We start from the raw sequence: 57,671 nt of genomic DNA on the forward strand, positions 1-57,671 counted from the left end.
GTTAGACTCTGAGCGTGAATTTACAACCGAAGGTCGATGTCGCCCTGATCGGTGGGGGCATCATGAGCGCCACTCTCGCCACCCTGCTCAGCGAATTGCAGCCAGACTGGAACATCCAGGTCTACGAGCGCCTGGGCGAGCTCGCCCAGGAGAGTTCGAACCCGTGGAACAACGCCGGAACCGGCCATGCCGCGCTTTGCGAGCTCAACTACATGCCGCAGGCGCCCGACGGCTCCGTCACGCCGGAGAAGGCCGTGGCCATCAACGAGCAGTTCCAGATCAGCCGCCAGCTCTGGGCGCACCTGGTGGAGACCGGCGTGTTGCCCGAGCCGGAGAAGTTCATCAACTCCACCCCGCACATGACCTTCGTGCACGGCGCCTCCAACGTGGACTACCTGCGCAAGCGCCGTGACGCTCTCGCCGACCAGCCGCTGTTCGCCGGCCTCGAATACAGCGAGGACCCGGCCGTGATCGGTCAGTGGACGCCGCTGCTCACCAAGAAGCGCGCCGCCAAGCAGAAGATCGCCGCCACCCGCATCGCCTCCGGCACCGACGTGGACTTCGGCGCCGTCACCCGCTACCTCTTCGACTCGCTCAAGAAGCGTGGCGTGGATGTGCACGTCAACCAGCAGGTCACCTCCCTCAAGCAGCTCGAGGACGGCTCCTGGCGGCTCAAGCTGCTCAGCCTGGTGGGCCGGTACACCAACACGGTCGAGGCCAAGTTCGTCTTCGTCGGCGCCGGCGGCGGAGCCCTCGCGCTGCTGCAGAAGAGCGGCATCCCCGAGATCAAGGGCTTCGGCGGTTTCCCGATCAGCGGCCAGTTCCTGCGCACCTCCAACCCGGCGATCGTGGCCCAGCACCAGGCCAAGGTCTACGGCAAGGCCGCCGTGGGGGCCCCGCCGATGTCGGTGCCGCACCTCGACACCCGGGTAGTGGATGGCGAGACTTCACTTTTGTTCGGCCCGTTCGCCGGCTTCAGCCCCAAGTTCCTCAAGCGCAGCACCTGGTTCGACCTGCCGTTCTCGGTGCGCCCGCACAACCTGGTGCCGATGCTCGCCGTGGCGAAGAACAACTTCGGCCTGATGAAGTACCTGATCGGCGAGGTCTTCGCCTCGCGAAAGGCCAAGCTCGACGCGCTGCGCGAGTTCATGCCCACCGCCCAGGCCAAGGACTGGGAGCTGATCACCGCCGGGCAGCGCGTGCAGGTGATGAAGAAGGACGCCAAGGCCGGCGGCGTGCTGCAGTTCGGCACCGAGGTCATCACCTCCGCCGACGGCAGCATCGCGGGCTTGCTCGGGGCGTCACCCGGAGCATCCACCGCGGCGCCGATCATGGTCGACCTGTTGCAGCGCTGTTTCCCGGGGGAGTACTCCCGTTGGGAGCCGCGCCTGCGCGAGATGATCCCCAGCCTGGGCACCAAGCTCAGCGACGACCCCGCCGCTGCGGCCGCCTCCCTGGCCGCCACCGCAGCGACTCTGCACCTCACGGCCTAGGTCGCATCCGCTGGTCGGGCCTGTCGAGACCTCGCGACAGGATCTCGACAAGCTCGATCAGCGAGTGGTCGGAATACTCAGCCGCGCTCGGAGCTTTCGTTCAGGGTGACCTCTAGAAACGACACCCGGGCCCTGGCCATCCGATGAGTGTCGACAGGAGGGATGTCGGCTTCCGCTCCGAGCGCGGGCCCATCCTGATCGCCCTCATGTTGACGACCGGGCTGGTCGCCATCGAGTCGACGATCCTCGCCACCGCGGTGCCCTCCATCGTGAAGGACCTCGGCGGTTTCTCGCAGTTCCCGTGGCTGTTCTCCATCTACCTGCTCGCCCAGGCCGTGTCCGTGCCGGTGTACGCGAAGCTGTCCGATGTCATCGGACGCAAGCCGATCCTCCTGTTCGGCATCGGCATCTTCCTGCTCGGCTCGATCCTGTGCGGGTTCGCCTGGAGCATGCCTGCCCTCATCGCGTTCCGCGCCGTGCAGGGCCTGGGCGCCGGCGCCATCATGCCGATGTCGGTCACCATCGCCGGCGACATCTACACGGTGGCCGAACGCGCCAAGACCCAGGGTTACCTCGCCAGCGTGTGGGCGGTGTCCTCCGTCGTCGGGCCCACCCTCGGCGGGCTCTTCGCCGAATTCTCGACGTGGCGCTGGATCTTCTTCATCAACATCCCGCTGTGCCTCATTGCGGCATGGATGCTGCTGCGCACGTTCCACGAAACCGTCCAGCACCGCCAGCACAAGGTCGACTACCTCGGCGCCACCCTGCTGATGCTCGCGCTGAGCGCCCTCCTCCTGGCCGTGCTCGAAGGCGGACAGTCCTGGGCGTGGGACTCGCTGCAGAGCATCGGCGCCTTCACCCTCGGCGGGCTGCTGCTGGTCGCCTTCGTGTTCGCCGAGCGCCGGGCGGCCGAACCCGTGCTCCCCATGTGGATCTTCTCGCGGCGAGTGGTGCTCACGAGTTCGCTGATCGGGCTGGGTGTCGGCGCGATCATGCTGGGTTTGACCTCGTTCGTGCCGACCTACCTCGAGGGTGCGCTCGGGGCCACCCCCATCCTCGGCGGCCTCGCCGTCGCGGCCCTCACCATCGGCTGGCCGATCTCGGCCTCACAATCGGGACGGCTCTACCTGCGCATCGGCTTCCGCACCACAGTGCTCATCGGCATGGCGATCACCGTGCTCGGCACGGCTGTGCTGGCCATTACCGCGTCAACGCCATCCGTCGTCACCGTTGCGCTGTCCTGCTTCGTGATCGGCCTCGGCCTCGGTCTGGTGGCCACGCCGTCGATGATCGCCGCGCAGTCGAGCGTCGGCTGGGACGAACGCGGGGTCGTCACCGGAACCAGCATGTTCGCGAGGTCGATCGGCAGCGCCGTCGGCGTGGCGATCTTCGGCGCCGTCGCCAACGCCATCTACGCGCTGCCCGGCAACCAGAGCCACGACCCCGCGGCGATCACGGCCGCCTCCTCCGCCGTGTTCCTCGCCCTGGTGATCACCGCGGTGGCCACCGTCGCGGCGGCCTTCTACATGCCCCGCACCAAGCCGCTCGGGCTGGAGTCCGTGCCTATCACCCCGTAGCTCAAGCCCCGCGGCTACCGCCCGTAGCTCCCGCCCTAGCTCCCGGCCGTAGCTCCCGCCCCGCCGAGACTGGCCCATTTTCGCTAGTTCTCACCCCTCCCGCACTAGCGATTCTGGGCCAGTCATCGTTGCGCCCCGCGCGCTACCCCGGGACTGGCCCATTTTCGCTAGTTGAGTGGGCCCGGGCACTAGCAAATCCGGGCCACTCCAGCCGTTCCTGCCCACCGTGCTCGTCCCTACTCGCAGTAGCGCGGGTGCCGCGCCGTTGCGCGGGTGGCGCGCCATCGGCACCGGCGGCCCAAACGAGCTGCGCGGGTCAGGCGCCGCAACGCGGGTGGCGCGCCACCCGCGAAGCGGCGCCTTGCCCGCGCACCGCGCCCAGTGACCCCAGCCCCGGTGCACCAGCTCACCCACCCGCCACAAATCACGGATGCCCACCCCGCCCACTTGCATCCCACTAGAACGTGTGTTCGAATTGGTGCATGCGCTGGAGTGAACAGGAACTGACAACCGAGCAGGCCGGGGCACTCCCCGGACTGGCCCGGCTGAACAACCTCGTGCGCAGCGTGCGCACCCCCGAGTTCGACGGCATCACCTTCCACGAGGTGCTCGCCAAGTCCGCGCTCAACCGGGTGCCCGGCCAAAGCGCCATGCCCTTCGGCTGGACCATCAACCCCTACCGCGGCTGCTCCCATGCCTGCACCTATTGCTTTGCCCGCCCCACCCACAACTACCTCGACCTCGACGCCGGCAAGGACTTCGACAACGAGATCATCGTCAAGGTCAACGTGGCCGAGATCCTCCGCAAGGAGCTCGGCAAACCCACCTGGGGCAAGCATCCGGTGGCGCTGGGCACCAACACCGACCCGTACCAGCGGGCCGAGGGTCGCTACCGGCTGATGCCCGGCATCATCGCCGCGCTAGCCGACTCCGGCACCCCGTTCTCGATCCTCACCAAGGGCACGCTGCTGCGCCGCGACCTCGATCTGCTCGTGGAGGCCAGCCAACAGGTCCCCGTCGACCTCGCGATGTCGATCGCCATTTACGACGACGAGCTGCAGCAGGCGGTCGAGCCCGGCACCCCGAGCACCAAGGCCCGCCTGGCCACGGTCACCGCCATCCGAAACAAGGGCCTGGACTGCTCGGTGTTCCTGATGCCGATCCTGCCCTTCCTCACCGACACCCGCGCCCACCTCGACGAGGCCATGCGCCAGGCCAAAGCCGCCGGCGCCACCGGGGTGCTCTACAGCGCGCTGTACCTCAAGCCCGGGGTCAAGGAGTGGTACTTCCAGTGGCTCGAACACGACCACCCCGAGCTGCTGCCCCGCTACCGGGAGATGTTCAAACGCGGCAGTTACGCCCCCAAGGAGTACCGCCAGTGGCTGGCCGGCCGCATCCAGCCGCTCATGCGCGCGCACGGCCTCAGCCACCGCCGCGAAGACCCCGCCACCGGCGGCATCCTCTCCACGGCGCTCACCGATCCACCCGGCACCGCCACCCCTACCGGCACTGATGCGCCGCCCGCCGGTTCCCTCATCGCGGCCGAGCTGCCTCCCGAACTCACCCCCACCCTGTTTTGAGTCGCACCCCTACCCGCGTCCCCGCCGCGGGCCGTGCCGCCCGGTCTGGTCTCGCGGCCCGTGATAAGACCCGCGGCACGTGTTCCAACGCGTGCCGCCGCACCAAACACGTGCAGCGACGGATGCCCCGCCGTGGTTAGCACTCCAACGAGCGCCCGCGCACCTCGCCGCTCCATCCGTCTCATGCCCACCGCGACCCTGGGTTCTGCCCCCACGCGCGCTGGGAGGCGCCACACCCCCAGCCGGGTGGCCGCCGAATCCCGCACACCTGAGATAATCAGAGGCGGAGAGGGCGCAATGTCACTTGGGTTACCCGGCCACCTGGTGCAGGCCACGCTCAGCCGCGCCCTGGCCCGCGCCAGCCACTGGTTCGGCCTTGTCTGCCTGGCCGGCGCGCTGGCGTCGGTGCTGGCGCTGAGCATGTTCCCCGTCACCGACCGGCTGCAGCTCACCGTCGCGGCGATCCTCGGCATGGGCGCCCTGCTCGCGCTCCTCGCCCGCTGGCGCACGGTGCCGCTCACCATCGCCTACCTCGTGCTCGGCGCCGCCTGCACCTACCTGTTCACCGGCGCGGTGCTGGGCATGCCCGGCGTGTTCTCGTCCTCGGACATGTTCCTCATCTCGCTGCCCAAGATGGCCCTGATCATGGTCGGCGGCGCCGGTTCCGGCGCGCTCGTGGGCGTGCTGTGGAGCACCCTCGGGTTCCTCCTCGCCGAGATCGCCGCCACCCTGGCCGTGGCGCAGACCGCCGTGCCCGACCGGCCCGACGTGTTCACCATCGTCACCTACCTCGTGCTCGTGGGCGTGATGCTGCTCGACGGCCTCACCCGCCGCACCGGCCGCGCCGCCCAGCCGGCCATCCACAAGGCGGTGCAAGACGACGAGTCCCGCACCCTGCGCCACGACTTCGACGTGCGGGCGATCGCGCTGATGCACGACACCACCCTCAACCAGCTTGTTTCCGTGGCCCGCGCCAAGCCCGGCCCGCTCAGCCGCGGCCTCGAGGCCGGCATCCGCGAAACCCTGCACACCCTCGCCGACCGCGACTGGCTCACCCACGTCGACGAACGCACCGGCGCCGCGCCCGCCGGCAGCGACGGTTGGTTGGGCAGCGCCGTGTTCCGCGCCATCGACCGCAGCCGAGACCGCGGCTTGGTCATCGACATCACCGGCGACAAGGATGCGCTCGCCCGCCTTGCCCCCGAAAGCGACCGGGAACTCGGCCTCGCCGTTCAACAGTGCCTGGTGAACGTCCTCCAGCACTCCGGCATCGCTTCCGCCGAGGTGGTCATCGACGCCGACGACGAGAACGTGTCGGTGATGGTGCTCGACGCCGGCACCGGCTTCATGGAATCCGAGACCGGCAGCGACCGGCTCGGCCTGCGCCAGTCGGTGCGCAAGCGCATCGAGCGCCTCGGCGGCTCCGTGCAGATCTGGTCGCGCCCCGGCGCCGGCACCTCGGTGCTGCTCACCCTGCCCGCCCCGGCGCCCGCCCCCGCGGTCTCCGCCGAGTTGCCCATTTCCGGACCAGTTGCCCCGGTACAGCAGGGCAACTCGTCCGCGGCGGGGCAACTCGCGGATGCCCTCTCCACCGCCGATGCCCCCACGCTCCGGACCCCAGCGGGCCCCGACACACCTACGACCCCCGGGACCTCGGCCCCGGACGCAGAGCCCGCGACCCCCACTGGCCCGGTGACCCCGTGACCGCCCGCCGCGCCACCCAGCAGCGCCTCGACCCGCTGGGCACCCTCGCCGCCTGGCCGCTGGCGCCGGGCCTCGCCGCCGTGGTGCTCTGCTACTCCGTGATCGCCACCGTGCTGCAGTCCGACCAGGTGCAGAACCCCCTGCTGGCCACCCTCGCCGTGCTCGCCATGGCCGCCGCCGCCGGCACCCTGGTGATCGCCACCCAGCCGGCGCACTCCCCGTTCGGCCGCCAGGCGCACATCGTGATGGTGACCCTGGCCGTGCTCGGTTACCTCTTCGAGGCGCTCAGCCGCTGGGGCAGCAACGAACTCGTGCAAGACGACTTCGGCCCCATCAGCATCGGCCTGCTCCTGCTGGCCCTGGCCCCCTACCGGCCCTGGCGCGAGATCGCCCTCTCCGGCGCGATCGCCAGCGTCATCGCGATCGCCATCACCCTGCCGCAAGCCGGCACCTTCCGCATCGACGTGCCCGTGGCGGTCTACGCCATCGTGTCGGTCGTGCAGATCCTCGCGCCCGCCGCCGCCGGCGCCGCCTACTCCCGCCGGGTCGTCACGTCCATCCTCGCCTGGCAGACGGATGCGCGCCGCGCCATCGTCGCCCGCACCGAGGAGGCCCGCGGCCAGCTGGCCCGGGCCGTGGTGGAGCAGCAGGTCACCGCGCTCAAGTCCGGGGTGATCCCGTTCCTCACCGACGTGCTCGAGCGCGGCACCGTCACCGCCCTCGACATCGCCCAGGCCGGCCAGCTGGCCGCCGAGGTGCGCCGCACCCTCGTGGCCGAGATCGACCGCACCTGGCTGGACTCCGTCGTCACCCGCGAACGAGCCGCCCTCGCCGAACGCGGCACTCCCGGCCTGCTCGTCGTGGCTGACCCCGAGCACCGCGCCACCGTGTTCGGGGCCGAACAACGCGCCGCCACCGCGGCCCTGATCGGCGCCCTCTGCGCCGCCCCCGGTTTCGACCCGCACAGCCTGGTGGTGCAGATCACCGGCTCGCCCCAGCCGCGCACGCCCGGCGCCCGCTCGCGGCCGGCCCCTTCCGCCGACGTGCCCACCTCCGCACGAGTTGCCCCGGCGCAGCGGAGCAACTCGTCCGCACCGGGGCACCTCGCGGCACCGGCCCCCAGCCCCGGCGGCCGCCCGGCACCGGCCCCGTCCGCCCACCTGCCCACGTCCGCACGAGTTGCCCCGCCGCAGCGGAGCAACTCGTCCGCACCGGGGCACCTCGCGGATGCGCACGCCCCCGCACTCGGCCAGACGCCGCTGGCCATCCTCACCGGCCCGCCCGCCCCGGCCCAGTTCGACACCATCACCCTGCAGGCCGCGCTCGACGTGCCGCCGCGCAAGGTGCGGGCGCTGCTGCGCCCCTACCTGGGCGTCATCCGGGTGGTCTTCGGCAACGTGCGCGTCACCGTGCGGCGGCCCTCGCTCACCATCGAGTTCGACGCCGTGCGCGAGAACACCTCCAGCGCCGCCGCGCCCACGGCCCTCGCCACCCCGGCCACCCCCATCGGTGTGCGCGCGAACAAAGCTCCGCGCCAAGTACGCTGAAGCAGACCGACAGCGCCCCTCGCGGCCGCTGGACGATTTCAACAGGGCAAGGGCGGTACCGGCGGTAATGGCGAAACTGTATTTTCGATACGGCGCGATGAACAGCGGCAAGAGCACCTCTATGCTCCAGGCCGCCTACAACTATGAGGAGCGCGGCCACCGCGTGCTGCTGGCCAAACCGTCCGTCGACACCAAGGGCGACCGCGGCATCCTCTCCCGCCTCGGCGTCACCCGCGGCGTCGACTTCCTGCTCACGCCCGAGACGGATGCGTACGCCCTGTTCCAGCAGCACCGCGCCGCTACCCTCGAAGCCACCGGCCTCGACGTGAGCGCCCTGCTCGTCGACGAGGCGCAGTTCCTCACCGAAACCCAGGTCGACGACCTGCTGCGCATCGCGATCATCGAGAACGTGCCGGTGCTCGCGTACGGCATCCGCACCGACTTCCAGACCGTCGCGTTCCCCGGCAGCCGCCGGCTGCTCGAGGTGGCGCACAGCCTCGAAGAACTCAAGACCATCTGCCGATGTGGGCGCAAGGCCGTGTTCAACGGCCGCCAGGTGAACGGCGCCTTCGTCTTCGACGGCGACCAGGTGGCCATCGACGGCGTCGAGGTCACCTACGAGTCGCTCTGCGGCTCCTGCTACCTCGAGGAGAGCCACGGCGTGCTGAACAACCGCCGCCGGGAACCGGTCGAACCAGCCGCGCTTGCAGACCGGGGCCGGGAGCGGGGGCGCTCAACCGAACAACGGTCGCAGAACGCGAACCCGGTTGTCGAGAGCACCCCAGCCAGCCCCCCGGCGTGTTCCCCCTCCTCACCTTAGGCATCCGCCAAAACCCCCAAAAGCCCTCACTTCTCAGGGCACCCATTTCGGGGGGTACGGGAGAACACGGGATAATCGACAGCACATCCCAGCTAAAGCCCAGGACAACCGCAGAAAAGGTATCGAATGAACCGCTTCCGGGTCGCCCTGATCGATGACCACGAGATCGTGGCGCGCGGCTTCGCCGGGCTCTTCGCCACCTTCCCCGACATCGAGGTGGTGGCCACGGTCGCCACGGTCGGCGAGCTGCGCGCCCTGGTGCCGGACGGCCAGGTGGACCTCGTCATCCTCGACCTTCGGCTCTCCGACGGCTCCACGGTCTCTGACAACGTCGACCGGCTGCGCGAAACCGGCGCCCAGGTGCTCGCGTTCACGGGCGGCGACGACGCCGTGCTCATGCGGGCCGCCGCCCGCGGCGGAGTGCTCGGCGTGGTGCGCAAATCCGAACCGGCCGAGGTGCTGCTCGACGCCGTCACCCGCGCGGCGGCCGGCGAGACCATCGCCTCCACCGAGTGGGCCGCGGCCCTGGATGGCGACCCCGACCTCGCCGACGCCGGCCTCAGCCCCCGGGAACGCGAGGTGCTCTCCCTCTACGCCGCCGGCGCGAAGGCGCCGCTCGTGGCGTCGCACACCGGGCTGTCCGAGCTCACCGTCGTCGACTACATCCGCCGGGTGCGCTCCAAGTACGAGCGGGTGGGCCGGCCGGCGAACACCAAGATCGACCTCTACAAGCGGGCGCTGGAAGACGGCATCCTGCCCATCCCCGGGCGGTCATGACCAAGCCGGACGCCGCAGCCAGCCCGGCCGCCCCGGCCACCGCCAACCTCACCCGGGTACTCTGCATCGCGGTCGCGGCCGCCGCCGTGATCTTCGGTGCCCTCTCCGTCGGCTCGTTCCTCGCCCAGGACTGGTACCCCGATCCGCTGCTCGCCTCGGCCGCCTGGCTGGCCTCCTTCGGTCTGCCCGTCCTCCTCGGGCTCTGCTGCGGGTGGGCGTCGCGGCGGGTGCTGCAGGGCATCGTCGCCCTCGAGGCCGCCTGCTTCATCGTGATCGCGGGTTTCTGGCTGCTCGCCGGCCCCGGTCCGCTGCCGCCCGGCGCCGAGATCCCCTGGGTGATCACCTTCAACGGAGTGCCGGCCGTGGCGCTGGCCGTGTTCGCCCGCAGCCGGGTGGCGTGGGGTTTCACCGTCGTCAGCAGCGTGCTCAGTGGCGCACTGCGGTTCCGCACCTCCACCGAGGCCATGCCCGCCCTCGTCGGCCTGGCCGACGGCCTCTACTCGCTGCTGCTCGTGAGCGTGTTCGTGGCCCTCACCCTCGCCGCCCGCCGCGCGGCCGCTCGGGTGGATGACGCCCTGCTGCTCACCCGGCAGGCGGAGGCCCGCCGCGCCGCCCGGGTGTCGCGCCGGCAGGAGCGGCTGCGCATCGACGCCCTCGTGCACGACAGCGTCATCTCCACCCTGCTCATGGCGGGCCTGGGCCGCAGCCCGCTGCCGGTGGTCTCCGCGCACGCGACGAAGACGCTCCGCCAGCTCGACGCCCTCCGCGTGCCGCCCGTGCAACCGGTGGTGCTCGTCTCCGACGTCGTACGCCGGATCGTGCGCCTCACCGCACAGATCGCGCCGGATGCCACGGTGCGGGTTGACGACCCGGCTCGCCCCGGCGGCGGCGCGGCCATCGAGCGCACCGTCCCCTCCGTTGCGGTGGTGGCCATGCTCGGCGCCGCCGGCGAGGCGCTGCGCAACTCCGTGGCCTCGGCTGCCGGCCGCCCCATCCCGCACGCGCCGCCCCGGCGGGTGCACCGCACCGTCACGGTGCTCTCCACCATCGACGGCTGCCAGATCACAGTCAGCGACGACGGCGTCGGCTTCGACCCCGGCGCGGTGCCGCCGGAACGCCTGGGCATCGCCCAGAGCATTGTCGGCCGGATGGGACGGGTGCCCGGCGGCGCCGCCAACGTGCGCTCAGCGCCCGGCCGCGGCACCGATGTCGTGCTCGCCTGGGCGCCGGAGCGCGTGATGGTCGCCCCCGGCCCCGGAGCGCCCCGCCCCCTCGAGAACCGCCCGCCCGAGCCGGCGCCCGAGCGCCGCGCGATCCCGCGCCAACCGGAGGACGTGACCGCCGAGCCGGCCACTCTGGCGCAGTCGCTTGGCCTGTCCACCCCCGCGGCGCGCAGCATCCTGGTTCTGTTCGTGCTCGTGCACGCTCTGCTCGCGGGGATCGCCCTGATGCCCGGCCGGCCGGTGTTTCTCGTGCTGGCCGCCTACCTGGCGATCGTGGCCGCGGCGGTGGCGCTGATGAGCCACATCGACGGCCCCTTCCCGCGCCGCCGGGTGGCCCTCATCCTCGGTCTCTGCGGGGCGGGCGCGGTGCTGATGTTCGCCTACCTGCCCCTGAACAGCGGCGCCCCGTTCGCGCACTGGCACCTGGGTGCGATCACGCTGATCCTGGTGGTGCTGGCCATCCGCGGCCAGATGGGTCCGGCCTGGCTCGGTTATGCCGCCCTCGCCGCACTCGCGGTGGGCTGGGCCATCGCCACCGGCCAGCCGGCCCTCACCGGGGTGGCCCTGGTCATCCGGCACGCGGCCACCCTGCTCGTGGGCACCCTTTTCGTGGTGGGCCTGCGCCGCACCGAGCGCACCCTGCGCGTGCTCACCGACAACGACACCGCCCAGGCCTCGTACGACGCCACCACCGTGGCCGCGATCGCCGAACGCGAGGCCGAACTGCTGCGCGTGAACGCCCTGGCCCGCCCCACCCTCGAACGACTCGCCGGCCCGCAGCCGCTCACCGACACGGAGCGCGCCCAGTGCCTGCTCGTGGAGGCCAGCCTGCGTGACGCCATCCGCGGCCGGGTCTTGTTCGTCGACCCGGTCATCGCCGCCGTGGCCGCAGCCCGGCACCGCGGCGTGGAGGTCACCATGATCGACGACAGCGGCGAGACCCCGCCGGCCCGGCTCACCGACCTCGCCCGCGCCGTCGCCGACGTGCTCGACACCGTCGACACCGGCCGCATCACCGTGCGCGTGCTCCCCGCCGGCCGCCCCACCCTCGCCACCCTGGTCATCGACTCCGGCACCCCCCGCCTCCTCTCCATCACCCCCACCGGCACCCTCGCCGCCCCCTAACTCCCTGCTCGCTGGTCGTTCCCGTCCCGCTGGTCGTTCCCGTCCCGCTGGTCGAGCTCGTCGAGACCCAGAGACCCGCCCGCGTTCGCCCCCGTCCCGCTGGTCGAGCTCGTCGAGACCCCGCGACCCGCCCGCGCTCGCTCCCATCCGCTGGTTCTCGCGAGCCGTGAGTTGGGCCCCAACCGGATGTCCGGAAGCGTGCTTTGCTCACGGCTCGCGTCCCATTCTCCAGATCACAGTGCGCCTGATGAGTGCGGACGCCCGTCGTGTCGACCTACCGAGGTCATTCCTTCGGGAATATGGTGACAATTGTGCGCAATGCTGATGTGAGAGGCTCTTTGGTCCGTCAACAAATACGAACCTGCGAAGACGCATGCTCCGCGCTCGTCGTTGCCAGCGAAGAATGTGCCGACAAGTGCCTGGCCATCACCGGCAACGGCGAAGCCACAGCGTGTTTTCTCGCGAACCTGGACTGCGTCGAGATCGGAAACGTGGCAGTGAGAGTGCTGTCCTGGACCACCGGCGGTCACCGATCGGCAGCGATAGCGATGCTGGATGCGTGCATTGAGGCCTGTGACGAGTCGTCGGCAACGTGCGAACGGATGGCCTTACTCCACAGCCCCTGGGTTTCGTGTGCTGCGGCATGCCTGACGCTCAGGACGGCGTGCTCCGAGCTCATATTGAGCCTCAACGTCCCGTTCACCATTGCGGAGAAGCCAGCCTGAGGCTCAGACCATAGTTCTCTGCACAAACCATTCCTCGGTGTTAGACGAGGGTGATCTTTCCGGCTAGTAGGTCTGCAGCAACTTGATCCACTGTTGACTCCGTGGCGGCGGCATAGGCAAGCAGGCGGCTGACAGCTTCATCAGGTGTCTCCTTGGTCTGTGCAACGATTATTCCGGTTGCCTGGTGCACTTGAGGATTGTGCCAGCTGTCGGTTCCCTTGAGGCTCTCACTGGGCTTGAGGCCCATGTTGTCCTACTCTCGTTTACCCTAAAAAATGACGTCGGGGACTAGTCCAATTCTCGATTGAAGTGCCGTGGCGGTCAAGGGCTCTTGGAGTCGCGATCGATCACGCACCCTCTCACTGATCGGCTTGCTGGGATCTTCTTGAGGGTTTCTCCAGACCCGCACCGAGACCGGGATAGGAGTGTAGCTTCGTCTGTAGTCGGGCGACCGGCTGATGAGTGGGTCGGGGTCCTGATGAGGATCAATAAAGTACACGTCGATGGACAAGCGTTCATCATTGCCGAGGACGAGAACGTCCCGGCACTCAAAGAACAGATACTCGCGTCGTTGAAGGTCGGGCGTTCAGCGTTTGTCGACTTTGAATCCACCGGAATCGGCCTGGTCTCGGTGCTGATCACCCCGAACGTCAGAGTCCGGTTCGAGGCCTTCGACCGCACCGAAGAGCAGATGAGAGACTCGGAGCCGGTCGCCACCAGTCAGGACATCGCCGATATCGACTGGTTCCTCGAACACCCCTGAACGGCGTCGCCAAAAACGGATGACCGCCCTACCTCGCCGACCACTAACATGAGTTCGCGGCGACCACCTCTGCGGTCCCTCATTAGACAGGGACCCGAATGAACCTTCGTGCCGTTGCACTCACCGCGATCACCGCGCTCGCCCTCTCCCTTGGCTGGCCGGGAGTTGCTCTCGCCGCGCCGATCGGCGGGCCCACGGCAACCGTGGTCATGAATGACACCTCGCTGATCGTCAATGAAACGTCGACGGTCACGTTCGTGTTCTCCGAGGCCGTGAGCGACTTCGAAAACAATGACCTCATTGTCGAGAACGGCACCCTGTCCGAGGTCACCCGGTCCGACATCGGCATCAACTGGTCGGCCACCTTCACACCGACCGTCGGCACTACCGACGCCACCAACCGGATCACCCTCGACCTCGAAGGGGTCGTAACCGGTGACGACACCGCGGGCACCGGCGTGACCTACTCGAACAACTACGCGATAGACACCCAGCGCCCCACCGCCACCATCGTGCTCGACAACACCGCGTTGACGGACGGGACCACCTCGCTGGTCACGATCACGTTCGCTGAGGCCGTCGTCGGCTTCAACGACCTCGATCTCGTCTTAGGCACGGACGGTTCCCTGTCGGGCGTGGTCTCGACTGACGGCGGCACCACTTGGACGGCCACTTTCAGGCCGATGAGCAACCGCGAGGACGTGACCAACACCATCTCACTCAACGGTGCGGGCGTGACCGACCTATCCGGCAACGCCGGCACCGGCACGTTCACCTCCGCAAACTTCATGGTCGACACCCTGCGGCCTACGGGGAACATCGTCGTGGCCGACGGTCTCCTCATAGCCGGTGAGACCTCGCTCGTCACGCTCACCTTCTCCGAAGCGGTCACCGGTTTCGACAACTCCGACCTCACCGTCGAGAATGGCTCGCTCAGTCCGGTTGCGTCGGCCGACGGCGGCATCACCTGGACGGCGACGTTCACGCCCACCAGCGGCGTGACCGACACCGCCAACCTCTTCGCCCTCTCCCTTTACGGGGTCAGCGACCTGTCCGGCAACACCGGCCAAGACACGGTCAACTCGGCGAACTACGCGATCGACACCGTGCGTCCCACGGCGAGCGTCGTCATAGACGCCAGCGCCCTCCACGTGGACGAGACCTCGGCCGTCACCATCACGTTCTCCGAGGCTGTCACCGGTTTCGACAACGCCGACCTCACCGTCGAGAACGGCTCCCTGACTGCCGTGACGTCCACGGATGGCGGCCTCACCTGGACGGCGACGCTCACGCCCACGAGCGGCGTTACCGACGCCACCAACCTGATCACTCTTGGCCTTGCCGGTGTCACCGGCGCCTCGGGTAACGCGGGCACCGGCTCCGCCGTATCGAGCAATTTCCGGGTTCTCACAGAGCGCCCCACGGCGACCGTCGTGGTTGCCGACGACGCGCTCGGCGTCGGTGAGTCGACGACCGTCACCATCACGTTCCCGGTGGCCGTGACCGACTTCACCACAACCGATATCTCCTTTCCGAACGCCTCCCTCACCCGGTTGCGGTCGCTCGACCGCGGTGTCACGTGGACGGCCACCTTGACCGCGACGAGCGGCGTCACCGATGCCTCCAACGTGGTCACGGTCGACCTCACCGGCGTCTGGGCGGCGACCTCCGGCAACCAGGGCGTCGGCTCGGCCGTCTCCAACAACTACGCCGTCGACACCGTGCGCCCCACGGCCACTGTGCTGGTGGACGACACCGCCCTCGCCGCGGGGGAGACCTCGTCGGTCACGATCACGTTCTCCGAACCCGTCACCGGCTTCGACAACACCGACCTCACCGCCGCGAACGGCACCCTCTCCGACGTGGAGTCGTCCGATGGCGGCCTCACCTGGACGGCGACGCTCACGCCCACGAGCGCCGTCACCGACACCACCAACGTGATCACTCTCGCCCTCACCGGTGTCAGCGACGCGGCGGCTAATGCGGGCACCGGCTCCGCCGACTCGAACAACTACCAGGTCGCCACGGTGCGCCCCACGGCCACCGTCGTGGTGGCCGACGACACACTCGCCCTCGGCGAGACATCGAGCCTCACCATCACGTTCTCCACGGCCGTGACCGGCCTCACCACGGACGACATCTCGTACCCGAAGGTCAGCCTGTCCGGGCTGGGCTCGTCAGACGGCGGCATCACCTGGACGGCCACGTTGACCCCGAAGAGAGAAACAACCGACACCACCAATGTGATCACGGTCGACCTCACCGGCGTCAGGGAAGCCTCCGGCAACACGGGCTTCGGCACGGCGGCATCCAACAACTACATCGTCGACACCGATCGCCCCTCGGCGAGCGTGGTGCTGGCTGACACGTCGTTCACCGTGGGGGAGACCTCGACCGTGACGATCACGTTCTCCGAAGCCGTCACCGGTTTCGACAACGCCGACCTCACGGCGGGCAACGGCACGCTCTCAGAGGTCAGCTCCACCGACGGCGGCCTCACCTGGACAGCGACCTTCACCCCGACGGATGACGTCACCGCAGGCGTCAACACCGTCCTACTGCTGCGCACCGGCGTGACCGACCTGGCCGGTAACACCGGCGCCGGCAAGGCCGGCTCGGCCAACTACATGGTCGACACCCAGCGTCCCACGGCGAGCGTTGTCGTCGACGAGGAGACGCTCACCGTCGGGGCCACGTCGCTCATCACGATCACCTTCTCCGAAGCCGTGACCGGGTTCACCTTCGCCGGCCTCACCGTCGGCAACGGCACCGTGTCGGATCTGACTTCCGCCGATGGCGGCACCACCTACACGGCCACCCTGACCCCGGCCGACGGCGTCACCCAAGCAGCCAACCTGATCGCGCTCGACCTCACCGGTGTCACGGATGCTGCCGGCAACACGGGTTCCGGTGTCGCCGACTCGAACAGCTACGTCGTCGACACCGAGAGCCCCACGGCCACCGTGGTGCTGGGCGCCACCGTGTTGCTCTCCGGGGAAACCGCCTCCGTCACGGTCACCTTCTCCGAAGCCGTGCCCGGCCTGAGCGCCGCCGACCTCACGGTCGCCAACGGCACCATCTCCGGCCTGGCCTCCGCCGACAGCGGCACCACCTACACGGGCACATTCACCCCCACAGCCGGCATCACCGTGGCGTCCAACCTCATCACCCTCGACCTCGCCGGCATCACGGATGCCGCCGGCAACGCGGGGTCCGGCTCGGCCGACTCGGCCAACTACGCCATCGACACCGAACGCCCCACGGCCATCGTCGTCTTGGCGCAGACAGAGCTCGCCGCCGGGGAGTCCTCGCCGGTTACGGTCACATTCTCCGAAGCCGTCACCGGTTTTGACAACGCCGACCTCACGGTCGCGAACGGCGTGCTCTCCGACGTCAGTTCCACCGACGGCGGCCTCACCTTCATGGCGACATTCACCCCCGCGGACGACGTCACCGCAGCCATGAACGTCATCACGCTGGATCAAACCGGCGTGAGCGACCAGGCCGGCAACACGGGCAGCGGCACGGTCGGCTCCGCGAACTACGCGGTCGACACCGCTCTCCCCACGGCCACCGTGGTCGTGGCCGACGACACCCTCACCCTCGGTGACACCTCGCTGGTCACGATTACCTTCTCCGAAGCCGTCACCGGGCTCACCGTCGCCGACCTCACCATCGCCAACGCCCGCGTCTCCAATGGCACCGGTGCCGGCGTAAGCTCCGACGACGGCGGCACCACCTGGACGGGCACGCTCACCCCGATGAGCGCCACCATCGCGGCGGCCAACCTGATCACCCTCGACCTCGCCGGCGTCACGGATGCTGCCGGCAATGCGGGTTCCGGCACCATCGACTCCAACAGCTACGCCATCGACACCATGAGCACGCCGACCCCGGAACCGACCCCCACGCCGGCCCCGACCCCTGAGCCGAGCGCACCTCCCACCCCCACGCCCAGCTCAACGCCGACCCCCACTGCTCCGACTTCCACCCCGGAGCCCAGCGCAACGCCGAAGCCCACCGCGACCCCGACGCCTCCCACACCCGTCGAGCCCACCCCAACCCCGGAGCCGACTACCGAGCCGACCCCGACTCCCACGGCGCCCTCCGAGAACGCCCCGAAGCCGACCGCGATGCCGGTCGCCCCCGACGAGACCGAGGTGACGCCGGCCACCGAAGGCAAGATCTCGTTGAGCGCGGGCACCGTGGCGCCGGGCGACCCGGTCACGATCTCGGGCCTGGTGCCCAATCAGTGGTACTTCACCTGGTTCTTCTCCACCCCAACGCCCACGGCCTGGCAGCTCGCCTCCGCCGCCGGAACGGTTGACATCACGGTGCCGGCCAGTCTGCCCGCGGGCAACCACCGCGTCATCGTGCAGGACGCCGCGGGTGACGTCTACGGCTGGGCTGCCGTCACTGTGCAGTCTGAGCTGTCGCCAGCAACTCCGACGCCGACGGTGCAGCCGCACGGCGGCCTCGCACAGACCGGCATCGACGCCGGCACGTTGGTGGCTGCCGCCGGGGCGCTCCTGCTGGCCGGTCTGCTCATGGGCGGGTTCACCCTCCGCCGGCGCCGTCGAGGCGAGTCGGTCTAGCCGCCCACCAACAGGCGGCCCGCAGCAACGCCCCCAACCCCGCTGGTCGAGCCTGACGAGACCCCGCGACCTGACCCGTGAATCCAACAAGCAGGCGCGACCCACACGCACGTCACAAGGTCTCGACAAGCTCGACCAGCGATTGGGCACGAACCACACGCCCGTCGCGACCGTACCTGCGGAACGCCCCACCCCGCTGGTCGAGCCTGTCGAGACCCCCGTGACACAGCGCCGGCGTGCGTTCATTTGTAGTTTGCGAATCAATATGCGACACCGGTTCGGGCCCCATTCCACCCCTGCATTGGGGCGGAAACTCGACCAATCCTGATAGTCCGCTCACAATAAGCTGAGCCTGCATTTCCTGACTGGGGAGTCATCACTCTGCATTGTTGTAATCCTGGGGGCACTTGTGCTGGCTTTTCGATCGCTGTTCGCTGTGTCCGCATTGCCGAATCCGGGGAACCGCCGCGGCACCCGCGCCTCGCTGGCCACGCTCCTCGTCGCCGGCCTCGTCGGCGGCCTGCTCGCGGTGAACCCGCTTGTCGCCAGCACCCCGGCCCAGGCCGACACCGATCCGGCCAGCACCATCAGCGGCACCGTCAGCGGCGACGGAGTCAACGGCGCCCAGGCTGAACCACTGCCCGACACTTTGGTGTACATCACCGACGAGAACGGGGACTGGCTCGATTCCGGTTACACCGACGAGACAGGCCACTTCGAGGTCACCAACGTGCCCCAGGGCACCTACACGATCCAGTTCCAGCCCTCCAACGAGGAGTTCGCCGGCGAATGGTGGAACGACCAGGCCACCCAGGAGACTGCCACCTACTTCGAGCTCGGCTCCGACAATTCCGGCTTCGACGCCACCCTGGCCCGCGGCGCGAAGATCAGCGGCACCGTTCTCGCTGAAGGCAGCCCCGCCACCGCGCTCTCCGACGTCTATGTCTCGGCGTTCGACGCCGCCGGCAACAGCTGGGGCGGCGGAACCAACGAAGCCGGTGAGTACACAATCAGCGGCCTGCCCGCTGGCGAGTACACCCTGCGGTTCGCGGACAATGGCGCGACCCACCTCTCCGAGTGGTGGAACGACCAGCCGACCCGGGAAACCGCCGAGAGCGTCACCGTCGCCAGCGGCGAAACCCTCACCGGCCGCGACGCTGCCCTCGCCCTGGCCGGCAGCATCAGCGGGCAGGTCACCGACGATAACGGCGCCCCGATCGCCTACACCGACATCTACGCATTCTTCGCCGACGGCAACTGGGGCGGCAACGCCCTGACCGACGCCGACGGCCGTTACACGCTCACAGGCCTCGTGCCCGGTTCCTACGCCCTGCAGTTCCTCGACCAGGGCGACCGCGTCAACGAGTGGTGGAACGACAAACTCACCCAAGAAACCGCCACCCTCATCGACGTCATTGACGGCACCCCCATCACCGGCATCGACGCCCAGCTGGCCGAAGGCGCCACCGTGAGCGGCCGGGTCACGAGCGACACCCGCGACGGCGAGGCTATCTCCGGGGTCAACGTGTCGGCCTTCCAGGTCGACGCCAACGGCAACCTCGGCGACATCTGGTCTGGGTACACGGATGCGCAGGGCCGCTACTCCATCCCCGGCCTCGCCGCCGGAAACTACACACTGCGCTTCACCTCCTGGGGCACCAGCGACATCTCGGAATGGTGGGACAACAAGCCCACCCAGTACACCGCCACCACCTTCGCGGTCGCCGCTGGCGCCACGGTCACCGGCAAGGACGCCGGCCTCACCGCCGGTGCCACCCTCACCGGTCAGGTCGTGGCCGACGACGACGGTACCCCCGTGTCCACCGGCTGGGTGGAGGCCCTCGCCGCCGATGGGCACCAGGTTCTGTCCGTCAGCACCGACGAATCCGGCAACTACAGCCTGACCGGCCTGCCCGCGGGCGAGTACGTCCTCACCTTCTCCGACTACAACCAGCGGTATACCCAGGAGTGGTGGAACAACCAGACCAGCTTCGAGTCCGCCCAGCACATCACCGTGGCCGCCGGCGCCACCATCACCGACCTCAATGCCGGTCTCGCGCTCGGCGGGTCGATTACGGGCTCCCTCTCGGTGCAGGGCGGCGGCGCTTCCGCCCTTGAAGACGCCATGGTGGAGGTCTACACCGCCGCCGGCGACTCCGTCACCTCCGTGAGCGTCGACGAGAACGCCCACTACTCGATCACCGGCCTGCCCACGGGCGACTACACCCTGCGGTTCTCGGCCGACCAGTCCGGGGCGTTCAGCGAGTGGTGGAACAACCAGCCCAGCCAGGAGACCGCGCAGACCGTGGCCGTCACCTCCGGCCAGGTGACCACCGGCATCGATGCCGTCCTCGAGCAGTCGGCCAGCATCAGCGGCACCGTCATCGGCGAGGACTCCGCCGGCCTCACCGACACCCGCGTGCGGGTCTACGACGCCGACGGCGCATCCGTGAGCACGGCATACACCGACAACGAGGGCCACTACACCGTCAACGGCATGCGCGCCGGCTCCTACACGCTGCGCTTCTACGCCCCCAACGACAGCAACTACCTCGCCGAGTGGTGGAACGACAAGACCACGCAGGAATCCGCTGACTTCATCGAGCTCAGCACCGCCGAGAAGCACACCGGCGCCGACGCCACCCTGGCCGTGGGCGGCAGCGTCTCCGGCCGTCTCACCAGCGAGACCACCGGCGCCGCCATCCCGCAGGGCGACGTCTACCTGTACGACAGCAACGAAAACAACGTCGGCTATACCAGCGTGAACGAGAACGGCGAGTACACCATCAAGGGCTTGGCCGCCGGCAGCTACACCCTGCAGTTCAACGCCAGCGGCAACTTCCTGCGCGAGTGGTACGACGACCAGCCGGACCAGTCCACGGCCACCACCTTCACCGTCGGAGCCGGCCAGGCCGTCACCGGCAAGAACGCCGCCCTCGCCCCCGGCGCCACCATCAGCGGCACCGTCACCGGCGGCGGCGCCCCGCTGGGCGACGTCAGCGTGTCCCTGTCCGGCCCCGACTTCCAGTACTCCAACTACGCCACCACGGATGCCCAGGGTCGCTTCTCCCTGATCGGCCTCCCGGCCGGCTCCTACACTCTGCAGTTCAGCCCCGACCTGGGCAACTGGGTGTCCGAGTGGTACAACAACCAGGCCAGCTCGAACACCGCCGAGCAGGTTGTGGTCGCCGCTGGCGAGGCCGTCAGCGGCATCACCGCCGACCTTGCCCCCGGGGCGAGCATCGCCGGCACCGTGACCGGTGACACCGGGAAGGCTCTGGCCTCCGTGCAGGTCAGCGCCCAGAACCGCTCCGGTTCGATCTCCGCCTCGGCCACCACCGATCTCACCGGCGCGTATTCCATCACGGGCCTGCCGGCGGGTAACTACACCCTCCAGTTCTGGGACGGCAACACCGGCTACGCCACCCAGTGGTGGAACAACCAGCCCTCCAGCACCACAGCCGAGTACTTCGCCGTGGCGGCCGCCGGCGCCGTCACCGGCAAGGATGCCGTACTCACTCTCGGCGCCACCATCACCGGAACCGTCGCGGTCGACGGCGGCGGCGACCCGTCCGCGGTCCGGGTGTACGCCTACACGCCCGACGGCACCTCCGCCCGGTCGGCGTCCGTCGATGCCGCCGGCACCTACAGCCTCACCTCCCTCGCCCCGGGCAGCTACACGCTGGAGTTTTCCTCCTGGCGGGGCGTGGCGCTTGGCGAGTGGTGGAACAACCAGCCCAACCGCGAGTCGGCCACGGCCATCACGGTCACCAGCGGCCAAACCGTCAGCGGCATCAGCCCCGAACTCGCCAAGGCCGCCACCATCAGCGGCACCGTCACCGGTGCCGGCTCGCCCGGCGCCAACCTGGCCGGCGTGCAGGTGACCGCCTACGCCGTCAACGGCTGGCAGGTCGCCTCGGCGACCACCGACGGCGCCGGCGCGTACACGATCAGCGGCCTTGCCGCAGGCGACTACAACCTGCAGTTCGTCGCCATCAAGTCCAACTTCCTCACCGAATGGTGGAACGACCAGCCCACCCAGAGCGACTCGGCCACCATCACGGTGACCGGCGGGCAGGCCGTCACCGGCAAGAACGCAGTGCTCGCCGCATCCGCGTCGATCAGCGGCAGCGTGAAGGGCGCCGGTGCCACCACCGTCAACCTGCGCGACGTCTCGGTCACCGCCGTGCCGCTCAACCCCGGCCAGACCGTGCAGTACGCCTCGGCCTTCACCGACGCGAACGGCAACTACACGATCCGTGGTCTGCGCGCCGGCTCCTACTCCCTGCAGTTCAGTCCTTCGAGTGACCAGGATTACCTGGGCGAGTACTGGAACGACGCCGACTCCTCGGAGGCCGCGTCCTACTTCTCCGTCGGCGACGAACAGGTCGTCACGGGCAAGGACGCCGTTCTCGCCCCAGGCGCCTCGCTCAGCGGCTCGGTGGTGGGCGACCTGCCGGCCGGGGCGTCGCTGGACGACGTCTTCATCGAGGTGCACCGGCCCAACGGCGACTATGCCGGCTACGGGATGACCGACGCGGACGGACACTTCACCGTGCACGGCCTGCGCCCGGGTAGCTACACGCTGCAGTACAGCGTCTACGGCGTCGGCACCCAGGCGATGGAGTGGTGGAACGACCAGCCCACCCAGGAGACCGCCACAACGGTGACCCTCTCCGCCGGCCAGAAGCAGACCGGTCTCGATGTCGACTTCTCAGCCCGCGCCCTCACCACCACGCCCACCCCCACCATCACCGGCGTCCGCCAGGTGGGCAACACCCTCACCGCCACCCCCGGCACCTGGGCGCCTGCCCCCGTCACCCTGGCCTACCAGTGGCTCCGGGCTGGCGTCGCCATCCCGGGCGCCACCGCCAGCACCTACCCGCTCGTCGCCGCCGACGCGGGCGCCGCCCTCACGGTGTCGGTCACCGGATCCAAGTCCGGGTACACCGCCGTCACCACCGAGAGCGCCAGCATCACGGTCGACAAGGTCTTCACCACCACTCCGGCGCCCACCATCTCGGGCGACACCACCGTGGGCCAGATCCTCACCGCCACCAGTGGCAGCTGGGCCCCCGTGCCCGGCACGCTCGGCTACCAGTGGCTGCGCAACGGCACCGCCATCTCCGGCGCCACGGCGAGCAGCTACACGCTCGCCGCCGCGGATGCCGGCACGGCGCTCACCGTGACGGTCACGGCCGCCAAGCCCGGCTACAGCACCGCCACGCAGACCAGTGCCGCCACCGCGGCGATCACCGGCCTGCTCACCGCCACCCCGGTGCCCGGCATCCGCGGCACCGCCACGGTGGGTCAGACCCTCACGGTCACCACCGGCACCTGGGCGCCGGCCACGGTAGGCCTCGCCTACCAGTGGTCGCGCGGCGCCACAGCCATCACCGGGGCCACCGCGGCCAGCTACACGGTCACGGCCGAGGACGCCGGCAGCACCCTCAGTGTCACCGTCACCGGCTCCAAGGCCGGGTACATCACCGTGGCCAAGGCCAGCGCGGCCACGGCCGTGGTCACCGGCGGCATCCTCACCGCCACTCCCGTGCCCACCCTCGCCGGCACCACCACCGTGGGCCAAACCCTCACCGCCGCCGCCGGCACCTGGGCACCAGCCCCGGTCACCCTCGGCTACCAGTGGCTGCGCTCCGGCACGGCCATTTCGGGAGCCACCGCGAGCACCTACACGCTCGTCACCGCCGACGCCGGCAAGACCCTCACGGTGACGGTCACCGGCACCAAGGCCGGCTTCACCACCGTGGCCACCACCAGCGCGGCCACCGCCGCGATCGCCCAGCCACTCACCGCGACCCCGGTGCCCACCATCACCGGCACAGTCAAGGTGGGCCAGATCCTCACCGCCACCGCGGGCACCTGGTCGCCGGCCACGGTCACCCTCAAGTACCAGTGGTCCCGAGCAGGCACCGCCATCACCGGCGCCACCGCCAGCACCTACACGCCGGTCACGGCGGATGCCGGCGCCACGCTCACGGTCACGGTCACCGGGTCCAAGTCCGGTTACGTCACCGTGGCCAAGGCCAGCGCCGCCACGGCTATGGTCACCGGCGGCGTGCTCACCGCCCCGGCGTCCACTGTCACCGGCACCACCACGGTGGGCCAGACCCTCACCGCCAAGGCCGGCACCTGGACTCCGGCCACGGTCACGCTCGGCTACCAGTGGCTGCGCTCCGGCACCGCCATCAGCGGGGCCACGGCGAGCACCTACAAGCTCGTCGCGGCCGACGCCGGCAAGAGCATCACGGTGAAGGTCACCGGCACCAAGAGCGGCTTCACCACGGTGGCCAAGACCAGCGTGGCCACCGCCGCGGTCACCCAGTCGCTCACCGCCACCCCCACGCCCACCATCACGGGCACCGCCAAGGTGGGCCAGACCCTCACCGCCAAAACCGGCACCTGGACCCCGGCCACGGTCACGCTCAAGTACCAGTGGCTGCGGGCCGGCAAAGCCATCGCGGGCGCCACCGCCAGCACCTACAAGCTGGTCACGGCGGATGCCGGCGCCACCCTCACGGTCACGGTCACCGGGTCCAAGGCGGGCTACGTCACCGTGGCCAAGACCAGCGCCGCCACGGCCTTGATCACCGGCGGGGTCCTCACGGCCGCCCCGGTGCCCACCGTCGCGGGCACCGCCAAGGTGGGCCAGACCCTCACCGCCAAGGCGGGCACCTGGGCGCCGGCCACGGTCACGCTCGGCTACCAGTGGCTGCGCGGCGGCAGGGCCATCACCGGGGCCACCAAGAGCACCTACAAGCCGGTGGCCGCCGACGTGAGCAAGACCCTCACGGTGAAGGTCACCGGCGCCAAGTCGGGCTTCACCACGGTGGCCAAGACCAGCGTCGCCACCGCGAAGGTGGTCAAGTAACCGGGCCCGCCATCCGCACGAATCCACCCCTGAACTGGGGGCCGGGCCGCCTGATTCTGAACAATAAGCTGAGCCAGCATTTCTCGACCGAGAAGTTCTCTGTGCAGTGTCGGCCCCCAGGAGCCCCGTGCGTGCTTTTCGATCGTTGATCGCGCTCATCCCCGGCCGGCAGACCAGCCCCCGCAACGTCGCCCGCGCCCGACTGGCGGCGCTCCTCGTGGCGGGGCTGCTGGGCAGCCTGCTCGCCGTCAGCCCGCTCGCCGGCGCCGCCCCGGCGCAGGCCGTCGTCGCCGTCGGCGCCACCATCAGCGGCACCATCCTGGGTGATGGGCAGGACGGCGGGGCCGCCGCACCGGAATCCGGTGCCTACGTGCGGGTGGTCAACCACGCCGGCGACGAGGTCAAACTCGGCCGAACCGGTGGCGACGGCACCTTCCAGATAACGGACATCCCCGCCGGAAGCTACACGCTGCAGATGTGGGCATACAACGACGGTTTCGCCACGCAGTGGTGGAAGAACAAGCTCCTGCTGTCCACGGCCACATTTTTCGATCTCGCTGCCGGCGCCACCAAGACCGGCTTCACCGCCACCCTGCCGCGAGAATCGTCCATCACCGGCAACGTCTCTGCCGCCGGCAGCCCGCCCACCGGGTTCTCCGGCGTCACGGTGATCGCTACCGACCCCGACGGCGACGGCTCGGCCGTGGTCACCGACTCGAGCGGTAACTACACGATTCGCGGCCTATCTACCTCGCCGCACACCGTGAAATTCTGGCCCTACGAGACGCCCTATCTGATTGAATGGTCGAACAACCAGCCCAGCGAAGCCACCGCGAACCCGATCACCGTAGCCGCCGGACAGACCGCCACCGGCATCGACGCGGTGCTGGAGCTGGCGGCCAGCCTCAGCGGCACCGTCACCTACGGTGAGTTCGGTCCCCTGGGCGGCACCGTCGTCACCGCCTACGACTCAGCCGGCGTGGCGGCAAGCTCGGGCACGGCCGACGGCGCCGGCAACTACACGGTGCCCGACCTGCACGCCGGCACCTACACGCTGCAGTTCAGCATCGAGCCCGATCCCGCCCCGCTCGTGGAATGGTGGAACGACCAGCCCACACGGGCCACCGCCAGAACCGTGACCCTCACGACCGGGCAGACGCGCACCGGGCTGAACGTCGACCTCTTCCCGCACACGGTCTCCGCCGGCGCCGTGCCCACCATCATCGGCTCCAGCACGGCCCGCGTCGGCGCGACGCTCACTGCCAAGCCGGCCGGCTGGGTGCCAGCCCCGGGGGAGCTCACCTACCAGTGGGCCCGGGCCGGCAAGCCCATCACCGGTGCCACCGCCAGCACCTACACGCCGGTCAGGGCGGATGCCGGTGCCACGCTCACGGTGACGGCCACCGGCACCTGGATAGCGGACGTCACCACGATCGCCCAAACCAGCCTCGCCACGGCCATGGTCACCGGCGGTATCCTCTCCGCGACCCCCACGCCCACGATCTCGGGAACCAGCACGGTCGGGCAGACCCTCACCGCCACGGCGGGCACCTGGGCGCCGGCCCCGGTGAAGCTCAGCTACCAGTGGCGCCGCGCGGGCATCAACATCACCGGGGCCACCGCGAGCACCTACAAGCTCGTCGCGGCCGACGGCGGCAAGACCATCACCGTGCGGGTCACCGGCGCCAAGACCGCCTTCACCACGGCGGCCAAGACGAGCGCGGCCACCGCCACGATCATCAGGACCCTCACGGCCACGCCCACGCCCACGATCTCCGGCACCGTGAAGGTGGGGCAGACCCTCACCGCCAAGCCGGGTGTCTGGACTCCGGCCACGGTCACGCTCAAGTACCAGTGGTTCACGGCCGGCATCGCCATCCCCGGCGCCACCGCCAGCACCTACAAGCCCACCGCCGGCACGGTCGGCAGCCGGCTCACCGTCCGGGTCACCGGCGCGAAGGCCGGGTACGTCACCGCCGTCAAGACCAGCGTCGTCACGGTGAAGGTGGTCAAGTAGCCCGGCCGGCTCCGAAACTGCCCCGAACCGGGGTGTCGCGATCTCGTTCTGCGTCCGCTCCGCGAATAGGCTGGTGCAACTGGGCTCGATGGGGTGCTCACCAGCACACCAATCGGAATCAGGGGGACGCGTCATGCCACATCGAGCACCGATTCGCTCTGCCCTCACCGTCCTCGGTCTCGCCGGTCTCCTGGTCGCCACCACCACCGCGCCCGTCACCGCCAGCGCCCGCACGACACCCGCGGTCAGCACAGCAGTCGTCACCCCGGTGCCCACCGAAGCCCCGACGCCGACCGGACTCCCGGCATCCACCGAGACCGCAACCGCCACCGCGACCCCCACGGCCACGTTCGCCGCCACCGAGACGCCCACGCCCACCGCCACAGCGAGCGCCACCCCGACGACTACGCCGACCCCGACCCCTACCGGAACCGCGTCCCCGTCGCCCAGCGTCACCCCCACGTCGGCACCCACACCCACCCAGCCGGCCTCCACGTTCGCCGGCGAGACCAGCATCACCGGCCGGGTCACCGACCAGGCCACCGGCGCCCCCATCGCCGGCGCCTCGGTGTACATCTACACGCCATCCGGCGCCTACGGCTCGGCCATCCCCGTCAGCAGCACGGATGCCGACGGCAACTACACCTTCTACAGCCTCGACGTGCGCAGCTACACCCTCGAGTTCACCAGCACCGGTTACCGCACCGAGTGGTGGGGCGGCCAGGCCAGCCAAGACGCCGCCGACACGTTCGACGTCGCGGCGGGGGAGTCGGTCACCGACAAGGACGCCACCTTGCTGCCCGTCGACTCGATCAGCGGCACCGTCTCCGCCGGGTCACCCGCCGAGCCGCTGGCCGGCGCCACGGTGTCCGCCTTCGACGCTGACGGCACCCTGCAGGCCACCGCCACGGTCACCAGCGACGGCAGCTACACCCTCGGCGGGCTCGCTCCCGGCGCCTTCACCCTGCGCTTCACCCCGCCCGCCGGCAGCACGGTTGTGGCCCAGTGGTGGCACGACAAGGCGCACCCCAGCACCGCCGCGGTCATCCGCCTCACCGCCGACACCCCTGTCACCGGCAAGAACGTCACCCTGGCCGCCGGGGCCACCGTCACCGGCCGGGTCTCCGACACCGCCACCGGCGGCGGCATCGCGGGCGCCTGGGTGTACGCCTACGTCGCCAGCGTCCAGAACGGCGTCTCCGGCGGCAGCATCGCCTCCGCCCGCACCAACGCCCGCGGCGACTACACCCTCACCGGCCTCGCCGCCGGCGGGTACTCTCTGCAGTTCTCCGGCGGCAGCGCCAACGGCAGCGCCGGCTACCTGCGCGAGTGGTGGGTCAACAAGACCAGCCGGTCCGCCGCCATCGCCTTCACTCTCACGGCCGGCAAGACCATCGACGGTGCGGATGCGGCGCTCGTGCCGACTGCGTCGATCAGCGGCACCGTCTACGCGGCCGGTGCCCGCAACGTGGGCCTGAACGCGGCCACGGTGGCCGCGATCGGCGCCGACGGCCGGCTCAGCCGCTCCACCACCACGAACAGCAGCGGCGAATACACCCTCACGGGCCTCCCGGCTGGCGCGTACACGCTGCGCTTCTCGGCCCCGCCCGGCACCACCTTCGTCGCCGAGTGGTGGCACGACGATGCCCAGCCGACCACGGCCACAGTCATCCGCGTCACCGCCGGCCAGAACGTCACCGGCAAGACCGCCGAGCTGGCGGCTGCCGCGACCCGCAGTGCTGACTAACGAATTCGACTAACCGCCGAGCGCCGCTGGCAGCACCACAAGCGCGTTGAACACCACATGCGCCACGATCGCGCCGCCTAAGCGCCCGGTCACCGCGGTTAGTGCGCCGGCTCCCAGGCCGAAGAGAAGCGTGGACACACCGATCACCACGGTGGCCGTGATGGAGCTGGTATCGATCACATGCAGGAGCGCGAATGTGACCGCGCTCACCGCAACTGCGATCCCCACGGCCAGACGGGGACTGGCCCGGTTGGCGGCGGACGCCGATTGCACAGCGCGTTGAACCAGGCCGCGGAAAAATAGTTCTTCTATATAGGGCGACACCACAACGGGGGCCAAGATCACCGCAAAGACCCACCAGAGGTCGTGCGCCGGTGCATCCAAGGCGCCTCCTGAGGATCCCATCCGACCGTAACCGGCGATCTCCACGACCGTGGCCAGCACCCGGGCCACCACTCCAAGGGTGAGTCCCCAAAGCAGATCCAATGGTTGAAACGCGAAGCGGACCCCGCGCAGCCCCGGCCGCGCGCCCACCGCGAAACAGAAAGTTAACACGGTTCCGAGCAGCGGCAGCCATACCACTAGGTAGCTCAGCAGCACGGCCTGCTGCTGGTCCGCGAACACACCCCGCCGGTACAGCTCATTCAGCAATACCACCAGTAGAACGGTGCTCACCAGGCCGACAGCAGCAATCCCCAGCCCGGGGCGAGGCCCGGAGACGCGGTCGGCGGCAGATGTCATGAAGCCCAAACTAGCGGTTCGGAGGGGTTGCGCTTCGGGCATTTCGGTGGATGGACCACTACTGAAATGTGGGAGCATGGCTGAGGGGCGCACAGATCCGGCCTCGAGACGATGGCAAAGCACTAAGGAAAGGCCGCTGAGTGGAACTTCGCGACTACATTCGTATCCTGCGCAAGAGCTGGGTCCTGATAGTCCTTCTTGCTCTTGTCAGTGTCGGTGTAGCCGCCGCGTATTCGCTCACGCAGACCCCGCAATTCAGTGCCACGGCGAAGGTCTTTGTCTCCACCCAGTCCACCGGATCGACGTCTGATCTCGCCCAGGGCAACAACTTCACCGTTCAGCGAGTTAAGACGTACGCCGATCTGGTTGCAACGCCCATTGTGCTACTGCCGGTTATCGGGACCTTGGAACTCGGTATCACGTCCGATCAGCTGAGTGTCCGTGTCAGCGCATCAGCTCCCGTCGATACATCGATCATCGATATCAACGTCACGGACACAGACCCGGTGCGTGCGGCAGACACCGCTAACGCCATCTCCCAGAGCCTGACCGCCGTTGTCGAGGAGATCGAGACCCCACTCACTGAAGATGCAATCTCTCCGGTCAAGCTCACCCGCGCGCAAGAGGCCACCGTGCCGTCGGCACCCGTCAGCCCCAACGTTCCGCTCAATATCGCCTTGGGAGCCCTCATCGGCCTCGCGCTCGGCGTTGGGCTAGCTGTGTTGCGCGAGACACTCGAGACCCGCATTCGCAACGAGCATGACGTGGAAGGCGTGACTGACGTCGCGATCCTCGGCGGCATCGTCTTCGACCCCAAGGCGCAAGACCGGCCCCTCATCGTGCACGTCGACCCGCGCAGCCCCCGCGCCGAGTCCTTCCGCACCCTGCGCACCAACCTGCAGTTCCTCGACGTGGGCCGCACCGACCGCAGCTTCGTCATCACCTCGTCAATCGAGAGTGAAGGCAAGAGCACCACTGGTGCCAACCTGGCCATCGCCCTCGCCGACGCCGGCTCGAAAGTACTGCTAATCGACGCCGACCTGCGCCGCCCCAAGGTTGCCGACTACATGGGCGTCGAGGGGGCCGTGGGCCTCACCGATGTGCTCATCGGCCGCGCCGAACTCGATGACGTTATCCAGCCCTGGGGCCGCGCGCAGCTGTTCGTGCTGCCGGCCGGGCACGTGCCGCCCAACCCGAGCGAGCTGCTTGGCTCCGCGCGCATGAGCCACTTCATCGGTGAGTTCAACCGCATGTTCGACGTGGTCATCTACGACACCCCGCCGCTGCTGCCCGTCACCGACGCGGCGATCCTGGCCAAGAACGTTGGCGGCGCCATCATCGTCGTGGCCGCCGGCCGCACCCAGAAGAACCAGCTCAAGGGCGCCATCTCGTCGCTGCAGAATGTCGGCGCACCCATCTCCGGTCTTGTTCTCACTATGCTGCCCACCAAGGGGCCCGACGCTTACGGCTACAACCGGTATGGGTATGGCTATGGCTATGGCTACGGTGATGAAGCCACCTCCGACGAACCCACCCGCCGCGAGCGTGCCCAGCAGGCAAAGCGGGCCAGGATAAAGAAGTCCAAGTCGTGACCGAGCCGGGTGCGGCACCGTTTACGATTCTCGTGGTCTGCACCGGCAACATCTGCCGGTCTCCCGTCGCCGAGCGTCTGCTCCGTGCCCAAACTGCCGCTCTGGGTCTGCCCGTCTTGGTGCACAGTGCCGGCACTCAGTCGATGGTGGGTCATGACATGACGCCCGAGGCGGCCCAGCTCGCGCAGCACTACGGTGCCGACTCGCTTGGTCATCGGTCGAAGCAGCTCACCGAGCAGCAGATCCGAGACGCCGACCTCATCCTCACGGCCACTCGAGAGCACCGCAGCAAGGTCGTCTCGCTGTACCCCCGTGCCGCCCGCTACACCTACACCATCAACCAAGTCGCCAGGCTCCTGCCCGCGGCGGTCGAGTCGCTTGCTGATCCCGACGGGTTGTCCACCACGTTGGTCGAGCTTGCCGAGACCCCGCGACCCGATTTCGCAACGCAACTCCGCGCCCTGGTAGCCGAGGTCGCAGCGACCCGAGGCTTCTCTCCACCCCCGGCTCTCCCCGAGGACGACGACATCGAGGACCCCTACCGCCAGTCCACCGCGGTGTACGCGCGCGTGGGCGCCGTCCTCAACGCAACAGTCACCCAAATCACCGAAGCCTTCGCCGCAGCAACGAGGACCTACTAACCAATGTCCCGTCCCCGTCGTTACGCGCCCCGCGATTCGTCGCGCCGCCGCATGTGGGTCTACCTCGGCGTCTTGGTTTTCGTGCTCATCGACGTGCTCCTGATTTCCTGGGCCCTGGGCTCCCGCACCGCTGGCACGCCCGCCACGACCGCCGGTCCGATCCCCACTTTCACGCCCGAGACAAGCCAGACGCCCACTCCGACGGCTGCTGCTGCGGCAGTCGCAATCCCGCCCACTCGGCTTCTGTCGGCGTTGGACGACACCACGGCCTGGCGTGCCAGCACGGGTGAGTGCCCCACCGCCACCGCCACTCCCGAGCTCACCACCGACGCCGGCGAAACTTGGCAGACCACTGACGCCACCGCGGACGTGCAGGTCACCGCGCCGCTCAGCCTCGCTGTCTTGTCTGACACTCTCGTCGAGATGGTCGGTTTGGCTGAGGCCGACTGTGCCCCGCAGTTCGTCCGGTCCTTTGTCGCAGGTGACGAGTACGCCAATTACCCTGATCTGTTGGCCGACCAGTGGTATGTCGATCCGGCCGATCGAGCCACGGTGCATACCCCCGCCGGGGAGGTGGCCGCGCCCTGTGACTCGGTGGTGAGCATCGCAGCAAGAAGCGATGATGACAGCTCTGCCGCCATCGTGTGTGCGGATACAAGCGTTCTTTCCACCACGGATTCGGGTGCCACTTGGAGTGACCCTCTGAAACATCTCGGAATAGTTAGTTTGGCTGATACCGATTTGGGGTACGTTATAGCAACGGTCGGTCTCCCGGATTGCGCGGGAGTGCAGTTGACCGTGCTGTCGGGCGAACCTGTTGACGGTAGCCCGTCAGGGTGCCTCCTGGTCAACATGCCCGCGGAGGCGTTGCAGGGCAATGTAGCAATGTCTGACGGCGGCGGCTCGCTGTGGATCTGGGCCGGCGACGCCGTCATGCGATCCACAGATCAAGGAACATCGTGGCAGTGACGCCGGTGCCACGCGGGGGAACATGGGCAAGTTAGCAGCGGAGGGAGTGTCTGTCAACGCTAAGAGCGTAGGCAGAGACTGGCGCGGGGTTTACGCTGGTCGGCTCGTGATCACCGACCTCCTCGTTCTCATCTGGGTCGTTTTCGGGGTGCAGATCGCCTGGTTCGGCATGTCGGCGGCGAATGTGGGCGTCGGCAGCAACCGCACTGTGGTCGCAGTGAGCTACACATTGATTTCGGTGAGCATCATCTTGAGCTGGATGCTCATGCTCGGCATCTTCGGCACCCGTGGCTACCGCGTTCTCGGCACCGGTCCACAGGAATATCGTCAGGTCGCGGATGCGACCGTACGGCTGTTTGGGCTTGTCGCCATTGTTGCATTCCTCCTGAAAATCGACTTCGCCCGGGGCTACATTCTCATCGCGTTTCCCCTCGGTTTGGCCGTGCTCGTGTTTTCTCGCTGGATTTGGCGCATCTGGCTCGGCGCCAAACGTGCCGACGGTCAGTACTGCTCGCGGGTTTTGCTCGTAGGCTCACGGGTCTCCACTGCGCACCTGGCGGGCGAACTCGCCCGCAACCCGGCCGCGGGCTACCTGGTTGTCGGCGCTTGCGTTCCGAACAGCGTGGGCACAGACCCCTTGCCAGGTTTGGACATTCCCGTTTTCGGCGACGTGGACAACGTGCAAGAGGCGATGACAGCTGTGGGCGCCGACACTGTTGTCGTCGCCAGTAGTGGCGAGCTGTCACCTCAGCAAATGCGGGAGTTGAGCTGGCGCCTTGAGCCCGGAAGACAGCATCTTGTTGTTGCTCCTAGCCTCACCGATATCGGTGGCCCCCGCATCCACACCCGGCCCGTTGCTGGGCTGCCCCTCATCCACGTTGAGGTACCGCGCTACGAGGGGCGACGCCAGTTTGCCAAGCGTGCCTTCGATCTTGTCGGATCTGCCCTGTTCATCCTGGTTCTTTCGCCGGTACTGGCCGCGATTGCGATCGCGGTGAAACTAACTACCCCGGGTCCCATCTTGTTTCAGCAGGAGCGGGTGGGCATCAACGGTGACAAGTTCAGGATGATCAAGTTCCGCTCGATGGTGACGGGCGCAGAGAATCAGTTGGCCGCATTGCATGGTATGGATCGCAACGCGGGAAACTCCGTGATGTTCAAGATGCGAAACGACCCTCGGATCACTCCCCTCGGGGGTTTTCTGCGCAGGTTCAGCCTGGACGAACTGCCACAACTCTTCAACGTCTTTGCCGGGACGATGTCTCTCGTCGGCCCCCGCCCGTCGCTGTCGACAGAGGTTGACGAATACGAAACCTACGTTCACCGACGTTTTCTGGTGAAGCCAGGCATCACAGGTCTCTGGCAGGTGAGCGGCCGGTCCAACCTCTCTTGGGCAGACAGTGTGCGCCTCGACCTCTTCTACGTCGAGAACTGGTCGATCACCGGAGACATATCAATTCTCTGGCGCACCACGCGGGCCGTCTTGGCTCGCGACGGCGCGTACTAACCAATCGCCCGCCACATCCGTACCGCGAACCACAGCTACAGAGATCCTGAAAGGCCCCTCATGAGTACCAGCATCGAGAATGAAGCCAGGGGCGCCAGCGAGCAGGCTCATGTCACGCAGTGGGTCGGACCGGTGGAGTTCGTATCCAGCGATTCGCTGCGGGCCGTTCATCAGATTCTTGACCTCGTGCACGATGGACGAGGGGTGCACGTTCACTTGGCGAACGCGTACACCGTGTCACTGGCCGATACCTCACCTGAATATAGGAGTGTCCTCGCCGCACCGGCGATCAATTTCCCTGATGGAAAGCCCATCGGCTGGACTTCGGCCCTTCGCGGCCACTCACCCGCGCTGCGGCAGGTCCGCGGGCCTCAGCTGTTCCTGGATGTCTTTGATGCGGGGCGGGCCCACGGAATCAAGCACTTCCTGCTGGGGTCCACACCCGAGGTGCTCGCCTCTCTGCAGCTGGTGCTCGCCGACCGTTTCCCCGGCGTGCAAATCGTCGGCGTCGAAAGTCCACCCTTTCGCCCCCTCTCCCCCGAAGAACTGGCCGCGCAAGACTCCCGCATCCGCGACACGGCGGCAGACATCGTTTGGGTCGGCCTGGGCACCCCCAAACAGGATGTGGAGGCTCAGCGTCTCGCGGGCAGCCTGCCAATCGTTGCGGTAGCGATCGGGGCCGCGTTTGACTTCGCCGCTGGCACCATTCGCCCCGCCCCGGCCTGGGTGACAGCGATTGGCTTCGAATGGGCCTACCGTTTTGCGCGTGAGCCAAGGCGGCTATGGAAACGATACGTATTCGGAAACGCACGTTTCGTCAAGACGGCTCTACTTTCGAAGCCGCGCCCAGCGCCCACCTCGACGAAAATTCGCGGATGAAGGTAGCTGTCGTCCACAGTTACTACTCCTCACGCCAATCCAGTGGCGAGAACGTTGTTGTGGATGCACAGGTGGCTGCGATGCGCGAGTTCGGCCTAGACGTCGAAGTGATAGCGGCAAGAACCGACGACCTCGAGCAGGCACCCGGCTACGCCTCGCGAGCCGCGCTACGGGTCGCCACGGGCCGCGGGGGATCGCCTCTCGAGCAGATTGAAGCCATTAATCCAGACGTGGTCCACGTGCACAACCTCTTCCCCAACTGGGGAACACAATGGCTGTCCAAGTGGGAGCGACCGATTGTGGCGACAGTGCACAATTTTCGGCCGGTTTGCGCCGCAGGCACCCTTTTTCGCGACGGCAAAGTGTGCACTGCCTGCCCAGATTCAAGTGCATTGAGGGCCATCCAACATGCGTGCTACCGCGGGTCACGGGTGGCGACCCTTCCCCTGGCCGTCAAGAGTCGAGGCGGAGTCTCGGGCGATCGCTTGCTCAGCAGAGCTGACAGGGTCATTCTGCTGACAGCCCGCGCGCGTGGCCTGTACGAGGGATTCGGACTTGAACCCCAGAAAATTGAGGTGATTCCGAACTTCGTGCGGGACTTGGGCGCCGTCACGGAGGCGCCGGGTCGACCGGGGTGGGCGTACACGGGCAGGCTGTCGGCTGAAAAGGGGATTCTCAACCTGGTCAGACATTGGCCGGCCATGGAGTCACTTGACGTCTACGGGGATGGACCACTTCGCGGCGAACTGGAAGTCCTGGCAAAAGCACATGGCAAGGTGACAATTCACGGCTCCATCAGTCACTCGGAAGTCCCCCAGGCGCTCGCGAACGCGCGTGGACTCGTCTTCCCAAGCGAATGCCCGGAGGGAGGCGTTCCACAGTCTTATGTCGAAGCGCTGTCGGCGGGGCGCATGGTCGTTGCCTTGGGCGGCAGCAGCGCTGCAGATGACCTCATTGAGGCCGGCGCCGGTGTCGTCTTTGCCACCTGGGATGAGCTCGGCCAGGCACTCGACGAGGCCTTTCAGAACGTTGGCATCTTCAGTCGTCGTGCGAGGGAACACTACTTGGCGAATTATCGGGCCAGCACGTTTCTCGAGCGCATGGCTGCCCTCTACGACACGATGGTCGATCAATCCAGGTCATCGCATGCCTAGGGTAGTGATCCTGCAGGAGTACATTCCCGAATACAGAGTCGCGTTCTTTGAGACGCTTCAGGCTCTGTGCGCCGCCGAGGGCATCGCTCTCACCGTTGCATCCGGCAGAGCCAACGCTGACCAGGCACTGCGGGGAGATGGGGCTAGCCTCACCGTTGCCGAGCCGATACTGCAGCGCGAATGGTTGATTCTGGGCCGCAGGGTGGTACTGCGAAAGACACGGGAGGTCCTTGAGGGTGCCGATCTCGTCATTATGGAGCAGGCGCGTCGAAATGCCGATGCTTACCGCCTCTTGCTGCCACGACGTCCCGGCTCGCTCAAAATCGCGCTCTGGGGGCATGGACGTGACTACACCCGACCCACCAAAGTGTGGGATCGGACCCTGCAGCGGCTGCTGACAACACGGGCAGCCTGGTTCTTCGCATACACGCAAGGTGGGGCAGATGCCGTTGCCGCGCAGGGAGTCAACCGTGCGAAGATCACTGTTGTGCAGAATTCCATTGATACCGCCGCTCTCCGGGCGAGCATCGATGGCGTGTCCGCCGTAATGATGGACGAGTTCAATCGGCGGCACAATCTTCGCGGCCGGACTGCCTTATTCGTCGGAGCCCTGGACGAGTCCAAACGGCTTTCCTTCTTGGTCGATGCAGCCCGACTCTGCTACAGCGCGAACCCAGATTTTCGACTTTTGGTGGCCGGCGACGGCCCGCTGCGGTCCTGGCTCGAGGGCCAAGCGAATACGTTCCCGTGGCTCGGTTACCTAGGGGCGCTGACGGGGGACAGTAAGGCGCTTGCCCTGGCGTCCTCTCAAGTGCTTGCTATGCCCGGCCGGGTGGGTCTCGTCGCGGTCGATAGTTTCAGCGCCCAAATCCCGATCGTCACGACAAATTGGCAGTGGCACGCACCTGAATTTGAGTATCTGATCGATGGAACCAACGCTGTCGTCTCCGTGGACTCGACGGAGGAATACTCTGGGGCTCTCTCGCGCGTACTCGACGACCCGGCGTTGCTCCTCCAATTGGGAGCGGGCTGCGCCCGATCCAGCGAAGAGGTAACGATAGACGCGATGGCGATGAATTTCCTCGGCGGGATTCGTGGCGCGCTGGGCGCCGGTCGAGCATGAGTTTTTCCGTGATCATGGCCTGCCACAATCGCAGGCCCCTAACAATCAATGCCATCCGACGGGCGAAGGCGTCCGCCGATGCCGCAGGAGTCGTCGTTCGGTTCACGGTGTTCGACGACGGCTCGACCGACGGCACGGCACAGGCACTCGCGCAGGAGCCCTCTGAGATCGCCGTTGTCCAGGGCGACGGCACCGCCTTCTGGGCGCGAGGAATGGCTGCGGCCGAGGAGGCCGCCCTGGCGGCGGGCAGCGCGAGCGACAGTGAAACGCTGGTGTGGCTCAACGACGACGTGGTCTTGGATCTAGATGCGTTCACTCGCTTGAAGACAGTCTTGGAAAAGCATCCAGACTCGATTGTGGCCGGCGCGATGCGGGAACCGGCAACAGCGGGCGTGAGTTATTCGGGACTGAATAGAAGTGGGCTCCACCCGTTGCGGTTCGAGCGGGTGCAGCCCGCCGACTCCGTACAGGGGGTCGACACCTTCAACGGCAATCTCGTTGCTGTGCCAGCGCAGGTAGCACACCGTCTGACCGGTATCGATGGCGGTTTCTCGCATGCCTTGGCAGACATTGACTACGGTTTGAGGGCATCCCGTCTCGGAATACCCGTGCTGCTCGCTGCGGGCACTTTCGGCGAATGCGCAGCGAACCAACCCGCTCCGATTCGCGGTGTCATCGAAGAGTGGCGTGCATTTACCGGGTACAAAGGCGGAGGGAACTTCGCCTCTCTAAAGCGAATCCTGCAACGTAGCAACAGAAGATCTTGGAGCTTGATAATCGCAGTCACCTACGCCCTGTGGTGGGCGCGTCGCCTTGGCAGAACTCCCCAAGGAAAGGCGTAGCCACATGAGAACTCTCTTGCGGCCTTGGGCGAGAAGATTCCGGGCTGCCTTGATGTCGGCTCGGCTGGTGGCCCTCCGCCGACAAGGCATTTCCGGCGCCCAGGGGATGCTGGTCTTCGGCCGAACTCACCTCTTCGTGGCCAGGGGGAGCACAATCGAGATCGGCCGAAACGTTGTGCTAAACGCAGACATGCGTCGCAACACCTTGGAAGCACGGGGTCCGGTCGTTCTTCGCACACTCAACGCCAACGCGGTCATCAGAATCGGTGACGATACGGGTCTCACCAGTGCCACGGTGAGTTCGGCGCAGCAAATCTCCATCGGTGCCCGAGTCTTGATTGGAGCGGGCGTCCTCATAACCGATTCCGACCATCACGTCGTTCTACCCCCGTCCACAGTCTCCCGGCGATACCTTGGTCCTCCCACTCCGCGCGAGTCGGATCGAGTCCTCATCGAGAATGACGTATTCCTGGGTGCGCGAAGCATCGTGCTCAAGGGCGTGACGATCGGTGAAGGATCGGTGATCGGTGCCGGTTCCGTAGTCGCGTCGAGTATTCCGCCGTGGTCGATCGCGGCCGGCAACCCATGCCGTGTCATTGGAACGAGTCAGAATTGAAGCTCCACATTGCTCTGTGCGGACCGGCGACGCTTTCGCTGCTGCAACCGTACGTCACGGCTCCCATCGAAACTGCCGGATATCCGTTCCCACTGATTCCGACCTTGGCTATTGAGTATCTCGAACTCGGGCACACGGTGTCTGTGGTCACAACCGCCACTGACATTCGTGACGCGCAAGAATTCCGCGGAGAACGGCTTACTGTGATTGTGGTGCCGTCGCGGTCGAGGGCGAGGGATCGGGTCGCTGACCTGTTCTCTCGAGAGCGCAAAGGTGTTCGCGATGCCCTGCGCCGTCTTGCCCCGGATATTGTCCATGCGCACTGGACCTACGAGTTCGCTCTCGGTGCGCAAGCCGCGGCGGTTGCACCGGTCCTGGTCACGGCGCACGATGCGCCGCTGACCATATTGCGGCATATGCGGGACGGGTACCGCGCGGTGCGGGCGGTCATGGCATATCTGGCACGGGTGAGGATTCACAATCTCACCGCGGTCTCACCTTACTTGGCGAAAAAATGGAGCCAAGAAATGGTTTATCGCCGGACGATCCCTGTTATCCCCAACCCGACCCCCGAACTAGAGCTTGGTACCCGCCTCGCGGGCCCCAAGGATGACGTGGTTCTTGAGGTCGCCGATGGTTCCCCGCTAAAGAATGTCCAGGCACTCATGCGGGCGTTTTTTCTGGTGAGAGAGGTCAAGCCCGAGGTAAAGCTCCACCTTGTCGGTCCGGGACTCGATGGCCGTGGGGCGATGAAGGCCTGGGCGCAGGAGAACGGTCTTGATGCTGGCGTCGTGTTCCTCGGCGTGCTGGATCGCCACGCGATCGCCACGGAATACGCGAACGCGACCGTGTTCTGTCACGCATCTCTCGAAGAGTCCCAAGGTTTGTGTCTACTCGAGGCGATGAGCGCACGCGTGCCCATCGTTGCTGGCGCGGACTCTGGCGGTGTGGCTTGGACTCTTTTCGAGGGCAAGGCCGGCACTCTCGTTGACGTGCGTGATCCCCGAGCGATCTCGATGGCCATAACCGCACTCTTGTCGGATCCGGTGGCGGCTGCTCAGCAAGGCCTAGACGCTGAGGCGCTGATGAGGAGCCGATTCTCACCCGGCGTTGTAGCCGCTCAGTACCTCACGGAATATCGACGACTCATCGACGCCCCACGAGTGAAAGGTGAAGCGAGATGACGAGATGGTCGGTCCCGCGTTTGATCAGCCACCGAGGAGCCGGGCTGGGAAACGAAGTCTTCCCCTGGGCAAAGGCATACCTCGGCGCGCGCGCACTGGGGTTGCGTCATGTGAATCCGCCGTGGCGCATCAACACCCGCCGATACGACCGTGAGCTCAACTCAGGACACACTCCCGCCTCTGCGCGATACCTCGCGCTGCGGGCGTTGCCCAAGTTCGACGTATCTCAGGAATCTCTCGCCGCGATAAACCAATCTGACTACTTTGACGCGATGCTCAAGCTGGGCCCTATCATTGAGGCTCGACGTGCTCCTGTTCTGCTTCATTCCACTGGGATGCAGGGCGGCTATCTGGGCATACGACGAGCCCGACCGTTTCTCCAACGCGAGATCCTCGGAGCAGCTGGTGCGCTGTCGGCCTCGGAAGAGTTGCAGTCTGCTCAGGAACCATGTGTTCGAATCGGTGTCCACATTCGTGGCGGCGATTTCACGCAGGCCAGCACGGTGACCGCAAACGCATTCAACGAGAGGCTCCCACTCGATTGGTATGTCGACATGGCCTCCTCTCTGACTGATGCTCTGGCGGTGCCTGCGCAGGTATATCTCGCCACCGACGCCCCCTCGGCGTCGCTCAACGACGCCTTCACAATCGATGGTCGGCGCCCCCTGTCCATCGCTTCCGACTCGGTTGGCGACCTAGCCGTCCTTTCGAGCTGTGACATCGTGATCTCGAGCGTGAGCAGCTTTTCCATGCTGGCGATCTTTCTGAGCGATGCGCCGTACGTCTGGCATCGGGAGCAGCTCGGCGAGCGGTCTGGATGGCTCAGCATTTGGGGCCACGAAGCTGAGGAAATGGGAGGCGGGAAGACTGCGACATCTGTTCGGGCCCAAGCCGAGGACAAGCAGGTTCGGGTACGGCGCGGAATCGCGCAGGGGCAGTCGCCCGTTTGGCCCGCGGAACAGATCAGCGGGCTGGAATCACGGGCGCGGTCGCGTCGTCTGTCAGACGACCTTATCTACTACGGCGTGTCGGAGCCGTCGAGTTGATGACCACCACCTTCGATGTCGCCAGACGTGGCGCGGGCTGGACGCTGACCGCGCAAGTAGTCGTCGGCCTCGGGCAGATTGTCTATTCCGGTTTCACCGCGCGAATATTCACGCCCGCAGAATTCGGAGGATTCGCTGCCGCGTTGAGCTTGCAGGGCATCCTCATGCTGTTGGCCAATACGGGACTGCCGTCCGTCGTCATGAAAGAACGCGAATTGTCGAAGCGCGACGTCGGCCGAGTTCGCATTTATGGCCTCGTTGGGGGGCTCATGGCTGCGGCAGGGTATCTTCTGGTCAGCCCAGTTTGGCTGGTGGCTCTGAACGCACCCAGCGGCACAGAATTTGTACCCTTGCTCGCTGTCGCATTGGTGCTGGCACCGATCGCCTCGATTGAGTCCGCCATGCTCCGTCGAGAAGGTCGCCCCTTCGCGGATTCAATGGTGATCGTCGCCGCGTTTGTCGTTCCATCGGTCGCGGGGGTGTGCGTTGCCTACACCTGGCGAGAGGCTTGGGCCCTCGCCCTGGTGACGGCCCTCTACCCCGTCACCTTGGGCGTCGGAGCAGCCCTCTCGAGGCGGGTCCGATACACCAGCAGCGGAGGGAGCGCGCAACGGACGCTTTTGTCGTTCGCCACGACGGTGAGCGCGCAGAACCTCGTCTTCCTCGTACTCGGACAACTGCCTGGCTGGGCAGTCAGCGCGGTGCTCGGTTCGGCCAGCTTGGGACACTACTCGCGAGCGGGCACGCTGGCGGGAATCCCGAGCACGTCCCTCGCGGGAGCTCTCAGCCGGGCTGTTCAACCGCATTGGCGCAAACTTGTCGATGAACAAACCACAGCCAAAGCAATTCGAGACACGGCGATTCTGACCTCAAGTTTGGCGCTGCCGATGTTCGCCACCCTGGTGGTGCTCGGGCCCAGCCTCACGACGGTCTGGCTCGGCCCAGGTTGGGAAGAAGCCGCGCAAATCGTCCCGTGGTTGGCCGCCAGCTATGGCCTCCAAGTCCCGTTCACCGTCCTGGCAAACAGTCTTGAAATGCGCGGGCATTTCGGTCCAGTTCGTGCCGCCCAGCTGGGATTGGGTGCCGGCCTGTCTGTTGGCCTGGCCTTCTTCCTCCTGACCGAAAACGTGCAGGTGGCCGCCGCAGCCACTGTGCTCTCGCAAGGATGCGGGCTCCTGGCACTTTTGCTGGCAATGGCCAGAACGAGCTTCGTTGCACGGCGGAGGCTTCTGTCTGCGGTGGTAGTGCCATTAGCGTGGGCAGCCCTCATCGGTGTGGTCGGCCTCGGCGGCGTCACCGCCGCTCAGACCTTGGGATTGTCCATCGCCGGCAGTTCAGACGTCGCGTCGGTGCTCGTAGGCGGGCTTGCCGCTGCCCTCGTGTGGCTGGCCACCATCCGCTGGCAGCCCGTTAGCCGTGTCCTTGCTGAGCGGGGAATCCGGCTCCCAACGCCACTCCGATCCGCGGCAACGCGCTGACTCGACGCCCACAGAAAACATTGGGGAATTGCAAGTGCAAAGTTACATAATCGGCTTGGACCCTGGATATAGGGGCGCACCCCTCGAATCCCAGATCGAGAGCATAGGAGCCTCAAGCGTGCGAGTTGCGGGCGTGCGTGTGGCCGACCTGCCTGGGCCGCTGGAAGACTACGCAGATCAAGCCAGTGCCGAGATTTTGCTGCGGCGCCGATTGACGCCGGGGGAGGTCGGGTGTGCTCTAGCGCACCGGGCGGCCTGCCAGAAGTTCCTCGACGACGGCGAGCCAATGGCGATGGTCTTTGAAGACGACGCCCGGATCATGATTCCATTCGAGCCGGACGTTCTCGGTCGACACTTGAACGTCGCAGAGCCGCGGGTCATCATGCTGTTCACCTGGCAAATTGGACTGGTCGCGAGCGGTCTCGCCTCAGCACCTTCAGACTCGATCCCACTCTGGCATGCCAGCACGACGCCGCTCGGGGCCGCCGGATATATGCTCAACCGAGCCGCCGCGGAGGTGTTACTTGAAGACGGCCGGCGAATATCTTCCATCGCCGATTGGCCAGCTGGCCCCGCGAGCAAGATCCAGTTCCTGTTTTCCTATCCCTGGCTAGTCGAGCCCGCCCCCGATGCCATTTCGACGCTTAACGTAGACAGGGTCAGCGGGGACCAGATCGACGCTGGATCTGCGCGCACAAAGCTCATGCGTCATCTGCGGGCACTTCTCCACATCACCTGGCTTCGGCATCGTCGTGCTTACGGCGACTACCGGACCTATCGGTACCACGAATTCACCCGTCTGATCCTTCCCTGGGTCGCGAGCGTTAGTCCCGAGCACATCGTCCCTGGGGATAGGCGAAGCCCCCTGTCGCATCCGACGCGCCGGCTTGCCGCGAGGTTACGCTAGGTCAAGGCCAAACACGAGCGATATGCCGCGTTCAGGGTGTCCCCTGATGCAGATGACGTTCTCAGCATCCGCAAGTGGGTAGGTGAGACCAGGCAGCAGTCTCACTGATATGCAAATAGGCTGTGGGGCATGCTCGATTCCCTGCTCAGATACGGCCTGATTGCGGTGGTCGCTCTTGCAGCGCTCGCATGGGCCTTTATCGCTGGCAGGGCGTGGCAGCCGAAAGCACGAGCCCGCGGCGGCTTCTGGTACCTCGAAGCGATTCTCTTGCTGTCCGGACCAGTGCTGGAATGTCTCGTTTTCCTCTATCCGGCGGATCTGAGCGGGCCGATTCCTGCGATTGCCCGGGCGGTTTCCCTGGTGTGCGTCGGTCTTGCTGCCTGGGCGGTCCTGCAGAGCGCTACAAATGCGCGGCGCGGAGTCGGAGCGGTTATCGCCGCCATGCTCTTTTTTTACATGGCGATGATAATGTCTGGTCTTGTCGGCGCGACACCGGGTATTCCGGAACAGTACGTCACTACGCCGGTACTGGTTCTAGCGTTCCTTGTGCATGGAGGCTACTCGGCAGAGTGGTTGCTGCGGGCCGCCAGATTCAATCTTCGCTTGGTCGTCGTGCTCAGTCTTATCGCCGCCATTGTGCTTCCTCTGCTTGCATTTAACTCGGACGACAGCCGGTCGTTGTTTGGCATCGGCAGGCTTGAAGGGATCACTGCACACCCCAATACGCTCGGCGCGGTAGCCGTCGTCGCCGTCGTTATCGAGTTGAAGTTGTCCAGCTCCAGAGTCTGGGTACTCATTCCGTTCCTTGCCCTCACCTTCGCCCAATCGAACACGTCATGGATCGCACTAATTCTGGCGCTGGCTGTGCGGCGGGATCTGCTTGCTAAGACGCTTCGCTTCCTTGCGGTTGCCGGAGTGCTGCTCGCTTCGTCGATTGTGGTGATCTGGCCGGACAAGGCAAACGCCTTGGTGGGTGCCGTCCTCGGGGACAACTTCACGTTCAACGGTCGAACGAAGATCTGGGATGCGGCCATGATCGGCTTCAACGAATACCCCATCTTCGGCTACGGCCCAACGCTGCTCGATCAGTCCTATCGTGACCGTTACCTGCCAAATTTCGACGCGGCTGCCCAGGCCCACAACCAGCTCGTACAGTCCCTGGCCAGCGCCGGAATCATCGGGCTCCTGTCCCTCCTCGTGCTTGCTGTTGTCCTTTACAAGCGGGCAGGTGACCTACGCAGGCTCGGCGACGCGACCGGTCTCGCTCTGCTTGTGTTGTTGACGATGCGAGCCGCCACAGAGACCCCCTTGCGACCGGGTGGAGCAGGCCTGCCTACTTTTATACTGATCGTGGTTATTTGCTACATCGCGACGAGTTGGGAAGAGCAGTCTGCCCTGCGGGCGACTGAAGGTACCTCCAATGCGGTAATACGGGAAGACGAGCTCCCCAGCCACGTCCGTCCAGAGCCCATCCCGCTGCGCTCCAGTGCTTCCATCGCTGGAGATGCCCGGGCCAACAGGCCGCGAGGGCGGGAATCGAGGGCTAGACCCGCCTAACCGGAGGAATGAGCGCCTCCGATTCGGCGATATTGTTGTCGCCTACAGGGAAACTAGATAGCTGCCTGCCCGCCGGGGCAGTCTTGCACTGTCAACGGAAACAAGGAGTCTCTTGGCCAAGCGAGCTTTCATTACGGGTGTCACGGGTCAGGACGGCTCCTATCTTGCTGAGCTCTTGCTCTCGAAAGGCTACGAGGTGCACGGCCTGATCCGCCGGGCGTCGACGTTCAACACCTCCCGTATCGACCACCTCTACGTGGACCCGCACGACCCGTCGGCGAAGCTGTTCCTGCACTACGGTGATCTCAGCGACGGTTCCCGTCTGGTCACCTTGCTCGCGCAGATTCAGCCCGACGAGGTCTACAACCTGGCGGCCCAGTCGCACGTGAGAGTGTCCTTCGACGAGCCCGAACACACCGGTGACACCACCGGGATGGGCACCATCCGACTCCTGGAAGCGGTGCGGATGGCGGGCATTCACCCGCGGTTCTACCAGGCGTCCAGCTCAGAGATGTTCGGCGCCACCCCGCCGCCCCAGAACGAAGACACCCCCTTCTACCCGCGCTCGCCCTATGGCGCTGCGAAGGTGTACTCCTACTGGGTCACCAAGAACTACCGCGAGGCCTACGACATGTTCGCGGTCAACGGCATCCTGTTCAACCACGAATCACCCCGCCGCGGCGAGACCTTCGTCACCCGCAAGATCACCCGGGCCGTCGCTGCGATCAAGGCCGGCACCCAAGACTACGTATACCTGGGCAACCTGGACTCCATCCGCGACTGGGGCTACGCCGCCGAGTATGTCGAAGGCATGTGGCGCATGCTGCAGGCCGACGAGCCCGACGACTTCGTGCTCGCCACCGGCGGCAACTTCACCGTGCGCGACTTCGTGGAGACCTCGTTCAGCCACGCCGGCCTCAACTGGGAAGACCACGTCAAATTCGACGAACGCTACCTGCGGCCCACCGAGGTCGATGCCCTCGTTGGAGACGCCTCCAAGGCGCACGACACACTCGGCTGGAAGGCCGAGGTCGACACCGCCGAACTGGCCCGCATCATGGTCGACGCCGACATCGCCGCACTCGAGCACTCCGGCCGGCCGTGGATCGACGAAGTGAAGCTCACGAGCTGGGGAACGAAGTAACCATGACGGCATCAGCGACGGACGACCGCGACCAGGTCACCTTCACCCCGGCAGCTTTGGACCGGGACGCCCGGTTCTACGTGGCGGGTCACCGCGGCCTTGTTGGGTCGGCCATCTGGCGGCGCCTGGAGGCGGAGGGCTTCACCGACCTCGTCGGGCGCAGCTCGGCCGACCTCGACCTGAAAGACCGCGACGCCGTCTTCGCGTTCTTCAAGGAGACCACCCCGCGCTACGTAGTGCTCGCCGCAGCCAAGGTGGGCGGCATCCTCGCCAACAGCACCTACCCGGTGGACTTCCTCAGCGACAACCTGCGCATCCAGGTGAACGTGCTCGACGCCGCGCTCAAGTATGGCGTGGAACGGCTGCTGTTCCTGGGCTCCTCGTGCATCTACCCGCGCCTGGCCCCGCAGCCGATCCACGAGGACACCCTGCTGACCGGGCACCTCGAACCCACCAATGACGCCTACGCGATCGCGAAGATCGCCGGCATTCTGCAGATCCAGGCCGTGCGCCGCCAGTACGGGCTGCCGTGGATCTCCGCAATGCCCACCAACCTCTACGGGCCCGGTGACAACTTCTCGCCCCAGGGCTCTCACGTGCTGCCGGCCCTTATTCGCCGCTATGACGAAGCCGCCCAGTCCGGCGCCGCGAGCGTCGCCAACTGGGGCACAGGCACCCCGCGCCGCGAGTTCCTGCACGTGGACGACATGGCCGAAGCCTGCCTGCACCTGATGGAACACTACGACGGCCCCGAGCAGGTGAACGTGGGGACCGGCAGCGACGTCACCATCCGGGAGATCGCCGAGACCATCGGCCGCGTCGTGGGCTTCACCGGGGCCACCGAGTGGGACACCGACAAGCCCGACGGCACCCCACAGAAGCTGCTTGACGTCAGCAAGCTGGCGGAAGCCGGCTGGACCGCGAAGATCGGCCTCGAAGACGGCCTGCGCAGCACCGTGCAGTGGTACCGCGAGCACGCACACAGCCTGCGCGAGTAGTACGTGGAACCCACAGCGGCACTGCGCCCTCGCAACCGGGCGCGCAACCGAGCCCGCCACAGCCGCACGAAGACGATCTGGTTGATCGTCTCCGTTGTCATCGTGGTGGCTCTGGCCCTCGTGGCCTGGGTGGGTGTGCGGGCGGTGCTCGCCCGCGGTGAGCTCGAAAGCGCTATTCCGCTTGCGAAGACCATGCAGCAGCAGGTGGTGGACGGCGACGGCGAAGCCGCGCGACTCACCGGAGTGGAACTGGGGGACAGGGCGGCGTCCGCGTCCGCGCTCACTAGCGATCCGGTCTGGCGGATGTTCGAAGGGATCCCCGCGCTGGGGCCCAACCTCGCCGTGGTGCGCCAACTGGCCGCCGTGGTGGACGACCTCGCGCAAGACGCGGTGACACCGCTGGCCGATGTCGCCGGTGCCATCACGACGGATGACTTCAAACCGGTGAACGGCGCCATCAACCTGCAGCCGCTGATCGACGCTCAGCCTGCCGTGTCGGCGGCCGCTGTGGCCGTTCATGCGGCTCAGGTGCAGGTCGCCAAAATCGACACCGATGGAACCGTGGATCAAGTGGCGGCCGCGGCAGAGACGCTGCGCAGCGCTGTCGCCGACGCAGACACCGCCATCACGGCGGTCGACAACGCCGTCACCCTTGTGCCGGCCATTCTCGGTGCGAACGGCCCCCGGGACTACATGGTGCTGTTCCAGAATCCGGCTGAGCTGCGCGCCACCGGCGGAATTGCCGGAGCGGTGGCGCTGCTGCACACCGATGCTGGTCAGATCCAGCTTGCCCGGCAGCTCTCGAGCGGCGAGTTCAATGACTTTGTCCCCCCTGCAATTGACCTGCCGACCGAAACCCGCGGAATCTACGGCGACATCACCGCCCAGTACATTCAGGACGTGAACCTCACGCCGAACTTTGTGCTGTCCGGTGAGATCGCCAGCGCGATGTGGCAGCAGCAGTTCGGCCAGAACGTGAACGGCGTACTGTCCATTGACCCCATTGCGCTGGGCTACCTGCTCGCGGCCACCGGGCCGGTCACGCTGCCAACCGGTGACGTGCTCACCTCGGAGAACGCGACCCAGTTGCTCCTCACCGACGTCTACTCCCGCTACCCACGTCCCGTCGACCAGGACGCCTTCTTCGCGGTCGCGGCGAGCACGGTATTTACCGCTGTCGCCGGCGGGAACGCCGACCCCGTGGCGCTCATCGAAGCGCTCGCCAAAGCCGGTGGCGAACACCGCGTGCTGGTCTGGAGCGCCGACCCGGCCGAACAAGCCGTGCTGGCCGACACCACGCTGGCCGGCGGCCTGCCGGTGAGCGACTCGGAGACCCAGCGTTTCGGCGTCTACCTGAACGACGCCACGGGCTCCAAGATGGGACCTTACCTCGACGTGCAGACGGCGGTGGGCCAGGCGACGTGCCGCAAGGATCAGCGGCCGCAGTACGCGATCGACGTCACCCTCACCAACACGGCGCCCGCTGACGCAGCGACGTCCCTGCCGGGATACGTCACGGCGGCCGGGACCTTCGGCGTGACGCCCGGGAACATTAAGACGATTCTGTCTGTGTACGGGGCGCCGGACATGCAGAACCTCGGGCTCACCCGCGATGGCGCCGAGGTGGCCATGCACCCCGCCACCGACGCCACCTATCCGGTGAGCAGCCTCTCGGTGGAGCTGGCGCCGGGCGAAATCACCACCGTTCAGTTCACCTGGTTGGGGGCACAAGCGTTCGATGGCGAAATCGAGACACAAACGACACCGGTAATTCACAGAAATGAAACGGAGAAACTGGATATCACCTGTTAACGTGCCCTAGTCTGGAGATCAGCCTCATTCGAGGAAGGCTCCTATCGGAGTACGCCAGTGTCGGCACATTTTTTTGAAAGATCTAGCAGGGGGTACCACCATGATGAAAAAGTCCGTTGCGGCAATCGCGCTCGCGGTTCTCGCAGTTTTCGCAGTTCCGGCCGCAGCTAACGCTGCCGGCTATGTTCCCGAGGGGAACATCACCGTCACCGACGCCACGCCCGCACCGGGCGAGACTGTCACCGTCGGCTTCGCTGATGCTTCCTTCACCCCCGGCGAGTCCGTGTCCTTCACCCTGACCGGTGAGAACGCAGCGGGCGCCACGCTGGCCACGATCAAGGCCGTCGTCAACTCGACGAGCATCACCAAGACCGCAGCCACCGATGGTGCTGTCTCAGTCGCCGTCACCCTGCCGGCTAACGCCACCGGTTCTTACGCCCTGTCGGGCACCGGCCTCACCTCCGGCAGCGTCGGCACTGCAACCCTCACGGCTGTTGCCGCTGACGCGGGCACTGCTGCCGCCACTGGCGGACTCGCCAGCACCGGCTACGACGCTCCGATGCTCGCCATCTGGGCCGCAGCCGGCGCACTCCTGCTCGGCGTCGCCCTGATGGTCGCACTCACCGTCGTGCGCCGCCAGCGCGCCAACGCGTAGTCAGCTCCCATCAGGCTAGAGGCATCACCTTCCGACACTGCGTGAGGTAGCTAGCCCAGCACCACAGAAGGCCCCGAACACTGTTCGGGGCCTTCTGCTGTGCCCGGCCGATGGCCGCTGGAGATCACGGTCCGCCCGACGGGCGGTCCAACCCTTGCCGGTAGGCTCGTAGATATGGGGAAAAACGCATGAAGATATCGGTAATCGGCTGTGGCTATCTCGGCGCAGTGCACGCGTCGGCCATGGCAGAGCTGGGCCATGAGGTCGTGGGCATCGACGTTGATGACGCGAAAATCGCCGCTCTGAGTGAAGGACGCACCCCGTTCTTCGAACCCGGGCTGCCCGAGGTGCTCACCTCGGCGCTGGCCTCCGGCCGGCTGCGCTTCACCACCGACATCGCCGAGGCGGCCGGTGCCGAAGTGCACTTCGTGGCCGTGGGCACCCCGCAGAAGAAGGGCAGCCACGCTGCCGACCTCAGCTATGTCGACGCCGCCGTCGAGGCGTTGCTGCCGCACCTGACTGCCGACGACCTGGTTGTGGGCAAGAGCACCGTGCCCGTCGGCACCGCCGCCCGGCTCGCCGCGCTCATTGAGGGCTCCGGCTCGGGCGCCGCGCTGGCCTGGAACCCGGAGTTCCTGCGCGAGGGCTTTGCGGTGCAAGACACCATCAGCCCCGACCGGCTCGTCTACGGCGTTCCCGCCGGAGCCGTCGGCGAGCGAGCCGTGGCCCAGCTCAACGCCGTGTATGCGGCCGCGACCGCTGCGGAGACGCCGCTCGTGGTCACGGACTACGCCACCGCCGAACTGGTGAAGGTCGCCGCGAACGCGTTCCTCGCCACCAAGATCAGCTTCATCAATGCCATGGCCGAGATCGCCGAGGTCTCCGGGGCCGACGTGACCCAGCTGGCCGACGCCATCGGCTACGACGCCCGCATCGGGCGTCGCTTCCTCAACGCCGGGGTCGGCTTCGGCGGCGGCTGCCTGCCCAAGGACATCCGCGCGTTCACCGCCCGCGCCGAGGAACTCGGCCGCGGCGAATCCGTCGCTTTCCTCAAGGAGGTCGACGCCATCAACCTGCGCCGCCGCCAGCGGGTCGTGGACCTCACCGTGACGGCGCTCGACCGCCCCATCTTCAACGCGAAGGTGGCCGTGCTCGGGCTCAGCTTCAAGCCTCATTCCGACGACGTGCGTGACTCGCCGGCCCTCGACGTGGCTGTGCAGCTGCGCGGGCTCGGCGCCGACGTGGTCGCCACCGACCCGCAGGCGATCGAGAACTCCCGCTCGCGACACCCGCAGCTCAGCTACTCGACCGAAATCGAGGAAACCCTGCGCGGCGCGGCCGCCGTGGTGCTCGTCACCGAATGGCCGGAATTCAAGACCATCGACCCCGTCTGGGCCGCCACCCTGGTGGAGACCCCGACGATCATCGATGGTCGCAACACCCTGAATGCAGCCGAGTGGCGCGCCGCCGGCTGGACTTACTACGGATTGGGCCGCCCTTAATGGCATTGCAGAACCCCCGACTGGTCGCCTTCGACCTCGACGACACCCTCGCGGCTTCCAAGTCGCCCATCGACCCTCGGATGGCGGAGCTGCTGGTCAACCTGCTCGACGTCGCAGAGGTGTGCATCATCTCGGGTGGCAACTTTGCCCAGTTCACCATGCAGGTCATCGACAACCTCAGCGAGGTTGACGGCACGGCACTGACCCGCCTGCACCTCATGCCCACCTGCGGCACGCAGTACTACCGCCACCAGGGCGGCGACTGGGAGCAGATCTACGCCGAGAACCTCACCGAGGACCAGAAGCAGCGCGCCCTCACCGCCGTGGAAGAGACCGCCCGCAGCCTCGGCTACTGGGAGAGCGAGACCTGGGGCCCGATCCTCGAAGACCGCGGCTCACAGATCACCTTCTCGGCCCTCGGCCAGGCCGCTCCCGTGGCAGCAAAGACCCAGTGGGACACCGACGGAGCCAAGAAGACCGCACTGCGCGAAGCGGTGCAGGCGCTGCTGCCCGACCTCGAGGTGCGCTCAGGCGGCTCCACCTCGGTGGACATCACCCGCCGCGGCATCGACAAGGCCTACGGCATGAACCGCCTGGCCGAGCTCACCGGCATCCCGCTCGTCGACATGCTCTTCGTCGGCGACCGGCTCGATGAAAACGGCAACGACTACCCGGTCAAGGCCATGGGCGTGGACTGCGTCGCCGTGGAGGGCTGGGAAGACACCGCCGCGTTCCTCGAGAAGCTCATCCCCACGCTCACGGCGGCGTCGCACCAGAGCTGACCTCACGGCCCTGACCACACCGATCCGCGGTGTCACACCCGAACTGGGGTGCCCGGCGGGGCGGATCGGTCGGTCGGCCGGGGCGTGCGGGCAATAGCCTTCGTCGGGGGAGTTCCCCGTGGGCATCCGCAGCGCAGTCGTGACGCGGAGCGCACCGGCACGAAGGCAGTCATGGGCACCAAACGGGCACGCAGCCGGGTACGCGGCTGGGCGACAGTGTTGACCGTGACTGCGACACTGCTTGTGGGCGCCCTGGCTCCGACCCCCGCCTTGGCGGCTGCACCGACCACAGCCGCTCACGCACTGACAGTTTCGGTGTCCGTGTCGGGCACACGCGTCGTCGGGCACCGGCTCACCGGGGTGGTGCGCAGCACGCCCGCCGCGGCAAAGATCAGTTACCAGTGGTACCGCAACGGCGCCGCGATCCGCGGCGCCACCACCAGCGGCTACACCGCGGTGGCGGCCGATGTCGGCACGGAACTCGCCCTCGGCGTGTGGGCGACGAAGCCGGGCTACGCGACTACCCCCGCCCTGGTCGGCGTCTGGCCCAACATCGCCCTCGGCACCTTTACGAGCAGTGCGCCGACCCTGCAAGGCGCCGCCAAAGTGGGCGCCACGCTCACCGCCCGGCCGGGCACGATCTCGCCAGCCCCGGCCAAACTCACCTACGCCTGGTACCGCTCCGGCACCGCCATCAAGGGCGCAACGGCATCGACCTACAAACTGAGCAGCACCGACAAGGGTGCCAAAATCAGCGTGCGCACCACCGCGACGGCCCCCGGCTACACCACGCTCGTCAAGGCCTCCACGCCGACCGTGACGATCACAGCGCCGTAAGCAGCGTGGGCGCCACCAGGCCGACTCAGAAATGCGGTGGTCGCCAGCGGTGTTCTCGCCCCGAACTGGGGCAGCGCACGAGCCGATTCTGCCCCCGGGCGGGTGGCTGCGGCCAATAGCCTTCGCTGGGGGAGAATTCCTCCGTGCGGACGCGCATCACTCTGACGATGCCCGCCGCACCGGACTGAATCTGGGGCACTCATGGGGAACAGGCGTCGACGCATCCGGGATCAGGGTTTCACCGTGGCCCTGACCATCACCGCAGCGCTCGTGATCGGAACGCTGGGCGCCGCTGCCCCGGCGACCGCTGCCCCCGCCGCCGCAACCACGGCGACCGCGCTCGCGACGGCGACAACCCCTGATACCGCCGCGCCCGTTACGACGGTCGTGGCCCCCGCTGTGGCGGCAGTACCGAAGCTGAGCACGCTGACGGGGACTGTCTCCGGGCACACCACCACAGGCACGAAGCCGCTGGCGGGCGTGTTCGTGCGGGCCTACACCGCCACCAGCTCGGTGCACGGCTACACCGACGCCACTGGCAAATACTCGATCGCCGGGCTGACCGCCGGCAGCTACAAGGTCTCCTACAACAACTACGACACCAGCGCCGGGTTCGTCTTTGCCGAGCAGTACTGGAAGAACCAAACCAACGAAGCGCAGGCCACCCCGATCAAGGTGGGTGCCACCAACCTGAGCGGCTACAACGTGACCCTGCAGCAGGGCAGCACGATCTCGGGCATCCTCACCGCGAAGGTGGGCACCAAGGGGGTCCCGGCCACCACGGTGCGAAAGGTGACCACGTATCTCAACGGCAGCAAGACCGGCGTCGACCACTACATCGGCGTGGACTGGGCCGGGCGGTACAACCTCACCGGGCTCGTGGCGGGCACCTACAAGCTGAGCTTCGGGGTGATCGGCGCCACGACCGGTCTGAAGGGCGAGTACTACAACAACGCCACCACCCTCGCCGCGTCGAAGTCGATCGTGCTGGGCTTTGCGAAGACCGTGACCGGCATCGATGCCGAGCTGGCCGGCAAGCCCGAAGTTAACGTGTCCGGCAGCGTCTACGGCTCCACCACAGTGGGATACACCCTCACCGTGAGCGCGTACTTCGACCCGGCTGCGGACACCTCCACCTACCAGTGGTACCGCAACGGCGTCGCAATCAGCGGGGCCACCAAGACCACGTATGCGCTGGTGGGGGCGGATGCCGGCAAGACAATCTCGGTGACGGCGAAGGGCTCGAAGGCCGGCTACACCTCGGCGTCCGCCAGCTTCAGCGCGTGGAGCACCATCACGCCCGGCACGTTCAGCGCCAACCAGCCCACGATCTCCGGTACCGCCAAGGTGGGCGCCACGCTCACCGCCACACCGGGCTCGACGATCCCCAAGCCGACCGCGGTGACCTACACCTGGTTCCGGTCCGGGGCCCTGATCTCAGGCGCGACGGCGAAGACCTACAAGATCACGGCCGCTGACGCCGGCTTCACCCTGAGCGTGCGCGCCACCGCGAAGTCAACCGGCTACACAACGCTGACCCGCGGGTCGTCATCCACCGTGCGCGTGCCTAAGCCCTGACGCACAGGGACCGAACCTCATCACCCCTCTCACCACCCGGGCGGGCACGGCAGCAGTTTGGCTGCTCGTGCTCGCCACGGTCGCCCTGCTGCCCGACGCGTTCGACCGCTGGTTCCTGCCCAAGGACGTCGTTGCCGCCGTGGCCGTGCTGCTGGCGTCGGTGGCCGCGGCGCGTGGGCGGTTGCCGCGCTGGGTGGTGATCGGCAGCACCCTGGCCGGGGTGCTCGCACTGCTGGGCGTTCTGCTCTCGGCCGCACCGGCCGCGCAGCTGTGGGGCCGGTGGCCGCGCTACGAAGGACTCGTGGCCCTGCCGGTGTACTTCGGCGCCGTCTGGGCCGGAGCCCGGCTGCTCGGGCCGGACGGCACGACGGCACGGCTGCGCACCCTCACCCGGGCGGTGGCCGCCGCCGCAATCGCACTGGGGGTGGTGTCGCTGGTGGAGTCTCTGGGGGCGCGGCCGTTCGCCTCCGACCTGGACCGGCCCGGCGCGCTGACCGGTAACGCTACCGATCAGGGGCTGCTCGGGGCGTTGTTCCTGGCGCTGCTCGTGCTGCCGGTGCTGCGCGCATGGGTCGGCCCGGTCGGACCGGCCGGGCGGGCGCCGGGCGTTCGGCGCGGTGACGGCTGGGTGGAGGCGGAGCGGGTCTGGCTCACTGCCGGTCTGGGGCTGGCGCTGGTGACCGTGGTGCTGTCCGCGTCCCGGGCCGCGCTGCTGGCCGCCGGCGTGGTCGTGCTGGTGCTCGGTGCGCTGGCCGTGCTGCGGGCGCCGCGCGGCCGCGTGCGGCAGGTGCTGCTGCTCGGCGCCGGCGGATTGGTGGTGCTGGTGGGCGGGGCGCTGCTGGTGCCGTTCACCCGCGACCGGGTGTTGGGCAGCAGCCCGCTGGCCGGCTCCTCGGTGGAGGCCCGGTTCGACTATTGGCGGCAGGCGGTGTCGTTGCTCGGAGCACATCCGTTCGGCGTCGGCGCCAGCGGGTTCCTCAACGCCAACGCCGGCTCGTCCGAAAGCGGCAGCACCCTCGATTCACCACACAACTGGCTGCTGCAGGTGGCCCTGGCCGGCGGCATCCCGCTGCTGGTGGTGGTGCTGGGCATTCTTGGGGGTGCGGTGTGGTTCGGGGTGCGCCGGTGGCGGGTCCTGGCCGCTGAGCCCGCTCAGTCGGCGCAGGCCGACCTGCTCGCGGCGGCGCTGGCCGGGCTGGCCGGGTACGGCATGGGCCTGCTCACCCATTTCACGGCGCCGGCCACCGCGATTCCGGCGGCGCTGCTGCTTGGCGTGCTGCTGGCCGTGCCGGCTGCGGGCGGCCTGCGGGTGCGGCCGGGCCGGGTCGGCGTGCTCCGGGTGGCCGGGGGCATCCGCACCGGCCTGCTGTTGGTGTGGCTGGCGTGGCTGATCGTGCTGACCTGCGCCGAGGTGCCGCTGGCCGCCGGGGTGGCGGCGGCCGGGCGCGGCGACCTCGCGGCGGCCGAGGAGTCGTTCGCGCAGGCGCAGGCGCTGCGGCCGTGGGACGGCGACCTGGCCAGCATCGCCGCGCAGTCGTTCGCGGCGCTCGCCGACGGGGGAGTGGCCGAGGCGGCGGCTCCGACCGTGGCCTGGGCCGAACGGTCCCGGGCGCAGCTGCCGGGCACTGTGGCTACCGAGCGGGCGCTGGCCGTGGGGCAACTGGTCGGCGGTGACGTGGAGGCCGCGGCGGACACTCTGGCGGCGCTGGTCGAGCTGGCGCCGCGCGACGCCAGCGTTGCCGCGCAGTACGCGGTCGCGCTGTACCTGCAGGGAGAGCTGACGGCGAGCCGGGCGGAAGTGGAGCGGGCCCTCGGCCTGGACCCGGCCGACGAGCTGGCGCTGCGGCTGCGGGACGTTCTCGACGAACCGGTGGTGCCGGCCGCCGGATAACCGGGGCTTTAGTGTGGGCGGCGGCTCCGGCTGGGGCCGCGTGCCCATAGCCTCGATCCACCGGTCGGCCTGGTTGAGTGGGCCCGTCATCGTTTGAGCTGAGGTTTCGGCTGCCAGGCATTGGTCAGGCCTTTGAACCGGCTGTCCTGTGCTCGATGGCTGCTACGATCGGCGCATTCAACCACTCAACCATCGGGGGATCCACGTGCGAATCCGACTGTTCTTGGCATCAACTTGTCTGGTCGTACTCGGTCTTACCGGATGTTCAGCAGCCGCCGAGAGTGACAGCGACACCACCGGGAACGCACCGAGCAGCAGCAGTGACGCCGAAGACGCCGCGGGCAGTAGTGACGGCGAAACCGCTGATGCGCCCGAAGAAGAGAGCGCCGGCACTACAGCGAATTTGGCTGCGCCGTCGATCAACATCGGCCCGCTCATTTCGGGCAACGTGGACGGCAGCGGACAGTTTGTTTCCAGCCTTGACGACTTCCGGCTCGTGGAGGAAGCCACCGCCTACGAGTACGGGTTGGACTGCGACAGGTTCCGCTGGCACTACTGGTCGGAGGACCAGAAAACACACGAGGTCGCATACGCGAATCAGGCCGCTTTGGACTCGCTGCGGCAGGCCGCCGATGAAGCCTCATACAAGATGGATTGTTCTCCCACAACCGTCGAGATGGCGCCGGCGGGGGAAACTGTGAAGTTCCAACTGAGTGTCGACGCCAATGCGCGTCAAAAGCTCGGTGAGATGCTCTCCGGCGCGGCGGACGAAGAAGCCATCGCCGCGAACATGGCCTGTCGATCCACGAACGGCGTGGAGGACAACCCGCTCGAAATTTCCTTGGACTACTGCGCGACGACCCGAGAGGACGGCGTTCTGATCGTCGCCTATCACAGGCCGAGCGGGGCTGATTTAGCTTGGTTGGCTGCAATGGTGAATGCGTACGCCGACAACGACAGTCAGGTGCAGGAGTTTATCGACGAGGTGAAGTTGACCTTGCAGCCTTAGGCTTACCCGGCGGCGAGCTCGTCGGCGATGCGCTGGGTCTGGTCGGGGCAGTCCTTCGCGGCCGACTGCTCGAGCACGTTGTGGGCGAGCTGCAGGCGGGACTCCTCGGAGAGGCCCTCGGTGGCGTAGGTGGCCAGCAACTGGTCGACGGCGGCGTTGAGGTCAACATCGGGGTGGTCGGCCAGGTTGCTGCAGACCAGCTTGCTGTACAGGCTCACCGCGGTGGTGGTCTGCTTGACGACCTCTTCTGGTTCGGTCAGCGGTGTGGGCGTCGGGGTGGCCGTTGCGGTGGCGGTGGGGCTAGCAGTGGGCCCGGCCATGGTGGAGCCGGCGGCGCAGCCCGAGAGCAGGATGACGCCGCAGAGAATGGTGGCCGAAGCTAGAGAGCGCATTGGGTGAGCCTAGCTATCTCGGCTGGGAGGCGCGAATTGGGGGGAGCGGCAGCGGGCGCGCTACGGCACCACAGTCAGGTTCTGAACGGTGATGGCCTGAATGGCGATGACCGCCACGACCCCTGCGGCGACCGCGATCAGCAGCCAGCGCGCGGCGAGCATCCAGTTGCTCTGTTCGTGTCGTCGGTACCAGCGCCTGAGCCGACGAGTCCGTCGGCGGAAACCCATGGCAGGATGCTAATCAAAAACCCTG

The 57,671-nt window shown here is 67.3% G+C and carries 40 protein-coding genes and 1 pseudogene; 37 read left to right on the top strand and 4 right to left on the bottom strand.

The window, feature by feature from the left end:
* The first annotated feature begins 14 nt into the window (after positions 1-14).
* The 8 genes and pseudogenes from BJQ94_RS02665 to BJQ94_RS02700 all read left to right on the top strand — a co-directional run bounded on the left by BJQ94_RS02665 (position 15) and on the right by BJQ94_RS02700 (position 11,846).
* Entirely contained in the window at positions 15-1,493 is a 1,479-nt protein-coding gene (locus tag BJQ94_RS02665) for a malate:quinone oxidoreductase (protein ID WP_265398357.1), read from the top strand.
* Positions 1,494-1,636: 143 nt separating this feature from the next.
* Positions 1,637-3,070: an MDR family MFS transporter gene (locus BJQ94_RS02670; RefSeq protein ID WP_265398358.1), complete on the top strand. Its 1,434-nt coding sequence runs from the start codon at positions 1,637-1,639 to the stop codon at positions 3,068-3,070.
* A 482-nt stretch (positions 3,071-3,552) separates the two neighbouring features.
* Positions 3,553-4,650, top strand: coding sequence for an Rv2578c family radical SAM protein (locus tag BJQ94_RS02675; protein WP_265398359.1), 1,098 nt, complete (start codon positions 3,553-3,555; stop codon positions 4,648-4,650).
* A gap of 297 nt (positions 4,651-4,947) precedes the next feature.
* On the top strand, positions 4,948-6,354 hold the full coding sequence (locus tag BJQ94_RS02680) for an ATP-binding protein (RefSeq protein ID WP_275875543.1): 1,407 nt from the start codon (positions 4,948-4,950) through the stop codon (positions 6,352-6,354).
* Positions 6,351-7,901: a hypothetical protein gene (locus BJQ94_RS02685; RefSeq protein WP_265398921.1), complete on the top strand. Its 1,551-nt coding sequence runs from the start codon at positions 6,351-6,353 to the stop codon at positions 7,899-7,901. Before BJQ94_RS02680 ends, BJQ94_RS02685 begins: the two co-directional genes overlap by 4 nt.
* A gap of 67 nt (positions 7,902-7,968) precedes the next feature.
* Positions 7,969-8,574: pseudogene (locus tag BJQ94_RS02690) on the top strand (thymidine kinase); the annotation flags it as partial.
* Positions 8,575-8,847: 273 nt separating this feature from the next.
* Positions 8,848-9,498 (top strand): response regulator transcription factor, encoded by a 651-nt coding sequence (locus BJQ94_RS02695; RefSeq protein WP_265398922.1) that lies wholly within the window; start codon positions 8,848-8,850, stop codon positions 9,496-9,498.
* A complete protein-coding gene (locus BJQ94_RS02700; protein WP_275875544.1) occupies positions 9,495-11,846 on the top strand; it encodes a hypothetical protein in 2,352 nt (783 codons plus the stop codon). The genes BJQ94_RS02695 and BJQ94_RS02700 overlap by 4 nt, the downstream gene beginning before the upstream one ends.
* Before the next feature lie 765 nt (positions 11,847-12,611).
* Here BJQ94_RS02700 and BJQ94_RS02705 read toward each other — a convergent pair.
* Positions 12,612-12,818, bottom strand: a complete 207-nt coding sequence (locus BJQ94_RS02705) for a hypothetical protein (protein WP_265398923.1) — start codon at positions 12,816-12,818, stop codon at positions 12,612-12,614.
* 231 nt (positions 12,819-13,049) lie between these two features.
* Here BJQ94_RS02705 and BJQ94_RS02710 point away from each other — a divergent pair, with 231 nt between their 5' ends.
* From BJQ94_RS02710 to BJQ94_RS02730, 5 genes are all read left to right on the top strand, one after another.
* Entirely contained in the window at positions 13,050-13,334 is a 285-nt protein-coding gene (locus tag BJQ94_RS02710; protein WP_265398924.1) for a hypothetical protein, read from the top strand.
* A 98-nt stretch (positions 13,335-13,432) separates the two neighbouring features.
* The gene (locus BJQ94_RS02715; RefSeq protein WP_275875545.1) at positions 13,433-17,929 is read left to right on the top strand and encodes an Ig-like domain-containing protein; all 4,497 of its coding nucleotides are present in this window, start codon (positions 13,433-13,435) and stop codon (positions 17,927-17,929) included.
* A gap of 436 nt (positions 17,930-18,365) precedes the next feature.
* Complete coding sequence (locus tag BJQ94_RS02720) at positions 18,366-24,818, top strand: carboxypeptidase regulatory-like domain-containing protein (protein WP_265398056.1); 6,453 nt, start codon at positions 18,366-18,368, stop codon at positions 24,816-24,818.
* Positions 24,819-24,945: 127 nt separating this feature from the next.
* Positions 24,946-26,835, top strand: coding sequence for a hypothetical protein (locus BJQ94_RS02725; protein ID WP_265398055.1), 1,890 nt, complete (start codon positions 24,946-24,948; stop codon positions 26,833-26,835).
* Between the two features lie 133 nt (positions 26,836-26,968).
* Entirely contained in the window at positions 26,969-28,582 is a 1,614-nt protein-coding gene (locus BJQ94_RS02730; RefSeq protein ID WP_265398054.1) for a carboxypeptidase regulatory-like domain-containing protein, read from the top strand.
* A gap of 9 nt (positions 28,583-28,591) precedes the next feature.
* Here BJQ94_RS02730 and BJQ94_RS02735 read toward each other — a convergent pair whose 3' ends face one another.
* Complete coding sequence (locus BJQ94_RS02735; RefSeq protein ID WP_265398053.1) at positions 28,592-29,323, bottom strand: CPBP family intramembrane glutamic endopeptidase; 732 nt, start codon at positions 29,321-29,323, stop codon at positions 28,592-28,594.
* 140 nt (positions 29,324-29,463) lie between these two features.
* Between BJQ94_RS02735 and BJQ94_RS02740 the strand changes: the two genes are divergently transcribed.
* From BJQ94_RS02740 to BJQ94_RS02855, 24 genes are all read left to right on the top strand, one after another.
* Positions 29,464-30,915: a polysaccharide biosynthesis tyrosine autokinase gene (locus tag BJQ94_RS02740; RefSeq protein WP_265398052.1), complete on the top strand. Its 1,452-nt coding sequence runs from the start codon at positions 29,464-29,466 to the stop codon at positions 30,913-30,915.
* A complete protein-coding gene (locus BJQ94_RS02745; RefSeq protein WP_275875546.1) occupies positions 30,912-31,556 on the top strand; it encodes a low molecular weight phosphatase family protein in 645 nt (214 codons plus the stop codon). Before BJQ94_RS02740 ends, BJQ94_RS02745 begins: the two co-directional genes overlap by 4 nt.
* Before the next feature lie 51 nt (positions 31,557-31,607).
* Positions 31,608-32,525: a hypothetical protein gene (locus tag BJQ94_RS02750; protein WP_265398051.1), complete on the top strand. Its 918-nt coding sequence runs from the start codon at positions 31,608-31,610 to the stop codon at positions 32,523-32,525.
* Positions 32,526-32,631: 106 nt separating this feature from the next.
* Entirely contained in the window at positions 32,632-34,032 is a 1,401-nt protein-coding gene (locus BJQ94_RS02755) for a sugar transferase (protein WP_265398050.1), read from the top strand.
* 60 nt (positions 34,033-34,092) lie between these two features.
* Complete coding sequence (locus BJQ94_RS02760; protein ID WP_265398049.1) at positions 34,093-34,911, top strand: WecB/TagA/CpsF family glycosyltransferase; 819 nt, start codon at positions 34,093-34,095, stop codon at positions 34,909-34,911.
* Positions 34,908-36,065, top strand: a complete 1,158-nt coding sequence (locus BJQ94_RS02765; protein ID WP_265398048.1) for a glycosyltransferase family 4 protein — start codon at positions 34,908-34,910, stop codon at positions 36,063-36,065. Before BJQ94_RS02760 ends, BJQ94_RS02765 begins: the two co-directional genes overlap by 4 nt.
* Positions 36,066-36,069: 4 nt before the next feature.
* Positions 36,070-37,188: a glycosyltransferase family 4 protein gene (locus BJQ94_RS02770; RefSeq protein ID WP_265398047.1), complete on the top strand. Its 1,119-nt coding sequence runs from the start codon at positions 36,070-36,072 to the stop codon at positions 37,186-37,188.
* Complete coding sequence (locus BJQ94_RS02775; RefSeq protein ID WP_265398046.1) at positions 37,185-38,030, top strand: glycosyltransferase; 846 nt, start codon at positions 37,185-37,187, stop codon at positions 38,028-38,030. The genes BJQ94_RS02770 and BJQ94_RS02775 overlap by 4 nt, the downstream gene beginning before the upstream one ends.
* Positions 38,031-38,220: 190 nt before the next feature.
* Positions 38,221-38,646 (top strand): acyltransferase, encoded by a 426-nt coding sequence (locus tag BJQ94_RS02780; RefSeq protein ID WP_265398059.1) that lies wholly within the window; start codon positions 38,221-38,223, stop codon positions 38,644-38,646.
* Positions 38,643-39,830, top strand: a complete 1,188-nt coding sequence (locus tag BJQ94_RS02785; RefSeq protein ID WP_265398045.1) for a glycosyltransferase family 4 protein — start codon at positions 38,643-38,645, stop codon at positions 39,828-39,830. The genes BJQ94_RS02780 and BJQ94_RS02785 overlap by 4 nt, the downstream gene beginning before the upstream one ends.
* Positions 39,827-40,876, top strand: coding sequence for a hypothetical protein (locus BJQ94_RS02790; RefSeq protein ID WP_265398044.1), 1,050 nt, complete (start codon positions 39,827-39,829; stop codon positions 40,874-40,876). The genes BJQ94_RS02785 and BJQ94_RS02790 overlap by 4 nt, the downstream gene beginning before the upstream one ends.
* Complete coding sequence (locus BJQ94_RS02795) at positions 40,876-42,354, top strand: oligosaccharide flippase family protein (protein WP_265398043.1); 1,479 nt, start codon at positions 40,876-40,878, stop codon at positions 42,352-42,354. Before BJQ94_RS02790 ends, BJQ94_RS02795 begins: the two co-directional genes overlap by 1 nt.
* Positions 42,355-42,388: 34 nt before the next feature.
* Positions 42,389-43,261: a glycosyltransferase family 25 protein gene (locus BJQ94_RS02800; RefSeq protein ID WP_265398042.1), complete on the top strand. Its 873-nt coding sequence runs from the start codon at positions 42,389-42,391 to the stop codon at positions 43,259-43,261.
* A 129-nt stretch (positions 43,262-43,390) separates the two neighbouring features.
* The gene (locus BJQ94_RS02805; RefSeq protein ID WP_265398041.1) at positions 43,391-44,818 is read left to right on the top strand and encodes an O-antigen ligase family protein; all 1,428 of its coding nucleotides are present in this window, start codon (positions 43,391-43,393) and stop codon (positions 44,816-44,818) included.
* A gap of 112 nt (positions 44,819-44,930) precedes the next feature.
* The gene (gmd, locus tag BJQ94_RS02810) at positions 44,931-45,962 is read left to right on the top strand and encodes a GDP-mannose 4,6-dehydratase (protein WP_265398040.1); all 1,032 of its coding nucleotides are present in this window, start codon (positions 44,931-44,933) and stop codon (positions 45,960-45,962) included.
* A gap of 2 nt (positions 45,963-45,964) precedes the next feature.
* Positions 45,965-46,960 carry a GDP-L-fucose synthase gene (locus tag BJQ94_RS02815; RefSeq protein WP_265398039.1) on the top strand — a complete coding sequence of 332 codons (996 nt, stop codon included), beginning with the start codon at positions 45,965-45,967 and terminating at the stop codon, positions 46,958-46,960.
* A 192-nt stretch (positions 46,961-47,152) separates the two neighbouring features.
* A complete protein-coding gene (locus BJQ94_RS02820; RefSeq protein ID WP_275875547.1) occupies positions 47,153-48,772 on the top strand; it encodes a DUF4012 domain-containing protein in 1,620 nt (539 codons plus the stop codon).
* A 100-nt stretch (positions 48,773-48,872) separates the two neighbouring features.
* Complete coding sequence (locus tag BJQ94_RS02825) at positions 48,873-49,427, top strand: sortase (RefSeq protein ID WP_265398037.1); 555 nt, start codon at positions 48,873-48,875, stop codon at positions 49,425-49,427.
* A 188-nt stretch (positions 49,428-49,615) separates the two neighbouring features.
* Positions 49,616-50,929, top strand: a complete 1,314-nt coding sequence (locus BJQ94_RS02830) for a UDP-glucose/GDP-mannose dehydrogenase family protein (RefSeq protein ID WP_265398036.1) — start codon at positions 49,616-49,618, stop codon at positions 50,927-50,929.
* Between the two features lie 5 nt (positions 50,930-50,934).
* Positions 50,935-51,711, top strand: coding sequence for an HAD-IIB family hydrolase (locus tag BJQ94_RS02835; RefSeq protein WP_265398058.1), 777 nt, complete (start codon positions 50,935-50,937; stop codon positions 51,709-51,711).
* Positions 51,712-52,032: 321 nt separating this feature from the next.
* The gene (locus tag BJQ94_RS02840) at positions 52,033-52,548 is read left to right on the top strand and encodes a hypothetical protein (protein WP_265398035.1); all 516 of its coding nucleotides are present in this window, start codon (positions 52,033-52,035) and stop codon (positions 52,546-52,548) included.
* 243 nt (positions 52,549-52,791) lie between these two features.
* Complete coding sequence (locus tag BJQ94_RS02845; RefSeq protein ID WP_265398034.1) at positions 52,792-54,126, top strand: hypothetical protein; 1,335 nt, start codon at positions 52,792-52,794, stop codon at positions 54,124-54,126.
* A gap of 67 nt (positions 54,127-54,193) precedes the next feature.
* The gene (locus BJQ94_RS02850) at positions 54,194-56,017 is read left to right on the top strand and encodes an O-antigen ligase family protein (protein WP_265398033.1); all 1,824 of its coding nucleotides are present in this window, start codon (positions 54,194-54,196) and stop codon (positions 56,015-56,017) included.
* A 205-nt stretch (positions 56,018-56,222) separates the two neighbouring features.
* Positions 56,223-57,026, top strand: a complete 804-nt coding sequence (locus tag BJQ94_RS02855; RefSeq protein ID WP_265398032.1) for a hypothetical protein — start codon at positions 56,223-56,225, stop codon at positions 57,024-57,026.
* Between the two features lie 2 nt (positions 57,027-57,028).
* Here BJQ94_RS02855 and BJQ94_RS02860 read toward each other — a convergent pair whose 3' ends face one another.
* A complete protein-coding gene (locus tag BJQ94_RS02860; protein ID WP_265398031.1) occupies positions 57,029-57,418 on the bottom strand; it encodes a hypothetical protein in 390 nt (129 codons plus the stop codon).
* A gap of 60 nt (positions 57,419-57,478) precedes the next feature.
* Positions 57,479-57,646, bottom strand: coding sequence for a hypothetical protein (locus tag BJQ94_RS02865; protein ID WP_265398030.1), 168 nt, complete (start codon positions 57,644-57,646; stop codon positions 57,479-57,481).
* Positions 57,647-57,671 lie beyond the last annotated feature (25 nt).

Origin of the sequence: Cryobacterium sp. SO2, assembly GCF_026151165.2 — a bacterium.
GTDB lineage: Bacteria > Actinomycetota > Actinomycetes > Actinomycetales > Microbacteriaceae > Cryobacterium.

Bases quoted from the DNA above. Each gene is read 5' to 3' on its own strand.
- BJQ94_RS02865 (WP_265398030.1), bottom strand. From the start codon at position 57,646: ATGGGTTTCCGCCGACGGACTCGTCGGCTCAGGCGCTGGTACCGACGA.
- BJQ94_RS02680 (WP_275875543.1), top strand. From the start codon at position 4,948: ATGTCACTTGGGTTACCCGGCCACCTGGTGCAGGCCACGCTCAGCCGC.
- BJQ94_RS02830 (WP_265398036.1), top strand. From the start codon at position 49,616: ATGAAGATATCGGTAATCGGCTGTGGCTATCTCGGCGCAGTGCACGCG.
- BJQ94_RS02780 (WP_265398059.1), top strand. From the start codon at position 38,221: ATGCGTCGCAACACCTTGGAAGCACGGGGTCCGGTCGTTCTTCGCACA.
- BJQ94_RS02735 (WP_265398053.1), bottom strand. From the start codon at position 29,323: ATGACATCTGCCGCCGACCGCGTCTCCGGGCCTCGCCCCGGGCTGGGG.
- BJQ94_RS02790 (WP_265398044.1), top strand. From the start codon at position 39,827: ATGACGAGATGGTCGGTCCCGCGTTTGATCAGCCACCGAGGAGCCGGG.
- BJQ94_RS02775 (WP_265398046.1), top strand. From the start codon at position 37,185: ATGAGTTTTTCCGTGATCATGGCCTGCCACAATCGCAGGCCCCTAACA.
- BJQ94_RS02705 (WP_265398923.1), bottom strand. From the start codon at position 12,818: ATGGGCCTCAAGCCCAGTGAGAGCCTCAAGGGAACCGACAGCTGGCAC.
- BJQ94_RS02825 (WP_265398037.1), top strand. From the start codon at position 48,873: ATGATGAAAAAGTCCGTTGCGGCAATCGCGCTCGCGGTTCTCGCAGTT.
- BJQ94_RS02675 (WP_265398359.1), top strand. From the start codon at position 3,553: ATGCGCTGGAGTGAACAGGAACTGACAACCGAGCAGGCCGGGGCACTC.
- BJQ94_RS02710 (WP_265398924.1), top strand. From the start codon at position 13,050: ATGAGGATCAATAAAGTACACGTCGATGGACAAGCGTTCATCATTGCC.
- BJQ94_RS02670 (WP_265398358.1), top strand. From the start codon at position 1,637: ATGAGTGTCGACAGGAGGGATGTCGGCTTCCGCTCCGAGCGCGGGCCC.
- BJQ94_RS02765 (WP_265398048.1), top strand. From the start codon at position 34,908: ATGAAGGTAGCTGTCGTCCACAGTTACTACTCCTCACGCCAATCCAGT.
- BJQ94_RS02730 (WP_265398054.1), top strand. From the start codon at position 26,969: ATGCCACATCGAGCACCGATTCGCTCTGCCCTCACCGTCCTCGGTCTC.
- BJQ94_RS02700 (WP_275875544.1), top strand. From the start codon at position 9,495: ATGACCAAGCCGGACGCCGCAGCCAGCCCGGCCGCCCCGGCCACCGCC.
- BJQ94_RS02760 (WP_265398049.1), top strand. From the start codon at position 34,093: ATGAGTACCAGCATCGAGAATGAAGCCAGGGGCGCCAGCGAGCAGGCT.
- BJQ94_RS02820 (WP_275875547.1), top strand. From the start codon at position 47,153: ATGCAGCAGCAGGTGGTGGACGGCGACGGCGAAGCCGCGCGACTCACC.
- BJQ94_RS02860 (WP_265398031.1), bottom strand. From the start codon at position 57,418: ATGCGCTCTCTAGCTTCGGCCACCATTCTCTGCGGCGTCATCCTGCTC.
- BJQ94_RS02805 (WP_265398041.1), top strand. From the start codon at position 43,391: ATGCTCGATTCCCTGCTCAGATACGGCCTGATTGCGGTGGTCGCTCTT.
- BJQ94_RS02750 (WP_265398051.1), top strand. From the start codon at position 31,608: ATGTGGGTCTACCTCGGCGTCTTGGTTTTCGTGCTCATCGACGTGCTC.
- BJQ94_RS02795 (WP_265398043.1), top strand. From the start codon at position 40,876: ATGACCACCACCTTCGATGTCGCCAGACGTGGCGCGGGCTGGACGCTG.
- BJQ94_RS02695 (WP_265398922.1), top strand. From the start codon at position 8,848: ATGAACCGCTTCCGGGTCGCCCTGATCGATGACCACGAGATCGTGGCG.
- BJQ94_RS02815 (WP_265398039.1), top strand. From the start codon at position 45,965: ATGACGGCATCAGCGACGGACGACCGCGACCAGGTCACCTTCACCCCG.
- BJQ94_RS02715 (WP_275875545.1), top strand. From the start codon at position 13,433: ATGAACCTTCGTGCCGTTGCACTCACCGCGATCACCGCGCTCGCCCTC.